The sequence below is a fragment of the Cupriavidus taiwanensis genome, assembly GCF_900249755.1.
In the GTDB taxonomy this organism is placed as follows: Bacteria; Pseudomonadota; Gammaproteobacteria; order Burkholderiales; family Burkholderiaceae; genus Cupriavidus; species Cupriavidus taiwanensis_D.
Map to the genome: position 1 here is coordinate 3,247,370 of NZ_LT976853.1, position 51,162 is coordinate 3,298,531.

The window sequence follows — 51,162 nt, forward strand, 5'->3', positions numbered from 1 at the left end:
AGCTTTCTTCGTTTCGTCAACCGTTTGCAGCAATCTTTTTTGCTGCCGTCAGCGCCGCGATCCCTTGCTGCACCAACCTTCCGGCCAACCCCGCAACCCTTGCCGCGCCTGCCTTGCAGGGCCGCGTTGTGTTGCGAGGGGGCGAATAGTAGGCCGGTTTCGCCGCCCTTGCAACACCTTTGTCACGGCGCTCCGCTAAACGTTCCGCCGATCCTTGTGTAAGCCCTTGAACGGGAAAGGAAATTCGCGGCGGCCGAGGGGCGTGAGCGCCGCAATACCCCTGAACCCACCTCGGGTATTCCCTGATGCCAGCGCTTCAACGATGCTGGAAATTCGGGCTGCGCTTCTCGACGAAGGCGGCCATGCCTTCCTTCTGGTCTTCGGTGGCGAAGGTGGCGTGGAACAGCCGGCGCTCGAAATGAACGCCCTCTGCCAGCGTGGTCTCGTAGGCGGCGTTGACCGATTCCTTGATCATCATGACCACCGGCAGCGAGAACCCGGCAATGGTCTCGGCCGCCGCCAGCACTTCGTCCAGCAGCTTGTCGGCCGGCACCACGCGCGACACCAGGCCCGCGCGCTCGGCTTCGGCGACGTCCATCATGCGCGAAGTCAGGCACAGGTCCATCGCCTTGGCCTTGGACACCGCACGCGGCAGCCGCTGCGTGCCGCCCGCGCCGGGCATGGTGCCCAGCTTGACCTCGGGCTGCCCGAATTTCGCCGTATCCGCCGCGATGATGATGTCGCACATCATCGCCAGCTCGCAGCCGCCGCCCAGCGCATAGCCGGCCACGCCGGCGATCACCGGCTTGCGGATCTTGCGGATGGTTTCCCAGTTGCGGGTGATGTAGTCGCCCTTGTAGACATCCATGAAGGAGTACTTGGCCATCATGCCGATATCGGCACCGGCGGCGAACGCGCGCTCGCTGCCGGTGATGACGATGGCACCGATACCCTCATCCTGGTCAAAGGCCGTCAACGCGGCGCCCAGTTCGTCCATCAGCGCATCGTTGAGCGCGTTCAGGGCCTTGGGCCGGTTCAGCGTGACCAGGCCAACGCGGCCCCGGGTCTCGACCAGGATGTTTTCGTACGGCATGTCTTCTCCTATGTATGGTCAGGCGGATGGCATCGTCGCCACCGGCTGCGGGCTATTCTGCCATCGGTTGCGGCGTGGCGGCGCCGGCTAGAGCATGTGTGCCAGGAATTCGCGCGTGCGCGCGTGGGCGGGTGCCCCGAATACCTGGCCGGGCGGGCCTTCCTCGAGAATCCTGCCTTCGTCCATGAACACGACGTGGTTCGCCACTTCCCGCGCAAACCCCATTTCATGGGTGACGACAAGCATGGTCATATGCTCTTCCGCGAGCTGGCGCATGGTGCGCAGCACCTCGCCGGTCAGTTCCGGGTCCAGCGCGGAAGTGGGCTCGTCGAACAGCATGATGTCGGGCTCCATCGCCAGCGCGCGCGCAATCGCCACGCGCTGCTTCTGGCCGCCGGACAGCCGCGCCGGGTAGCTGTCGCGCTTGGCCAGCAGGCCGACCTTGCGCAGCAGTTCCTCGGCCCTGGGAATAACCGCATCGCGCCGCAGCCCCTTGACGGTCACCGGCGCCTCGATGATGTTCTGCAGCACGGTCATGTGCGGGAACAGGTTGAACGACTGGAACACCATGCCCATCTTCCGGCAGATGCGGCGCACGTCCGCGTCCGCGACATAGCGCGCCGCGCCGTCGGGGCCGGGCGCGGCCAGCGTCTCGCCTTCGATCTGCAGGCTGCCGCGGTCGATCACCTCGAGATGGTTCAGGCAACGCAGCAAGGTGCTCTTGCCCGATCCCGACGGGCCGATCACCGCGGTGACGTCGCCCTTGCGCAGGGTCAGCGAAACGCCGCGCAAGACCTGCAGCGGCCCGAACGACTTGACGATGTCCCGTGCCGCGATCATGACGCCGGGCGCATCGTGGGAAGGGGCGCCGTTCGGGCTAGTCATCATGTTTGGCATAGCGTTTTTCGAGATTCTGGAAGAACCAGGTCAGAATCAGCGTCATCACCAGGTAGAACAGCGCGGCGACGAGGAAAGGCGTGGTGGTGAAATCGCGCTGCACGATGCCGCGCGCGGTGCGCAGGATGTCGTTGAGGGCCAGCACGTAGATCAGCGATGTGTCCTTGATCAGCGTAATGGTCTCGTTGCTGACCGGCGGCAGCACGCGGCTGACCATCTGCGGCAGCACCACCCGCCGCATGGTCTGGAAGTACGTCATGCCCAGCGCCTTGCTGGCCTCATACTGGCCGCGGTCGACCGACTTGATCCCGGCGCGAAAGATTTCCGCGAAGTATGCGGCGTAGTTGAGCGCGAAGGCCACCACTGCCGCGGGAAAATCCGGCAGCCGCACGCCGATGACCGGCACGAACGGCAGCGCGAAATAGATAAACAGCATCTGCAGCATCAGCGGCGTGCCGCGCATCAGCCAGATATAGCCGTTGACCAGGCCGCTCAGCAGCGGCCATGACGAAATGCGCGCCAGTGCCAGCGCAAGCCCGAGCGGCACCGACAGGGCGAGCGTGATGGCGAATAGCGTCAGCGTGACTTTGGCACCCTGCGCCAATGGCAGCAGAAGGGATAAGACGTAATCCATGCTCGCGCTTACAGAAGGAGGTAGGCCCCGCGACGCCAGGCGAAAGGGTCGGGGGTGGCGTGCCCCCGGTCCAAACAGACAGGGGCGTCACGCCGGATCTGGATTACTTGGTGATATCGGTGCCGAACCACTGCGTGGCGATACGCGCCGCGGTGCCGTCCTGCTTCATCGACGCCAGGGTCTGGTCGAGCTTGCCGAGCAGCTCGGCGTCATCCTTGCGCACGCCGACGCCGTATTCCTCGGTGCCGAAGTTTTCGTCCAGCACCCGGTATTCGCCGGCACGCTTGCTGATCAGGTAGCGGCCCACCACTTCATCCACCACGATCGCGTCGAGGCGGCCGGCCGACAGGTCCATCAGCGCCGTCACGTTATCGCCGAAGGTCTTGAGTTCCTTCAGGCTCGCGGCAACCTGGGCTTCCTTCTTGATGGCATCCACCGCGCTGCTGCCGTCCTGCGCGCCGACGATGCGGCCGGCCAGGTCAGCCTTGGCCTTCACCGGCGACTGGGCGCCGACGATCACGATCTGGTGGTTGGTCATGTAGGGCGCGGTAAAGCTGATGTTCTTCTTGCGCTCTTCGGTAATGGTCAGCCCGTTCCACAGCACATCCACGCGCTTGCCGTTCAGCTCCGCCTCCTTGGCGCTCCAGTCGATCGGCTTGAACTCGACCGTCATGCCGAGACGGCGGCTGGCCTCCTTGGCCATATCGATATCGAAGCCGACCAGCTCATTATTGGCATCGCGGAAACCCATCGGCGGGAAATTGTCGTCCAGCCCCACGACGATCTTGGCGGCCGTATCCGTGCCGGCGGCCGGTGCGGGGGCGGACTCTTTCTTGCCGCACGCGGCGAACAGCGCGACCGAGGAGATCAGGAGCAATGCAGCGAATTTCTTCATAGGATTTCCAATGCGAATGGGAGAGCGCGCCGGGCTTCGCTCGCGCAGGCCGGCGGGGTTTCAGATTGTTGTTGGCAGCGCGATTATAGAGCGGTGCCGTCGGCCGGCATTGCGCTGCGACCGCCATTTGCGCCGATCTCGTCCTACCCGCGGGCAAAAATTGATGCTAACATTTGCCGACCGACTGGTCGGTTTATTTTAGAGAGGCATCAGCCCGTACCGACCGCAAGCCTGGAGTCATCGATTCCATCCGGCAGGAGACAACCATGCCCCCGACGTCCACGCCCGCTGGCCAGCCGGTCAGCATCGAGAGCGGCCCCATCCTGCTGGCCTGGCAGGGACCGGTCGCGGTCATCACGCTGAATCGTCCCGACAAGCTCAACAGCTTCACCCGCGCCATGCACCAGGCGCTGCAGCAGGCGCTCGACCACGTCGAGGCCGGCGGCGCCCGGGCCCTGCTGCTGACGGGTGCGGGCCGCGGCTTCTGCGCCGGGCAAGACCTGGCCGACCTGGATTTCACCCCCGGCCACATGACCGACCTGGGCGAGCTGATCGATACCTGGTTCAACCCGCTGATCCGCCGGCTGCAGGCGCTGCCGCTGCCGGTGGTGGCGGCGGTCAACGGCACCGCGGCCGGTGCCGGCGCCAACCTGGCGCTGGCCTGCGACATGGTGCTGGCAGCGCGCTCCGCCAGCTTTATCCAGGCCTTCGTCAAGATCGGGCTCGTGCCGGATTCGGGCGGCACCTGGCTGCTGCCGCAGCGCATCGGCATGGCCCGCGCACTGGGCCTGGCCATGACCGGCGAGCGCCTGAGCGCCGAGGATGCCGAAGCCTGGGGCCTGGTGTGGCAGACCATGGACGATCCGCTGCTGCCGGAACAGGCGCTGGCGCTGGCCACCCACCTGGCCGCGCAGCCGACGCGCGCGCTGGCCGCGATCAAGCGCGCCATGTATGCCAGCACCACCTCCACGCTCGACGCCCAGCTCGACCTGGAACGCGACCTGCAGCGCGAGCTTGGCCAGTCGGCCGACTATGCGGAGGGGGTCAACGCCTTCCTCGGCAAGCGCGCCCCGCACTTCACCGGCAAGTAGACCGCGGGCCTGCCCCGCATCCCCAGACAGGAGACCAGCTTGAAACAGGACCCCCAGGCCCTTGCGGAAGCCGCCGCGGCCGCGATGTATGAAGCCGACACCTGCAGCCGCTGGCTGGGCATCACGGTCGAGGCGGTGCGGCCGGGCTATGCGCGGCTGACCATGCCGGTGCGCAGGGAATTCCTCAACGGCCACGGCATCTGCCACGGCGGCCTGATGTTTACGCTGGCCGATTCCGCTTTTGCTTTTGCCTGCAACAGCCATAACATCAACACCGTGGCGGCCGGCTGCAGCATCGAATTCCTGCGGCCCGTGCACGGCGACGACGTGCTCACCGCCGAAGCCACCGAGCAGGTCCTGTCGGGCCGGCATGGCATCTACGATATCCGCGTGACCAATGCCGCGGGCCAGGTGGTGGCGATGTTCCGCGGCAAGTCGGCGCAGATCAAGGGACACGTGGTGCCGCCGCCCGATGGCACCGAAGGCGCCTGAGCAAGGCCTGCAAGACACTGACGACCAACGCCCCCGTGCAGGAGACCCCATGAGCACGCGCCTGACCGATCTGCCCCTGGACCCGATCGAGACCGCCAGCCGCGCCGAGTTGCAGGCGTTGCAGCTGGAGCGCCTGAGATGGTCGCTCCACCACGCCTACGCCAATTCGCCGGTCTACCGGCGCAAGTTCGACCAGGCCGGCGTGCACCCGGACCAGCTGCGATCGCTGGCCGACCTGGCCCGCTTTCCGTTCACCAGCAAGCAGGACCTGCGCGACAACTACCCGTTCGGCATGTTCGCCGTGCCGCAGGACCGGGTGGCGCGCATCCATGCCTCGTCCGGCACCACCGGCAAGCCCACCGTGGTCGGCTACACGCTGCAGGACATCGACAACTGGGCCACGGTGATGGCGCGCTCGATCCGCGCCTCGGGCGCGCGGCGCGGCGACAAGGTGCACATCAGCTACGGCTACGGACTCTTCACCGGCGGGCTGGGCGCGCACTACGGGGTCGAGAAGGCCGGCCTGACCGCGATCCCGTTCGGCGGCGGCCAGACCGAGCGGCAGGTGCAGCTGATCCAGGACTTCGGGCCCGAGGTGATCATGGTGACCCCCAGCTACATGCTGGCGATCGCCGATGAATTCGAGCGCCAGGGCATCGACCCGGCCAGCACTTCGCTGCGCGTAGGGATCTTCGGCGCCGAGCCGTGGACGCCGGAGATGCGGCTGGCGATCGAGAAGCGCATGGGCATTTCGGCGGTCGACATCTATGGCCTGTCGGAGGTAATGGGGCCGGGCGTGGCCAACGAATGCGCCGAGACCAAGGACGGCCCGACCATCTGGGAAGACCATTTCTACCCCGAGATCATCGATCCGGACACCGGCGCGGTGCTGCCCGACGGCGAGTTCGGCGAACTGGTGTTCACCTCGCTGACCAAGGAAGCGATGCCGGTGGTGCGCTACCGTACGCGCGACCTGACCCGGCTGCTGCCGGGCACGGCACGCGCGGCATTTCGCCGCATGGAGAAGGTCACTGGCCGGACCGACGACATGATGATCGTGCGCGGCGTCAACGTGTTCCCGTCGCAGATCGAGGAACTGATCCTGCGCCATGCCGAGCTGGCGCCGCACTACCAGTGCGTGCTGGCCAAGGACGGCCACATGGATACGCTGACGGTGCGGGTCGAATGCGCGCATGGCAGCGACACGGCGCGCTCGCAGGGCGCGCGCGAGCGCCTGGCGCACGAGATCAAGTCTTATATCGGCGTGAGCGCCGGCATCGAGGTGCTGCCCGAGGGCGGGATCGAACGGTCGGTGGGGAAGGCGAAGCGGATCGTGGACCAGCGCGGCCGCTGAATCCGCTGGCTTTTTCTCCTCTCCCATAAATGGGAGAGGGGAGACAACATTCGTAGTGTTGGTTCTGTCGCAATCAGCTGCGCGGCATCAGCACCCACATCCTGCCGCCCTGCTTCATCCGTCCGGCGGTCTCGCCGGCGGCATCGCCGGCGCCCCAGAAGAAGTCCGCACGCACGCCGCCCTTGATGGCGCTGCCGGTGTCCTGCGCGAACATCAGGCGCTGGATCGGCTCGGTCGACAGCGGGCGCGTGGTCGACAGGAACACCGGCACGCCAAGCGGGATCGTGGCGGGGTCGACCGCGATCGAGCGCTCCGCGGTCAGCGGCACGCCCAGCGCGCCCACCGGGCCGTCGTTGCCGGGCGGCAGCTCGCGGAAGAAGACAAAGCGCGGATTGATGTTGAGCATCTCCTCGACGCGGCCGGGATTGGCGCGCGCCCACGCCTTGATGCCCTGCATGGTGGCCTGCGCCGGGGTGATCTCGCCGCGGTCCAGCAGCCATTTGCCGAACGAGCGGAACGGCTGGTCGTTGGTGCCGCCGAAGCCCACCCGCATCATGCTGCCATCCGCCATGCGGATGCGGCCCGAGCCCTGGATCTGCAGGAAGGCGGCCTCGACCGCGTCGTCGACCCAGACCAGCTCGTTGCCGCGCATGGCCGGGTTCTGCAGCAACTCGGCGCGCGCCGGCAGTGCGCGGTTGCCGAACTGCGCCGGCTTGCGGTACAGCGGCACCTGGAAGCGGCCCTGGCGCGTGCGCGAGCCGTGCAGGATCGGCTCGTAGTAGCCGGTGATCAGGCCGCTGTCGCTGCCGTCGCCGTTGACCACGCGGTACGGCTGGAAGTTGCTCTCGAAGTACGCGCGCATGGCGTTGATGTCGCCGGCGTTGACCATCATGCCGGCGGCGCAGGCGCGGCTCCATTCGGCGCGCTTCTTCAGCGCCTGGCAGCTTTGCTGCAGCGCCGGCCACGCGGCGCGCACGTCGTCCTGGGCCCAGCCGCCGATCTCGGCCCAGCTGGCCGCCTGCAGCCGGCCCTTCTGCGACGACGCCGTCGGCGGCGCGGTGCCGGACGGGGCGGTCTCGATGCGCGGCGGCGGGCCGCTCATGCAGCCGGCCAGCAGCACCGCGGCGCCGGCCAGCGCAAGCCAGCCGCGCATGCGGCGCGGCCGCGAGGAAGAAACCTGGGAAACCTGTGGAATCGGGAAAGCGTCCGCGTATGCCATCTTGCTATTGTTCAAAGTCCTGGAAGGCGCAGCCTGCAGGGCCGCATTCCGCTGGAATGCCCCTACAATGCCACCGTCATCCCTCAACCACCGCCTGCGCCCCCGCGGGCCGCGCTGCATCTGCCATGAGCAAGTTCTTCGAAGCCCATCCCATGCTGCTGTTCGCCCTGGAAGCCGGCGTGGCGCTGTTCCTGCTGATCTTTATCGTGGTCTGGACCATGGGCACGGCGAAAAAGCACCCGCGTCCCACCCGCGCGCCGTCGGAGCACCCGTCGCGCCAGCCGGCGCCGGGCGACACGCAAGCGCCGCCGCAGGATCAGGACAGCGCACCGCGCCCGTAGGTTCCCCGCGCGCTCAGTGCAGCATGCGCGGCAGCACCAGCGCGAATTCCGGAATCGGCACCTCGAAGCGGTGGCCGTCCTCGGCCACGCAGAAGTATTCGCCCTTCATCGAGCCCACCGGGGTCGAGATGGTGGCCCAGCTGGTGTACTCGAAATGCTCGCCCGGCTTGAGCAGCGGCTGGTGGCCGACCACCCCCAGGCCGGCGACTTCCTGGGTGCCGTTGTCGCTGTCCGTGATGATCCAGTGGCGCGAGATCAGCTGTGCCGCGACCTCGCCGGTATTGTGGATGGTGATGGTATAGGCGAAGGCGTGGCGCCCGCGCTCTGGGTCGGACTGGTCCGGCAGGTACTGGGTGCGTACCGAGACGGAGAAAGCGTACTCGCTCATTTGGGCAGGGCCGGCGGCGGGAGCGGCCGGCAGGGAAAGGGGTAGCCGCATTGTGCGGGATGGGCGCGGGACGGGCAAGAGCACAGGCCAGGGCCAGCCGGACGCGATCGCCCGGGGCGGGCGTAGAATATCGGTCTTTCAACGCCGTGCCGCCCGCCACGGCCCCCGCCGCCACGTCTTGCCGCGTTTGCCCTGCGGCCGTGCGGCGGTGCCCGCGGCCCGCCAGCGGCGATAACAGCATTCCCTGCCTTTACCGCCCGCCACCATGAGCCAGCCCACCTTCCGCATCGCCCCGTCCATCCTGTCCGCCGACTTTGCCCGCCTGGGCGAGGAAGTGCGCCGCGTGACCGAGGCCGGCGCCGACTGGATCCACTTCGACGTGATGGACAACCATTACGTGCCCAACCTGACCGTGGGCCCGCTGGTGTGCGAGGCGATCCGCCCCCACGTGACCGCCCCCATCGACGTGCATCTGATGGTGCGCCCGGTGGACCGGATCATCCCGGACTTTGCCAAGGCCGGCGCCAATATCATCACCTTCCACCCGGAAGCCAGCGAGCACGTCGACCGCTCGCTCGCGCTGATCCGCGACCACGGCTGCCAGGCCGGCCTGGTGTTCAACCCGGCCACGCCGCTGCACCACCTGGACCACGTGATGGACCGCCTCGACGTGATCCTGCTGATGTCGGTCAACCCGGGCTTCGGCGGCCAGTCGTTCATCCCCGAGACGCTGAACAAGCTGCGCGCCGTGCGCCAGCGCATCGATGCATACACCGCCCGCACCGGCCGCACCATCCTGCTGGAAGTCGACGGCGGCGTGAAGGTCGACAACATCGCCGAGATCGCGAAGGCCGGCGCCGACACCTTCGTGGCGGGTTCGGCCGTGTTCGGCAAGCCCGATGCCGACGGCGGCTACCGCGGCATTATCTCGGCGCTGCGCGGCGAACTGGCCAAGGCCGGGCAATGAGCGAGGGCGTGGTGCTGCGCCGCGCCGACTGGCGCGGCATCGAAGGCGTGATCGTCGACCTGGACGGCACCATGGTCGACACCGCGGGCGACTTCCACGCATCGATCAACGCCATGCTGCTGGCGCTGGGCCGCCAGCATCCCAACCTGGGTCCGGTGGCGCCGATGTCCGAGCAGGAGATCGTCAGCTACGTCGGCAAGGGCTCGGAAAACCTGATCCGGCGCGTGCTGGATGCGCGCTTTTCGCCGCTGCACGCCAATGGCCTGTTTGCCGATGCCTACGCGCTCTACGACCGCGAGTACATCCGCATCAACGGCCAGTTCTCGCAGGTCTACCCGGGCGTGCGCGAAGGCCTGGCGGCGATGAAGGCGGCCGGGCTGCGCCTGGCCTGCGTAACCAACAAGCCATACAGCTTCACCGAGCCGCTGCTGGCCAAGACCGGCCTGGCCCAGTATTTCGAGCTGGTCTATGGCGGCGATGCCTTCGCGCTGCGCAAGCCCGACCCGTACCCGCTGCTGAAGGTGGCCGATGCCTTCGGGCTGGAGCCGTCGGCAATGGCGGCGCTGGGCGACTCCGAAAACGACGCGCAGGCGGCCCGTGCGGCCGGCATGGGGGTGCTGCTGGTGCCCTATGGCTACAACCATGGCAACCCTGTACAAGCCGTCGACGCCGATGGTATAGTCGACTCCATTGCCCATGCCGCAGCGCTTTTTGCCGCACACTGGGCCGGTCATCGATAGTCCGTCGATCCCGACCAAATCCTGAACCTTCAATGTTCCTCAACCGCAAACGCATCTTTTCTGGCAGTGATCGGCAGGCCTGGCCCTGGCGTCGCTGGCGCGCCTCCCAACAGGCGTAAAGTGCGTTCGCGAGTCTGCTGACGAGCCCTCTACCTGAGGGCCTCGCCACACCGGCCAAGGTACCTATCCGTGCCGGGCATTCCCACCAAAACCCGCCGCAAGCCAGCGTAGCCGCCATATTCGTGTGCTACGTTTAGCTCAAGAACGCGCCGCACGCCCTTCCCCGGCCGTGTGCAGTCTTGTCCGCAAGCCGCTAGCACCACGGCCCGCCAACGGGGCGGGTATCCATTCGCTCCAGCCTGATTGCCGATAAGCGGCGCCGCGCCCTTCCACCGCGCAGCGCGGGCCGCACAAGAGGACCGACATGACCGAACTGGAATTCAAATCGCTGGCCGACCAGGGCTACAACCGCATCCCGCTGATCGCCGAGGCCTTTGCCGACCTGGAAACGCCGCTGTCGCTGTACCTGAAGCTGGCCCAGTCGCAGACCCGCGGCGTCAACACCTTCCTGCTCGAATCGGTGGTGGGCGGCGAGCGCTTCGGGCGCTTCTCGTTCATCGGCCTGCATGCCCGCACGCTGCTGCGCGCCTACGGCAACCGCACCGAGGTGGTCACCGACGGCAAGGTGGTGGAGACCCACGAAGGCAACCCGCTCGACTTCATCGCCGCGTTCGAACAGCGCTTCAAGGTGGCGCTGCGCCCGGGCCTGCCCCGCTTCTGCGGCGGCCTGGCCGGCTACTTCGGCTACGACGCGGTGCGCTATATCGAGAAAAAGCTCGCCAATACGCAGAAGCCCGACGACCTCAACCTGCCCGACATCCAGCTGCTGCTGTGCGAAGAGCTGGCGGTGATCGACAACCTGTCGGGCAAGCTCTACCTGATCGTCTACGCCGACCCGACCACGCCCGAGGCCTACTCCCGCGCCCGCCAGCGCCTGCGCGAGCTGCGCATGAAGCTGCGCCAGCCCGTCGACGTGCCGGTGACCAGCCCGTCGGTGCAGACCGAGGTCTATCGCGAGTTCGCCAAGGCCGACTACCTGGCCGCGGTGCACAAGGCCAAGGAATACATCATGGCCGGCGACATGATGCAGGTGCAGATCGGCCAGCGCCTGGTCAAGCCCTACCGCGACGCGCCGCTGTCGCTGTACCGCGCGCTGCGCTCGCTGAATCCGTCGCCGTACATGTATTTCTATAACTTCGGCGACTTCCAGGTGGTGGGCGCGTCGCCGGAAATCCTGGTGCGGCAGGAAGAGCGCAAGGTCGGCACCAATGGTGACACCCGTAGCGAACACATCGTCACCATCCGCCCGCTGGCCGGCACGCGCCCGCGCGGCAATACCCCGGAAAAGGACGCGCAGCTCGCCACCGAGCTGCTCAACGATCCCAAGGAAATCGCCGAGCACGTGATGCTGATCGACCTGGCGCGCAATGACATCGGCCGCATCGCCGAGACCGGCTCGGTCAAGGTCACCGACAAGATGGTGATCGAGAAATACTCGCATGTGCAGCATATCGTCAGCTCGGTCGAGGGCACGCTGCGCGAAGGCATGAGCAACCTCGACGTGCTGCGCGCGACCTTCCCGGCCGGCACGCTGTCGGGCGCGCCCAAGGTCCATGCGATGGAGATCATCGACGAGCTGGAGCCGCGCAAGCGCGGCATCTATGGCGGCGCGGTGGGCTACCTGTCGTTCGGCGGCGAGATGGACCTGGCGATTGCGATCCGCACCGGCATCGTCAAGGACGGCAACCTGTATGTGCAGGCCGCCGCCGGCATCGTCGCCGATTCGGACCCCGAAGCCGAATGGAGGGAAACCGAAGCCAAGGCGCGCGCCGTGATCCGCGCCGCCGAGCAGGTCCAGGATGGCCTGGACTCCGACATCTGAAAGAACAGGAGACAGACGCCATGCTGCTGATGATCGACAACTACGACTCGTTCACCTACAACCTGGTCCAGTACTTCGGCGAACTGGGCGAGGACGTGCGCACCTATCGCAACGACGAGATCACGATCGAGGAAATCGAGGCGCTCAAGCCCGACCATATCTGCGTCTCGCCCGGCCCGTGCAGCCCGAAGGAAGCCGGCATCTCGGTGGCCGCGCTGCAGCACTTCGCCGGCAAGATCCCCATGCTGGGCGTGTGCCTGGGCCACCAGGCCATCGGCGAAGCCTTCGGCGGCAAGGTGATCCGCGCCAGGCAGGTGATGCACGGCAAGGTCAGCACCATCGAGACCACGCAGCAAGGTGTGTTCAGCGGGCTGCCCAAACACTTTGACGTGACGCGCTATCATTCGCTGGCGATCGAGCGCGAGACCCTGCCCGATTGCCTGGAGATCACCGCCTGGACCCCGGACGGCGAAATCATGGGCGTGCGCCACAAGACGCTCGCCGTCGAAGGCGTGCAGTTCCATCCCGAGTCGATCCTGTCCGAGCATGGCCACGCGCTGCTGGCCAACTTCGTCAAGGCGCCGCGATGAGACTGCTCGATGCCACGCCCGCCAGCCCCCATCCCGCCATCCAGACTGTCAACGAGAACGCCATGATCACGCCGCAAGAAGCCCTGACGCGCTGCATCGAGCACCGCGAAATCTTCCATGACGAAATGCTGCACCTGATGCGGCAGATCATGCAGGCGCAGATCTCGCCGGTGATGGCCGCAGCGATCCTGACCGGGCTGCGCGTGAAGAAGGAAACCATCGGCGAGATCTCGGCCGCCGCGCAGGTGATGCGCGAGTTCGCCAACAAGGTGCCGGTGAAGGACCGCGAGAACTTCGTCGATATCGTCGGCACCGGCGGCGACGGCTCGCACACCTTCAACATCTCCACCGCTTCGATGTTCGTCGCCGCCGCCGCGGGCGCGAAGATCGCCAAGCACGGCAACCGCGGCGTCAGCTCCAAGTCCGGCAGCGCCGACGTGCTGGAGGCGCTGGGCGTGAACATCATGCTCACGCCCGAGCAGGTCGGCCAGTGCATCGAGGAAACCGGCATCGGCTTCATGTTCGCGCCCACGCACCACCCGGCGATGAAGAACGTCGCGCCGATCCGCAAGGAAATGGGCGTGCGCACCATCTTCAATATCCTGGGGCCGCTGACCAACCCCGCCGACGCGCCCAACATCCTGATGGGCGTGTTCCATCCCGACCTGGTCGGCATCCAGGTGCGCGTGATGCAGCGCCTGGGCGCCAAGCACGCCATCGTCGTGTACGGCAAGGACGGCATGGACGAAGTCTCGCTGGGCGCCGCCACGCTGGTGGGCGAGCTGAAGGACGGCGAAGTGCGCGAGTACGAGATCCACCCGGAGGACTTCGGCCTGTCGATGATCTCCAACCGCGGGCTGAAGGTGGCCGATGCCGCCGAGTCGAAGGACATGCTGCTCGAAGCGCTGTCCAACGCGCCAGGCACGCCGCGCGAGATCGTGTCGCTGAACGCGGGCACCGCGCTGTACGCCGCCAACGTGGCGGACTCGGTCGAGGACGGCATCCGCCGCGCGCGCGAAGCCATCGCCAGCGGCGCGGCGCGGCAGAAGCTCGACGCCTTCGTGCGGGCCACGCAGCAGTTCCAGTAAGAGACGCCGATATGTCCGACATCCTGCAGAAAATCCTGGCCGTCAAGGCCGACGAAGTCGCAGCCGCGCGCAAGCGGCGCGACCTGCCCAGCCTGCGCGCCGAGGCCGAAAGCCTGCGCGGCGAGGCCGGCTTCGCCCCGCGCGGCTTCGAGCGCGCGCTGCGCGACAAGATCGCCGCCGGCCACGCCGGCGTGATCGCCGAGATCAAGAAGGCGTCGCCGTCCAAGGGCGTGCTGCGCGAACAGTTCGTGCCCGAGGCCATCGCCGAAAGCTATGCCAGCCACGGGGCCGCGTGCCTGTCGGTGCTGACCGACGAGCATTTCTTCCAGGGCCACGCCGACTACCTGAAGCGCGCCCGCGGCGCCTGCCCGCTGCCGGCGCTGCGCAAGGACTTCATGGTCGACCTGTACCAGGTCTACGAAGCGCGAACCTGGGGCGCCGATTGCATCCTGCTGATCGTCGCCGCGCTGGACCCGGGGCTGATGTCCGACCTGGAAGCCTGCGCGCACGAGCTTGGCATGGACGTGCTGGTGGAAGTCCATGGCGGCGACGAACTCGACGTGGCGCTGCGGCTGAAGACGCCGCTGCTGGGCGTGAACAACCGCAACCTGCGCACCTTCGAGGTCTCGCTGGATAACACCATCGAACTGCTGCCGCGCATGCCGGCCGACAAGCTGGTGGTGACGGAGTCCGGCATCCTCGGCCCCGCGGACGTGCAGCGCATGCGCGAGGGGGATGTGCATGCGTTCCTGGTGGGCGAAGCGTTCATGCGGGCGAAGGAGCCGGGGGTGGAGCTGGCGCGGTTGTTTGGGTGACGGCGACTAGCTGCTGACGCGTTAAACCGACCCGCATGTTTGCTCCCCTCTCCCGCCTGCGGGAGAGGGGCCGGGGGTGAGGGCAGGCGCGTGCCTTGCGATAGGGCCCATCAGTCTTCAAAGGCCGGCCCTCACCCTAACCCTCTCCCGCAAGCGGGAGAGGGGACCGGTCTGTGGTGATTGAGAACATAACGCCCTCGCCCACTCCCGAAATCCCCCCATGCCCCAGGAAATCGAACTCAAACTCTCCGTCCCCGACACCGCCCTCGCCCCGCTGGCCGCCTGGCTCGACGCCAACGGCCAAGCACAAGGCGAGGCCACGCTGCTCAACGTCTACCTCGACACACCGCAGCGCGACCTGGCGCAGGCGCGCGCGGCGCTGCGGCTGCGCCGCAAGGGCGAGCAGTGGCTGCAGACGCTGAAGACCGCCGGCAGCAGCCAGGCGGGACTGGCCACCCGGCATGAATGGGAAACCGAGATTGCCGGCGAAGCCATCGAACTGCAAACCTTTCCCACTGAAGCGCAAACCGTGCTCGCGCCACTGATCGGCCGGCTGGCGCCGGTATTCCGCACCGACTTCGTCCGCCGCACCTGGATCGTCACGCAGGACGGCGCGCGCATCGAAGCCGCGCTCGACACCGGCACCATCACCGCGCCGGCCAGTGCCGCGCAGGAGCGCATCCAGGAGCTGGAGCTGGAATGGCTCGACGGCGATGCCGCGCACGCCGCCGATGACTTGCGCGCTTTTGCCACACGGCTTGCCGCCGTGGCCGCGCTGGCGCCGTCTGACCTGAGCAAAGCCGCGCGCGGCTATCGCCTTGCCGGGATCGCCGAAGGCAAGGCGTCATAATCGCGGTTTTTCCGCCAAGCTTTCCTCACGCATGCAAGCCGATCTCTTCGCCGCCGAAGCCCCCCGCGCCCCCGGCGAACCGTCCCCTGCCGCCAGCCTGCAAGCGCAGGCCGACGCCCTGCCCGCCGCCTGGCGCGGCCTGCTCGAGCCCTGCATCGCCGTGCCGGCATGGCGCGAGCTGGCCGCCTTTGTCGACGGCGAGCGCGCCGCCGGCAAGCCGGTGTTCCCGCACCATGTCTTCCACGCGCTGCACCTGACGCCGCCCGATGCGGTCAAGGTGGTGATCCTGGGCCAGGACCCCTACCACGGCACCGGCACGGTCGGCGGCGTGGAGCTGCCGCAGGCGCACGGGCTGGCCTTCTCGGTGCCGGAGGGCGTCAAGGTGCCGCCCAGCCTGCGCAACATCTTCAAGGAAATCGCCGCCGAATTCGGCGCCGACGGCAACTGCCCGCCGCGCACCTCCGGCAACCTGGAAGGGTGGGCGCGCCAGGGCGTGCTGCTGCTGAACACCGTGCTGACGGTCGAGCAGGGCCAGGCCGCCAGCCATGCGCGCCGCGGCTGGGAAGCCGTCACCGATTGCCTGATCCAGCATCTGGCGGCCAGCCGCCCGCACCTGGTGTTCATGTTGTGGGGCAGTCATGCGCAGGCCAAGAAGCCGCTGCTGGGGGCCGGCCACTGCGTGCTGGAAGCGCCGCACCCGTCGCCGTTGTCGGCGCACCGGGGCTTCCTGGGCTGCGGGCACTTCCGCGAAGCCAACCGCTGGCTGGAAGCGCACGGCCGCACGCCGGTCGACTGGACCGCCGCCTGAGCGGCTAGACGGTCGGCCGGAATTCGAAGCCGGCAAACTCCCCTTCCCCGCGCCCGACCTCGACCAGCGTCACCTGCGCCGCCGGCGGGCCCTGCTCCATCCACGCCTGCAGCGCTTCCAGCTGCCTGAGCGTGCCGTGGGCCATGACCTCGACCGTGCCGTCGGCCCGGTTGCGCACCCAGCCGCCAAGGCCAAGCTCGTCCGCCGCGTCGGCGCAGGCGGCGCGGTAGCCCACGCCCTGCACCCGCCCATGCGCGACCAGGCGCCAGGTTTCCTTCCTCATCGCTGCTCCCGCTTTGAGCGCGCGCCGGGGCGTGCGCAATCTGTCATCCACACCAAGTAAACTAGACCGCCATGCCGGGCGTTACCAATGGATGCGCGCCGCCCGGCGCGAAGCGGGGCCGGGCCACAAGCCTGCGCCCTCCCAGCTCGACACCGCCCGAGAAGCGCCCATGATGCCACCCGCCGACCGCCGCGCGGCCCAGCCCGCCCCTGGCTTCGACAGCCAGCTGCTGCGCGCCCCGCCCAACCGCTTCGACCTGGCGCTGCTGCCGATGATCCTGGCCGTGATCGTGATGATCGCGTTCGCCGCGCAGCAGATGAATGTCCCGTTCCAGCCCGGCCAGCCCCTGGCGGTGCACCTGGACGTGGCCTACCTGCCCTACTACCTGATGCGCACCAGCATTCGCATGCTGGCCGCGCTGGCGGCGTCGCTGCTGTTCTCGCTGGCCTTTGCCGCGCTGGCGTCCAAGAGCCGCACCGCGGAGAAAGTGCTGGTGCCCGCGCTGGACATCCTGCAGTCGATCCCGGTGCTGGGCTTCCTGTCGATCACCGTGACCGGCTTTATCGCCCTGTTTCCGGGCAACCTGGCCGGGGTGGAATGCGCGGCGATCTTCGCCATCTTCACGTCGCAGGCCTGGAACATGGCGTTCAGCCTGTACCAGTCGTTCCGCACCATCCCGGGTGACCTGCTGGAGGCCGCGGCCATGTTCCGGCTGTCGGCGTGGCAGCGCTTCTGGCGGCTGGAAGTGCCCTACGCCATGCCGGGGCTGCTGTGGAACATGATGATGTCGATGTCCGGCGGCTGGTTCTTCGTGGTCGCGTCCGAGGCGATCTCGGTGTCGGGCCACGATATCCGGCTGCCCGGTATCGGCTCGTATATCGCGCTGGCGATCCAGCAGCAGGACCTGGCCGCGATCGGCTGGGCCATCGTGGCGATGTTGGTCGGCATCCTGCTGTACGACCAGCTGCTGTTCCGCCCGCTGGTGGCATGGGCCGACCGCTTCCGCTTCGAAACGCTGGCGCAGGACAAGCTGCCGCAGTCATGGCTGCTGGACCTGCTGCGCCGCTCGGCGTGGGTGGGCGCGCTGCTGGCGCAGGCCACGGCGCTGGCCGGACGCACGCTGGCATGGGGTGCGCGCACTGGCGCGCCGGCGCCGGCCCGTCCGGCCGATCCGCGCCGCGCGCGCTGGCTGGGGCGTGCGCGCGACGCCGTGATCGTGCTGGTGGCGCTGGCCGCGCTGCTGCGCGTGGGTTATTTCGTCCATAGCGAAGTGGGCTGGGCCGAAGCCGTCCATGTGCTGTGGCTCGGCACGCTGACCATGGTGCGGGTGATCGTGCTGATCGCGCTGGCGGCGCTGGTGTGGGTGCCGGTCGGCATCCGCATCGGCCTGAACCCGGACCTCGCGCGCATCGCGCAGCCGGTGGCGCAGTTCCTCGCCGCATTCCCGGCCAACCTGATGTTCCCGCTGGCGGTGATGCTGATCGCGCGCTTCGGGCTGAACCCGGAGATCTGGCTGAGCCCGCTGCTGATCTTCGGCACGCAGTGGTACATCCTGTTCAACGTCATCGCGGGGGCGTCGGGCATCCCCACCGAGCTGAGGCTGGCCGCGCGCAACTTCGGCCTGCGCGGCTGGCTGCTGTGGAAGCGCTTCCTGATTCCGGCGGTCTTCCCCAGCCTGCTGACCGGCCTGGTCACCGCGGCCGGCGGCTCGTGGAACGCCAGCATCGTGTCCGAGTACGTGACCTGGGGCGACCGCACCATCGTCGCCACCGGGCTCGGCAGCTATATCGCCGAGACCACTGCGCGCGGCGACTTCCCGCGCATTGCGCTGGGCATAGTCGTGATGGCGCTGTTCGTGGTCGGCTTCAACCGCTTGCTGTGGAACCGCCTGTATCAACTTGCGCAGGAGCGCACCCGCCTCTAAGGCGAGTCACCAGTCAAGGCAACGATGGCAGAGAACATTGCAACCCACGCCGCCCCCGCCGTGATCGAACTGCGCGGCGTCGGCAAGATCTTCCGCACCGCCAGCCAGAGCGACCGCGCCGTGCTCGAGGGCGTGGACCTGACCCTGCGCGAGGGCGAGATCGTCGCCATGCTGGGCAAGTCCGGCTCGGGCAAGTCCACGCTGCTGCGCATCATGGCCGGTCTGGTCGGCGCCGACCGCGGCGAAGTGCGTTTTCGCGGCCAGCGTCTGGCCGGCACCGCCGAGGGCATCGCCATGGTGTTCCAGTCGTTCGCGCTGTTCCCGTGGCTGACGGTGCAGCAGAACGTGGAGCTGGGGCTGGAGGCGCAGGGCGTGCCCAGGGCCGAGCGCGAGCGCCGCGCCGAGGCGGCGATCGACATGATCGGCCTGGCCGGCTTCAACAGCGCGCTGCCGCGCGAATTGTCCGGCGGCATGCGCCAGCGCGTCGGCATTGCGCGCGCGCTGGTGACCGAACCCGACCTGCTGCTGATGGACGAGGCGTTCTCGGCGCTGGACGTGCTGACCGGCGAGACCCTGCGTGACGAGATGCTGGCGCTGTGGGAAAGCGGGCGCGCCAATATCAGGAGCATCCTGATCGTTTCGCACAATATCGAAGAAGCGGCGATGATGGCCGACCGCATCGTGATCCTGTCGAGCGACCCCGGCCGCATCCGCGCCGAAGTGCCGGTGGCGCTGCCGCGCCCGCGCAACCGCGACAGCGCGCAGGTGCGCGCGCTGGTCGACCAGATCTACGCGCTGATGACCGCGCCCGCGGCCGAGGCGCGCCTGCCGGCGCCCGCGCGCGAGATCGGCTACCGGCTGCCGGACGCCGACATCAGCCAGATGGAGGCCATCCTCGACCTGCTGTGCGAGGCGCCCTTCCACTGCCGCGCCGACCTGCCCCACCTGGCCGACGAGGCCGGCCTGACCGACGACGAGCTGTTGCCCGCTTGCGAAGCGCTGCAACTGGTGCAGCTGGTCTCGATCGACGCCGGCGACATCACCGCCACCGACGCGGGCCGCGCCTACTACGCCGCCGGGCCGCAGCAGCGCAAGGCGATCTTCGGCCGGCAACTGCTCGCCAACGTCGCGCTGGCCGCGCATGTGCGCCGCGAACTGGTGGCGAGCGAAGCCGGCGAGATCGGCGAGCAACAGGTGCTGGATGAGCTGGAGCAGTTCCTCAAGCCGGCGGAAGCCGAACGCGTGCTGAGCGTGGCGATCGGCTGGGGGCGGTATGGGGAGATCTTCGAGTACAGCTACAACAGCGGGAGGCTGACGTTGCCGGAGGATGAGGGGGTGGCTGGGCACGGGGCTTGACGATGCCGCCACACTCCCCTCTCCGCAAGCGGGAGAGGGGAGCACGCAATCGGTTTCGGGATCGTCCCGTTAGGACCGCGCCCGCATCGCCCGCCCGATCGCCCCCGTCCGCAGCGCAATCTTGGCCGCATCCTCGCGCAGCGCGCGCAGCCGGCGCTCCAGCACCGCGTTGGCGGGGCGGCCGGTGGAGCTCGAGGTGGCCCCGGCCTGCTCGCTCGACTCGCCCGCCGCGGCGGCCTGCACCAGCGTGTCGGTGCGGCGCTTGTCGGCCGAATCGGCCAGGCGGGCGCGGCGTTCCGCGGCGGCGTCTTCCGCGGCTTCGGCCGCTTCGGGCGTGACGGTTTCTACGGCCTGCTCCGGAACCTCCTGGACCGCTGCTTCCGGCGCCACCTCGACTGCCGCCACGGCCTCCTTGCGCTCCGCCGGCGCCTTGCGGATAAACCCGGCGCCACGGCCGCCGCCGCGCTCGTCGGCATGCAGCCGCTCGCTGGCCAGCTGCAGGCTGTGGCTGGCGGCTTCCGTCGCTTGTTCGATCGCGGCTTCAGCGGCCGGGATATCGAGTTCGTCGTAGTGCTGGCGCACCTGGATGCGCGCCGCCGCCACGTGCGCGGCCACCAGGTAGTTCTGCACGATAAAGCGGTTCAGGTTGTCGACCGCGCGGTGCCGGCTTTTGGGCTCGTCCAGCATGCGCTGGAACGACGAGATCAGCGCCGACAGGTTGTCCATGAACTGCTTGCGCTGCACGCGGTAGGCAAAGTCATCCTTGGCCCGGCGCAGCAGCAGGTCGCGCGTGGCGGCGATATAGCGGCGGTTGGCCTGCAGCACGTTTTCCACCAGCTTGGGGATGGCGCGGTACTCCCAGCTCGGCAGCACGAAGCTGAACAGCGACGCGATGATGCCGCCGATCACCGTGTCCACCAGCCGCTCGCCCGCCACCGTGGGGCTGCCCGGCATCAGCAGGTGGATCTGGATCAGCACCTGGATGCAGGCGGCGATCGCGGTGTAGCGGTACTTGATGGTGACGAACGCGGCGCTGGCCACCAGCGACAGGAACAGCACGCCCAGCAGGATCAGCGGCTGGTGCACCACCTTCAGGATCGCGACCGAGACCACGCAGCCGATCAGCGTGCCGATCACGCGGTCGTTGTAGCGCTGCTTGGTCATGCTGAAATTGGGCTTCAGGATCACGATGATGGTCAGCAGGATCCAGTAGCTGTGCGACACGTAAGGCAGGCGCTCGGCGATCCACAGCCCCAGCGCCACCGCCATCGAGACCCGCAGTGCAAAGCGGAACGCCGGCGAGCGCCACTTCAGGTTGTCGCGCAGCACGCTCAGCTCATACTTCTGGCGCGTCAGGAACGGTGTCATGTCAGAGCCGGGCAGCACCTTGGCCGGTTCCACCGGGGTGCGCGAGGCCTCGTGCAGCTGGCCGATCAGCGTGATCGCGCCGCGCATCATGTCGAGCGTCTCGACCAGCGCCGTCATCGCCGCCGGGTTGATATGGTGATGGCGCAGCTGCGCGATCTCGGCCTCGACCGCGCGCAGGCCCTGGCGGTATTCCACCGTGGCGTACGAGCCCCGCCCGCGCGTGACCTCGTAGGCGATCTCTTCCACGTCCTTGCACATCTGCATCACCAGCCCGCGCAGGTGGTCCAGCACCGGCGTGCCGGCGAAGGTCTGGCGCAGCATCGGATAGTCGGTGTTGGTCGACAGGATGTACTCGTACAGGTCGAGCATGCGCAGGTGCACCTGCACCAGCAGCCCGTCGTGCGGGGTGCGGTTGCCGCGCAGCACCAGGTCGCGCGCGGCCTGCTGGCGCTCGGCCACCACGATCTGCTGGCGCACCAGCTGGTTGAACTGGGCTTCGAAGTCGTTGCCGGCGTCGTAGAAGCCGGCCTTGATTTCCAGGTAGCCGGCCAGCTCGTACAGCGATTCGGCCAGCACCTGCTGCCGGGTGCGGCGCTCGGTGAGCCAGCTCACCAGCATCGCGTAACCCAGGTAGGCGACCGCGCCGATGCTGAACAGCGCGGCGTGTTCCAGCGCGCGCCGCACCAGGAAGTCTTCGTTGATCGTGAGCGTCATCACGAACAGTGCGGCGAACTGCAGCGGCAGCGTCTTGTTGCCGTACACCGTCATCATGCCCGCCAGGAACGTCACCAGCACCAGCAGGAACGGCATCACGCGCGGGAACGGCGTGGCCAGCGCCACCACCAGCGTGACCACGCTGCACAGCAGCACGCTGGCCAGCATCTCGTTGAACTTGTGGTTCAGCGGGCTGGGCAGGTCCATCAGGCTGGTGCACAGCGCGCCCATCGACACCACCATGGCGGTGGGCAGGTCGCTGAAGTGCAGCGCGATCAGCGTCGCGCCGATCACGCCCGTGGCCGAGCGCAGTCCCCGGTAGACGTAATGCGAATACAGGAAGGTGCGGGGATCGTGCGCGTATTGCATGCAGCGGGGGCGATGGACTGCGGTGGCGGGTGTGGCTGCGGAAGACTAGTTCACTGGCCCAGCCAGCGCGAGCGCGCCGCGTGCCGCCCGCCCTCCGGCTTGAGCTTGTACTGCGCCGCCGGCTCGCGCGCCAGCGTCACCGGCAGCGCCTGCAGCTCGTCACGGCGGAAGGCGTGCAGCTCGACGCGGTCGCCGGGGCGGTAGCGCGCCAGCAGCTTGTCGAGCTGGCCGGGCGCCACGCGCAGGCCGTCGACCGCCACCAGCAGGTCGCCCGCGGACAGGCCCGCGGCCTGCGCGGCACCGCCATCCAGCACCTGGGTCACGCGCACCCAGCCGTCCTCGGTCTTGACCTTGATGCCCAGCGCCGCGGTGCGCGCCGGCTTCTGCGCCTCGGCCTTGATCCCGAACGCCTTGAACAGCGCCGGCAGCGGCAGCTCGCCGGTGCCTTCGGTGAGCGCGCGCAGCAGCGGCCCCAGGCGCAGGCCGGTGACTTCATCGAACAGCGCGTAAACCTCGGCCCCGGTCACGCCGCGCTGCACCGCATCCGGCGCATAGAAGCCGCGGCCGTAGCCGCGCCACAGCGCGCGCATGACGTCGTCGAGCGAGCGCCGCCCGCGGGTCTTGTCGCGGATGGTCAGGTCCAGCGCCAGCGCCACCAGCGCGCCCTTGGTGTAGTAGCTGACGATGGCGTTGGGCGCGTTCTCGTCCTGGCGGTAGTACTTGGTCCAGGCGTCGAACGAGCTTTCGGCCACGCTCTGCTTGGTGCGGCCGTTGCCGCGCAGCACGCCGTTCCAGGTCTTGGCCAGCATCTCGACGTATTGCGCCTCGGTGACGCAGCCCGAGCGCACCAGCACCAGATCGTCGTAGTAGCTGGTGAAGCCCTCGAACAGCCACAGCAGCGGCGTGTAGGTTTCCTGCGCGAGCCGGTACGGCACGAACGCGGCCGGCTTGATGCGCTTGACGTTCCAGGTGTGGAAATACTCGTGGCTGCACAGCCCGAGGAAGGTGCGGTAACCCTCGCTGGTCTCGCTGTCGCCGCGCACCGGCAGGTCATTGCGCGAGCAGATCAGCGCGGTGCTGGCGCGATGCTCCAGGCCGCCGTAGCCGTCGCCGGTGACCATGGTCATGAACACATAGCGCCGGTTGCTGTCCAGGAACGGCGCCTGCGCGGTGCGCGGCTCGAACAGCCGGATCTGGGTCTCGCAGATGCGCTTCAGGTCGCGGCACACGCGTTCCAGGTCCAGCTGCGGCACGCGGCCGGTGAAGACCACGTCGTGCTGCGCGCCGCAGGCGCGGAAGCTGGCCAGCTGGAACGTGCCCATCTCGACCGGGTGGTCGACCAGCTCGTCGTAGCCGGCCACCTGGTAGCGGCCGAAGCCGTAGCGCTTCGCTCCGTCGCGGCCCGGCGCCTCGCGCATCGCGGTGGCCACGCGCCAGTCGCGGTAGGCCTCGCCCGCGGGCGCGTGGATATCGACGGTGCAGGGCCGCTCGGCCTGCCCGTCCACGCACAGGAACACCGAGCTGCCGTTGAAGAAGCCATGGGTGGTGTCCAGGTGCGCGGCGCGCACGGAAAGATCCCAGGCGTAGACCTCGTAGCTGAGCGTCAGCGGGCCGTCGGCCAGGCTGACCGGCGCGGCCTGCCAGCTCTGCTTGTCGAGCTTGGTCAGCCTGACCTCGCGCCCGCCCGCGTCGGCGCGGATGCGCACGATATTGCGGGCGAAGTCCCGGATCATGTAGCTGCCGGGAATCCACGCCGGCAGCGAGAAGCACTGCCCGGACGGGTCGGGCTCGGCTACGGTGACGGTAACGGCAAACAGGTGCGCTTCAGGCTGAAGCGGGGCGATGGCGTAGCGGATCGGCGTCATGGGCAGGATTGTAACGTCGGCGCCTGCATGCAGCGCCGGCGCGGTGAGGCGCAGCCAGGCATGCTGGCGCTGCGCTCAGGCGCGATTCACATCCACCACCACGCGCCCGCGCATGCCGCCTTCCATGATCTTGCGTCCGGCCTCGATGGCATCGCCCAGGCCGATCTCGCGCGTCAGCGCATTCAGGCGATCGAGCTCCAGGTCGCTGGCCAGCCGCTGCCAGGCCTGCTCGCGCAGCGGCATCGCCGCCATCACGCTGTCGATGCCGTGCAGCGTGATGCCGCGCAGGATAAAGGGCGCGACCGAGCCGGGGAAGTCCAGCCCCTGCGCCAGCCCGCACGCCGTCACCACGCCGCCGTAGCGCACCTGCGCGCAGGCGTTGACCAGCGTGTGCGAGCCCACCGAATCGATTACCGCCGCCCAGCGCTCCTTCTGCAGCGGCTTGCCGGGCACGCCCAGCTCGGCGCGGTCGATCACGTCCGCGGCGCCGAGCGCCTTCAGGAAATCCGCCTCGCGCGTCTTGCCGGTCGACGCCACCACCTGGTAGCCCAGCTTGCTCAGCAGCGCGATCGCCACCGAGCCCACCCCGCCCGACGCGCCGGTCACCAGCACCTCGCCGTCGCCCGGACGCACCGGGCCGTTGACGCCGCCGCGCTCCAGCGCCAGCACCGACAGCATCGCGGTATAGCCCGCGGTGCCGATCGCCATGGCCTGGCGCGTGGTGAAGGCGGCGGGCAGCGGTACCAGCCAGTCGCCCTTCAGGCGCGCGCGCTGTGCCAGGCAGCCCCAGTGCGTCTCGCCCACGCCGAAGCCGTTCAGCACCACCTTGTCGCCGGCTTTCCAGCGCGGATGCGCGGATTCCAGCACCGTGCCGGCACCGTCGATGCCCGCCACCATCGGCCACTTGCGCACCACCGGCGAGCGGCCCGTGATCGCCAGCCCGTCCTTGAAATTGATGGTGGAGTAGTCGATGGCGACCAGCACGTCGCCGTCGGCTGGCAACTGCGCATCGTCGAGGGTGGCGATACTGGCCTGGGTGGCGCCGTCGGCCTGGGTCAGCAGCAATGCCTGGAAGGTCATGGTGTCTCCTTGTCGCCTGGCGGCGATCGCATGCAATGGTGGGAAAGGCAAAAAGCACAACGGCCGGACAGGTCCGGCCGTCGATCGAGCCGGGACAGGTCCGGCGCGCTTATTTCTTGAGGCTGGCGAGCTTGCGCTCCAGCGTGGCAACGTCCGCCGCGCCGGGGATGCGGGTGCCGTCGGTGAAGAACACCGCCGGCGTGCCGGTCACGTTCATGCTGCGGCCCAGCGACAGGTTTTCTTCCAGCGGGGTCTTGCAGCTGCCGTTGCCGGTCAGCGCCACCTGCTTGAGCATCCAGTCACGCCAGGCCTTGGTGCGGTCGGCCGCGCACCAGACCTGCCTGGACTTGGTTTCCGAATCCGGCGACAGCACCGGGTACAGGAAGGTGTACACGGTGATGTTGTCCATCTGCTGGAAGGTCTGCTCGATGCGCTTGCAGTAGCCGCAGTTGGGGTCCGAGAACACCGCCACCTGGCGGCTGCCATCGCCCTTGGTCCACTTGATCGCGCGCGCCAGCGGCAGGTCCGACCACTTGATGCGGTTGATTTCGGCCAGCCGCTCCTCGGTCAGGTTGGTGCCGGTGCGGGTGTCGATCATCTCGCCGTTCAGGATGTAGCGGCCGGTGGCATCGGTGTACACCACCTGCCCGCCGATATTGGCTTCGAACAGGCCCGGCACCGGGGTCTTGCCGACGCTCTTCACTTCGGCGCGGCCGCCCAGCATTTTCTGCAGCGACTCCTTGATGCGGTCGGTGCCGGGATCGCCCGCCGCCATGGCATGGAGCGCAAAGCCGGCAGCGGCCAGGCCGCCGGCAAGGGCGGCGAGCGTGGCGCGGAGGGCGGTGCGGCGGCGCAGGGATGGGAACATGTGGACTCCAGGAATTCGGTAAGGGGGCGGGACGATGCGTGCGGACCTAGCCGAGCGCGCGCCCGATCAGCAAGCGCTTGAGCACGGACTGGCCGCCCACCGCGCGCATGCCGGTATTGCGCACCACGCGGGCCACGCTGCCCGGCAGCGAGAACAGCCGGTGCAGCCCGTCGGTGGCGGCGGTCAGCGACAGCAAGTCCGTGGCGCGCGCGCGCTCGTAGCGGCGCAGCAGGCGCAGGTCGCCCTCGCTGCGGAAAGGTTCTTTGTCGGCCATCACGCGGCCAAGTTCCGCGACGTCGCGCAGGCCCAGGTTCATGCCCTGGCCGGCCAGCGGATGCACCACGTGGGCGGCGTCGCCCACCAGCGCCACGTGCGGCTGCACGAACTGGTCGGCACGCTGCAGCACCAGCGGGAAGCCCTGTGCGGGGGTCACGCAGCGCAGCGCGCCGAAGCGCGCGCCGACCGCGCCGCTGGCGCCCTGCATCACGGTGGCGGCGAGCGCCTCCGGCGACAGCGCCAGCAGTTCGCGCGCGTGGGCTTCGTCGGCGGACCAGACCATCGACACATGGTTGTCCGGCAGTGGAAGCATGGCCAGCACTTCGCCGTTGGCGGGCTCCTCGTCGGCCATCAGCTTTTCCGGCGCGCCCAGGAACCACTGCCACGCGGTTTCATGGTGCGGCAGCTCGCAGGCAAAGTTGGCCACCACGCCAAGCTGGCGGTACTTGCGCGTGCTGACGCCGATATGGCATTGCTGGCGCAGCCACGAACGCGCGCCATCGGCGCCGATCGCCAGCGCGGTGCGCACCTTGCCGCCGTGGTCCAGCGTCAGCGTGATGCCGTCGGGGTCGCGCTCGCACACGCTGGCGGTGCCGTCGTGCCACGTCACCTGGTGCTGGAAGCCCAGCGCGGTGTCGAGCGCGCGCTCGACCAGGCGCGATTCGATGATCCACGCCAGCTGCGGCACCGCCGCGGCATACGCGGAGAAATGCAGGTCGCCGTCGAAGCTGGGCGAGGTCTCGGCGGCGCTGACGTCGCCGAACACGCGCATGTCGCGCACCGGCTGGATCCGCGCCGGGTCCAGCGCTTCCCACACGCGCATGCGTTCGAGCAGCGCCTGCGAGCTGGCGGAGAAGGCGTAGATGCGGCTGTCCCAGTCATCCGGCGCGGCGCTGGCCGCGGCGCGCGCCGGACGGGGCGCGATCAGCGCGACGTCCATGCCCTGCTGCGCCAGCAGCAGCGCGCAAGACTTGCCGACGATGCCGCCGCCGACGACGGCAACCTGGAAAGCGGAGGATTTGCGCGCGGCGGGTCGCGCGGACGCGTGGGATCGGGTCATGGCTGGATTATAGCCACGTCACTCCGGGGCCTGTCCCGGCGCGGCTGCCAGCGCGATGGTGGCCCGCAAGGCGCATCGGGAAAGCCATGGCCAGCGCAGAGACCCGCGTTCTCATCGGCCGCTCCATATAGCTGCGCGTCATAAGGCTTAGAACTAAACAATAGGGTCGGCGCCTCCGCCTTCAGGGACGGCGGGGCGTATATTGAAGCGAATGTTACTGGCCGGGGAACTCACCACCTGAAGGGAGGTGGACCAAATGCATAAATCATCAATATTGATTGCCGTCGCCGCCGCTGGAGTCATGGGCACGGCATTCGGGGGTACCGCTCCTCGCGACGTCTATACGGATGGCGCGAAGGTTTCGAAGTTCGATGTCTACACCGACGGCGCCAAGGTTTCGAAGTTTGACGTCTACACCGACGGCGCGCGCAGCACCGGAACCCGCGACACGTTCACGGACGGCGCGAAGACCACGGACATGCGAGACCAATTCACCGACGGCGCCTGATCGCAACCGTAACGATCCGGCACCACACCACGATCCACGGCCAAGCCTGACACCTTGGCCGTTTTGTTTGCCGGCGCTGCACTGCTGCCCTGACACCGTTCGGGGCCCTCAAAAGGTTACAATCGCGGTTTTCCGTGGCAAAGGCGCGCAACCTCGCCTGGCCAGCGCGATGTGATGTCTTTATCTCGTCCCGACGCAGTTTCCTCGCGGGCCCCGGTGGCATCACGCAAACCATTGATTCCGAAGACAACACCATGAGCCTCCAATGCGGCATCGTCGGCCTGCCCAACGTCGGCAAGTCCACGCTGTTCAATGCCCTGACCAAGGCCGGCATCGCCGCCGAAAACTATCCGTTCTGCACCATCGAGCCCAATGTGGGTGTGGTGGAAGTGCCGGATCCGAGGCTCGCGAAGCTGGCCGAGATCGTCAAGCCGGAGCGCATCCTGCCGGCCACGGTCGAGTTCGTCGACATCGCCGGGCTGGTGGCGGGCGCCTCCAAGGGTGAAGGCCTGGGCAACCAGTTCCTGGCCAATATCCGCGAATGCGATGCCATCACCCACGTGGTGCGCTGCTTCGAGGACGACAACGTGATCCATGTCGCCGGCCGCGTCGACCCGCTGTCGGACATCGAAGTCATCAACACCGAACTGGCGCTGGCCGACCTGGCCACCGTCGAGAAGGCGCTGGCACGCTACGTCAAGCCGGCCCGCGCCGGCGACAAGGAAGCCCAGCGCCTGGTCGCCGTGCTGGAAAAGGCCCAGTCCGTGCTGGACCAGGCCAAGGCCGTGCGCACGCTGGACCTGGCGCCGGAAGAGTGGGAAGCGATCCGCCCGTTCTGCCTGATCACCGCCAAGCCCACCATGTACGTCGCCAACGTGCGTGAAGATGGCTTCGACAACAACCCGCACCTGGACGCGGTGCGCGAATACGCCAAGCAGACCGACTCCCCCGTGGTCGCCGTCTGCGCCGCCATCGAGGCCGAGATCGCCGACCTGGACGACGCCGACAAGGCCGAGTTCCTGGCCGACCTGGGCATGGAAGAGCCGGGCCTGGACCGCGTGATCCGCGCCGGCTTCAAGCTGCTGGGCCTGCAGACGTACTTCACCGCGGGGGTCAAGGAAGTGCGCGCCTGGACCATCCACGTGGGCGACACCGCGCCCAAGGCCGCCGGCGTGATCCACACCGATTTCGAACGCGGCTTTATCCGCGCGCAGACCATCGCCTATGACGACTTCATCGCCTTCAAGGGCGAGACCGGCGCCAAGGAAGCCGGCAAGATGCGCGCCGAAGGCAAGGAATATGTGGTGAAGGACGGGGATGTGATGAACTTCCTGTTCAACGTCTGATGCCACCCGACGCATGAAAAAGCCCGCAGCGATGCGGGCTTTTTTACTGGCGCGGCGCGCATCGCGCCGGCCTCACAGCTTCTCCATCCCCTTCCCCCGCAACCCCACCAGCAGCGCCTGCCCGTCCGCTCCCACGCGGAATTCCCCATACTCGGCCTTCTCGAAGCGCTTGCCCTGCCCTTCCTGGAAGAAATACGCATCGGTCGACACCTGCACCTGCATGCCGCCCCAGCGCGCGCGGGCGGTCTGGTAGCGCAGCAGCTGCTCGCCCGGCGCCAGCGGCTCTGCGCCATGCACGCGCACGAAGCTGGCAATGCCGTGTTCATCGCGGCGGATCACGGCGACGCCGTCGCGCGGCAGCCGCCGGTCTTGCGCCCGTGCGGCGCGGATCTGGTTGCCGAGGTCGAAGTTCAGCGCCATGTAGTCGCCCTGCATCAGCGAGCGCGGGTCGACCGGCGCGAGCTTGAGGAAGACGGTATCGCCGCGCGCCAGCAGGCGCTCCTTGCCGGCGATGCCGACGGCAGCCAGCGCCAGCGTCAGCGCCCACGCGATCAGGATCCAGCGTTTCATGCGGCCTCCATCTGGGTGTGGCGCAGCAGCCAGTGGCGCCCGGCCAGCAGCAGCACGCCGGCGGCGGCAAGGGTGGCGGACTTGGCCAGCAGGGTCCAGTGCAGCGCCGAGTAGTACCAGATAAAACCGATGGCGATGCTGGTGACGCCCAGCCCCAGCCACGGCATCGAGGCGCGCCGCAGCGCCAGCCCCAGCGCGAGCACCCCGGCCACCACCGCCGGCGCGGCTGCCATCAGCGCACCGAACGCCACCACCCCGCCCAGCACGGCGCCTTGCATTGCCGGGCCGAGCGCCAGCCGGCGGCATTCGGCCAGCGCGAAGCCGGCCAGCATCAGCGTGACCATTCCACCCGCGGCCCAGTGCGCCAGCGGGATGCGCGCGGCGTCCGGGCCCTCGAGCCAGGCCAGCGGATGGCTCATGCCGGTGACGACCAGCGCCGCCGCCAGCGTGAACAGCAGCGTCGCATCGGCCAGCGGTTCGAGCAGCGCATGGCGGCCGTCCGCGCACAGGCGCGCTTCCGCCAGCGTGAAGCCGGCCACCAGGGCGGCGCCCAGCGGCACCAGCCAGCCCAGCGACCACGTCAGCAACAGCCAGTCCTCCGGCTTGCTGCCGGCCATGGCGAGATGCACCGCGCCGGCCAGCCCGATCCACGCGCCCAGCCCGCACAGCAGCCGGTGCAGCCGGTTGGGCACCAGCCACGCCAGCGCGGCCTCGAACAGCGCCAGCGCGGCCCAGAAGCCGGCGCTCTCGGCCACGCGCGTGAAGCCCAGCGCCTCGGCCAGGCCGAACACGGCCATGCCCTGCCCGCTCAGGCTGACCGCCAGCGCGAACTGCCCCGCGGCAATGCCGCCGCCGCGCCAGTACAGCAGCGCGGCCAGCGCGATCATGGCGAGCCCGGTGACGGCCATCGCCACGCCGTTCTCGCGCGCGGCAACGAAGACCGTGCCGACCAGGAAGAACTGGAAGAACAAGGCGCCCAGCCAGCCCGCCGCGCCCATCAGGCAGCGCACCGCCCACGGCGTGTGGGGATGCGCGGGCGGCTCGCCCTGGACTTCGCCGCGCGCGGCGAGTTGCTGCCAGAGCCGTTGCTCGGTCTGCAGTACGTTGCTCATGCCTGCTCCATCTGGCTGCGCCAGGCCCGCATCAGCCACGCCGCCGCGCCGGCCGCCAGGCCGATGGTCAGCAGGCCGAGCAGCAGGAAGGCGCCGAAATCATCCTTGCCCTCGAACAGCACCTTGGCGATCGCGGCCACGGCCAGCACGATGCCGGTCAGGCAGGCCAGGCTCAGCACCACGATGTCGAAGGCATGCCAGCGGAACCACCAGACCAGCGCGGCCAGCGCCAGCAGCGCCAGCGCGAAGGCGGCGCCGTCGAAGTCGCTGCGCAGCAGGCTGGCCAGCCCGAGCGAACCGGCATGCACGCAGGCCAGCGCCGCCAGCATGCGGCCGCCGGTCACGCCGCGGAAGCCGAGCGCCGGCGCCCTGGCGCACAGCAACTGCCACAGCACCAGCTGCAGCGCCACCGCGCCCAGCAACGCCAGCGTCGCCGTGCGCACGTGGCGCGAATCGAACAGCAGCGAAAACACGCCATCGACCCCGAAGCGGATGCTGAAATACCGCAGCAGCGCCACGTTGCCGACCACGATCACCAGCCACCAGTGCGGCGCCGCGCGCGCCGCCAGCGCCCACGGCAGCGCCAGCAGCGCCCACAGCGCGAACAGCTGCCAGGGGTCGGCGCCGGTCTGGTAGGTCTGGCCGATCACCGCCAGCAGCACCCCCGCCACCACCTGCGCGCCGCCCAGCGCGGCCTGGCCGGCGGCATCGCCCGCCGGGCGCAGCCAGGCAAAGCCGGCCAGCAGCGTGATCGCGCCAGCGAGCAGGCCGAACTTGGAAAACTTGTGCAGGTCCTGCCAGTTGAAGGCAAAGAACACGATCACGCCGGCGCACAGCAGCGCGGTGCCCAGCGCCATCAGCGCGGTGTCGAGCCAGCGGCGCCAGTCCGCGGCGACCGGTTCGGTGCGCGCCCACGGCGCGGCCACCGCCGCCGGCGCCAGGCGGCCCAGCGCGCGCCAGTGCGCCAGTGCCTGGCGGATGGCGCGCCGCTCGCCGCCGGCTGCGCGGTCCGGGCCTATTGTTCCGATGCGGGTTGCTGGCATGCTCGCCCTTGCGTGCTGGAATGACGGCGACTTTAGCAAAGTGATACGTGGGCCGCACCTGTTGCGTGGGAGGGGGTGTACGGTCGCGCGCGAAACGGCGCGAAGCTAGGCCGGGCTCGCGCGCGCCGGTATGCTGTGGCCTTTGCCCCCGGCCCGCCCATGACCCTCGGAATCCTTGCCGCCATCCACGATGAAGTCGACGGCCTCGTCGCCGCCATGCGCCATGACGACAGCCGTGCCACGGTCCGCACCATCGGCATGCGCGACTACTACGCCGGCCACCTGTACGGGCAGCCGTGCGTGCTGGTGCTGGCGCGCATGGGCAAGGTCGCGGCGTCGGCCACCACGGTCACGCTGATCCGCGAGCTGGGCGCCACCCAGATCGTCTTTACCGGCCTGGCCGGCGGCATCGGCGCCGACACGCAGGTGGGCGACATTGTCATTGCCGACCGCACCCTGCAGCATGACCTCGACGCGCGCCCGTTCTTCGGCCGCCATGAAGTGCCGCTGCTGGAGCGCGCCGAATTCCCGGCCGACCCGGCGCTGACGGCCGAGCTTCATGCCGCCGCGGCGGACTTCCTGCACCACGACCTGGCGGTCGACGTGCCGCGCGCGGTGCGCGAGCAGTTTGGCGTCGCGGCGCCGGCGCTGCACCAGGGCATGATCGCCAGCGGCGACCAGTTCATCGGCTCGCCCGCCGCGGTGGCGGAGCTGCGCGAGCGCCTGCCCGGCCTGCTGGCGGTGGAAATGGAAGGGGCCGCGGTGGCGCAGGTCTGCCACGAGTATGGGGTGCCTTACGCGGTGATGCGGACCATCTCGGACCGCGCCGACGACACCGCGCATGTGGATTTTCCGGCATTCCTGACCGAGGTGGCCAGCCACTATTCCAGCGGGGTACTGCGCCGCCTGCTGGCGGCGCGGGCCTGACGCCGGGCAGCGCGGCCGTCTGACCAGGATCAAGCCGCGTGCAGATTCCTGACCGGAAAGTCGGTTCAGTATTTACCGCCCGCGCGGCCGCACCGTGCCCCACAACCCCACCAGCAGCGCCGCCCCGGCGATCACCGCCAGCCAGCTGCCGAGCTGGCCGTCGACAAACCAATGCAGCGCGCGGCCGGTGTAGAAGGCCGCCGCGGCACCCGCCGCGCCCAGCACCAGCGCGGCCGGCAGGGTCACCACGCGCCCTGCCGGATGCAGCCGGCGCGCCGCCAGTCCGACCAGCAAACCCACGATCAAGGTGCCCAGCATCCGCTTCTCCTGTGTTGTCCGCATCACAGCCGCATCGGGCCGCGGCGTAACGATACTGCAATCCGGCGGCGCTGCCATCCACCGCGGCGGGCGACTGCAATGATCGGTCCCGGCGGTATAATGGCATCCGGTCCGGCCGCGCTCCGGGCCACACCAGTCCCCTACAATGCAACTGCTCGCGATCGGCATCAATCACACCACGGCACCTGTCTCGCTGCGCGAGCGGGTGGCGTTTCCGCTCGAGCAAATCAAGCCCGCGCTGGGGGCGCTGCGCTCGCACCTGTCGGGCCGCAGCGGCACCGAAGCCGCCATTCTCTCCACCTGCAACCGCACCGAGATCTACTGCGCCACCGACGTCCTGACGCCGGGCACGGACGGCTTCGAGCACACCCTGCGCTGGCTGTCGCAGCACCACAACGTGCCGGCCACCGAACTGGCGCCGCACCTGTACGCGCTGCCGCAGTCCGAAGCCGTGCGCCACGCCTTCCGCGTCGCCAGCGGGCTCGATTCGATGGTGCTGGGCGAGACCCAGATCCTGGGCCAGTTGAAGGACGCGGTGCGCACCGCCGGTGAAGCCGGCTCGCTCGGCACCTACCTGAACCAGCTGTTCCAGCGCACCTTCGCGGTGGCCAAGGAAGTGCGCGGCCAGACCGAGATCGGCGCGCATTCGGTGTCGATGGCCGCTGCCGCGGTGCGGCTGGCGCAGCGGATCTTTGAAAGCGTCTCGACCCAGCGCGTGCTGTTTATCGGCGCGGGCGAGATGATCGAGCTGTGCGCCACCCACTTCGCCGCGCAGCAGCCGCGCCAGATCGTGGTCGCCAACCGCACCGTCGAGCGCGGCGAGAAGCTGGCCGAGCAGCTCAGCGGCCAGGGCCTGACCGCCAACGCGATCCGCCTGTCTGACCTGGGCGAGCGCCTGCATGAGTTCGACATCGTGGTGTCGTGCACCGCGAGCTCGCTGCCCATCATCGGCCTGGGCGCGGTCGAGCGCGCGGTCAAGCGGCGCAAGCACCGTCCTATCATGATGGTCGACCTGGCGGTGCCGCGCGACGTCGAGCCCGAAGTCTCGCGGCTGGACGACGTCTTCCTCTATACCGTCGACGATCTCGGCGCGGTCGTGCGCGAAGGCAACGCGCTGCGCCAGGCCGCGGTGGCGCAGGCCGAAGCCATTATCGAAAGCCGCGTGCAGAACTTCATGCACTGGCTGGAAACCCGCAGCGTGGTGCCGGTCATCCGTGAACTGCAGAGCAGCGGCGAAGCCATCCGCCAGGCCGAGCTGGAGCGCGCGCGCCGCATGCTGGCGCGCGGCGACGACCCGCAGGCCGTGCTCGAGGCGCTCTCCGGCGCGCTGACGCGCAAGTTCCTGCACGGCCCCACCCACGCGCTGAACCACACCCAGGGCGAGGACCGCGAGGCGCTGCTGCGCCTGGTGCCGGGCCTGTTCCGCCACAGCAGCCATTCCGAGCGCTAGCCGCGCTTGCCTTGCCGGCGCAATGCGCCGGCACGCCCTCGCCGCCGTCCTCGCCAATGCGCGCACGGCCCGGCCCACACCATTCCCTGTCCGCCCCGATGAAAGCCAGCATGCTTGCCAAGCTCGACCAACTGGCCGAGCGACTCGACGAAGTCAACGCCCTGCTCGCGCGCGAAGACGCGACCGCCAATATCGACCAGTACCGCAAGCTCAGCCGCGAGCACGCCGAGCTGTCGCCGGTGGCCGAGCAATATGGCCAGTACCGGCAGGCCCAGGATGACCTGGCCACCGCGCAGGCGCTGCTCGACGATCCGGACATGAAGGACTTCGCCGCCGACGAGATCGCCGCCGCGCGCGCGCGGTTGGAAGCGCTGCAGGCCAGCCTGCAGCGCCTGCTGCTGCCGCGCGACCCCAATGACGACCGCAACCTGCTGCTGGAAATCCGCGCCGGCACCGGCGGCGAGGAAAGCGCGCTGTTCGCCGCCGACCTGCTGCGCATGTACACGCGTTATGCCGAGCGCCAGCGCTGGCAGGTCGAGGTGATGAGCGAATCGGCGTCGGACCTGGGCGGCTACAAGGAAGTGATCATCCGCATCGCCGGCGATGCCGCGTTTTCCCGGCTGAAGTTCGAATCGGGCGGCCACCGCGTGCAGCGCGTGCCGGCCACCGAGGCGCAGGGCCGCATCCATACCTCCGCCTGTACGGTCGCCGTGATGCCCGAGGCCGACGAGGTCGGCGAGGTCGAGATCAATCCCGCCGACCTGCGCATCGACACCTTCCGCGCCTCCGGCGCGGGCGGCCAGCACGTCAACAAGACCGATTCCGCGGTGCGCCTGACCCACCTGCCCACCGGCATCGTGGTCGAGTGCCAGGACGACCGCAGCCAGCACCGCAACAAGGACAAGGCGATGAAGGTGCTGGCCGCCCGCATCAAGGACATGCAGGCACGCGCCGCGCAGGCGCGCGAGGCCAGCACGCGGCGCAACCTGATCGGCTCGGGCGACCGCAGCGACCGCATCCGCACCTACAACTTCCCGCAGGGCCGCGTGACCGATCACCGCATCAACCTGACCCTGTACAAGATCGACATGATCATGGACGGCGACATGGACGAGCTGCTGTCGGCGCTGTCCGCCGAGCACCAGGCGGACCAGCTGGCAGCGCTGGGCGACGACTCCTGAACTGCGCTTCGCAGCCGGCCGGCGAGCCTTCGGCGATGAACACCGCGTAAAGTCGCCGATGTCTTTGTATCTGTTGTAAATGCTTGAAACAGCACTGGCGGGGGTAAAGTCGCTGTCTATAATCGATTTCGACCGGCAAACGGAGAATGGTGCCGGGTAGTCACTCCCGAGAACATACCTAGGACGAAATCATGAAAAAACTGCTCGCGCTGTTGATGATCACCGCGGCCATGGCCGCTTGCAGCAAGAAGGAAGAAGCGCCGCCTGCCGCCTCGAACGCCGAGAGCGCCATGCAAAGCGCCGCGGAATCCGCCAAGGCCGCCGCAAGCGATGCCGCCGCTGCCGCCAGCAACGCCGCAGACGCCGCCAAGTCCGCCGCCAGCGGTGCCGCGGCCGACGTCTCGGCCGCAGCCGACAAGGCCAAGGAAGACGCCGGCAACGCCATGGCAAACGCCAAGCAGGCCGCCAAGGATGCCGTCAACGCCAGCGCGGACAAGGCCAAGGACGCCGTCAATAAGTAATCGCCCCGGCGGGGGCATTGCTCCCGCCGCCGCCGATGAGCGGTACACTGGCGCGAAGCCGGAAGTTTCACCTCAGAGCACCGCCACAAAGCCCCGCCAGGTCCCGCACCGGTGGGGTTTTTTATAGCCGGCACCAGAACCGTCCCTTGCCCACTTGATGTCTTCCCCCGACTCCACCGCGCTGCCCGCCACCCCCACGCTGCGCGAGGCCCAGACGCTCGCCGCCATGGCCGGGCTGCCGGCGCTGGAAGCGCGCATGCTGCTGACCCACGTCACCGGCCTGAGCCGCACGCAACTCATTACGCGCGACACCGACCAGCTCACCATCGCCCAGCGCGACGCGTTTGCCACGCTGCTGGCGCGGCGGCTGGCGGGCGAGCCGATCGCCTACCTGATCGGCGAACGCGAGTTCTTCGGCCGCAAGTTCCGCGTCACGCCGGACGTGCTGATCCCGCGCCCCGATACCGAGGTCGCCGCGGAAGCGGCGCTGGCGCGGCTGGCCGCGGTGCCGCAGCCCAGCGTGCTGGACCTCGGCACGGGCTCCGGCATCCTTGCCGTGACGCTGGCGCGCGAGCGGCGCGACGCGCACGTCTGGGCCACCGACATCTCGCCCGGCGCGCTGATGGTCGCGCAGGACAACGCCCGCGCGCTGGGCGCGGACAGCATCCAGTTCCTGGTGTCGGACTGGTACGCGGCGCTGCCGCCGGAGCTGCGCTTCCACCTGATCGTCAGCAACCCGCCATATATCGCCGCGGGCGACCCGCACCTGGCCGAAGGCGACCTGCGTTTCGAGCCGATCGACGCTTTGACCGACCACGACGACGGCCTGTCCGACCTGCGCGCCATCGTCGGCGGCGCCGGCGCGCGGCTGCTGCCGGGCGGCTGGCTGCTGATGGAACACGGCTATGACCAGGCCGCGGCCACGCGCCTGTTGCTGGAAGCCTGCGGCTTCGACGAAGTCTTCACGGCGCGCGACCTGGCCGGGCTGGAGCGCTGCACCGGCGGACGCTGGCCCGGCGCGGCACCCTGAAGCGCCGCGGCGATTCCGGTAAAATCGCCATCAGATCCCGCCGTGCGGCCCGGCCGCGCGGTATCCCGTTCTCCCCAGGCGGCGCCCGCGACACGGTCCCGCCCCACTGAAAAGCAGACCATGAGCGACGTGCAGCAACAGATCGACCAGATCGTCAAGGGCAACCCCGTAGTCCTGTTCATGAAGGGCACCGCGCAATTCCCGATGTGCGGCTTCTCGGGCCGCGCCATCCAGATCCTGAAGGCCTGCGGCGTCGACGCGCCGACCACGGTCAACGTGCTGGACGACGAAGGCATCCGCCAGGGCATCAAGGAGTACGCCAACTGGCCCACCATCCCCCAGCTCTACGTGAACGGCGAGTTCATCGGCGGCTCGGACATCATGATGGAGATGTACCAGAACGGCGAACTGCAAACCCTGCTGAAGGGCTGAGTTCCGCCATGTCCGGCGCTGGCGGCACACCGCAACGGCTGATCGTCGCCATCACCGGCGCCACCGGCGCGATCTACGGCGTGCGCCTGCTGCAGGTGCTGCGCGCGGCGCCCGCGGTGGAAACCCACCTGCTGATTTCGCCGGCCGGCGTGATGAACCTGCAGCACGAGCTGGACATCAGCCGGGCCGAGGTGGAAGCGCTGGCCGGCGTGGTGCACAACGTGCGCGATATCGGCGCCACCATCGCCAGCGGCTCGTTCCGCGCGCACGCCATGGTGGTGGCGCCCTGCTCGATGCGCACGCTGGCGGCGATCGCGCACGGCTTCTCGGACAACCTGATCACCCGCGCCGCCGACGTCACGCTGAAAGAGCGCCGCAAGCTGGTGCTGATGGTGCGGGAGACGCCGCTGAACCTTGCGCACCTGCGCAACATGACGGCGGTGACGGAAATGGGCGGGATCGTGTTCCCGCCGGTGCCGGGCTTCTACCAGAAGCCGCAAAGCATCGCCGAACTGGTCGACCATACGGTCGGGCGCGTGCTGGACCTGGTGGACCTGCCGCAGATCGGCCAGGCGCTTGCGCCCAGCTGGGGCGGGCTGAATGCCCGCGCCGGCGACGCGGGCGGCAACTGAACCGCCCCGCCTCGCCGGCGACGATCACAGGCGCCGATCACCAGCGCCGGTAGCCCCGGCCATAGTACCCATAGCCCCCGTAGTAGTACGGACGCGGCGCCACCACCACCGGCGCGGGCGCCACGTACACCGGCGCCGGACCGACCGCCGGGCCGGCGGGCGTGGGATAGACGGCGCAGCCGCCCAGCAGGGTCACCGATGCCGCAGCGGCAGCCAGTCCAATCGTCAGTATTCTCATCATGTCATCCTTGGGGTACGCAACGGGCATGTGCCTGCCTTGCTGCCGTTATACGGGCAGAACGCGTAATACGGCGTCAAGGCCGTGTAAGGCTTGTTACCGTTCCCTACGCGCCCTGCCGCCTACCCCGGGATGCCGTCAGATCTCGAACCGTATGCCCTGCGCCAGCGGCAGCGAATCGCCGTAGTTGATGGTGTTGGTGGCGCGGCGCATATAGCCCTTCCACGCATCCGAGCCTGACTCGCGGCCGCCGCCGGTCGCCTTCTCGCCGCCGAAGGCGCCGCCGATCTCCGCGCCGCTGGTGCCGATATTGACATTGGCGATGCCGCAATCGCTGCCCGCCGACGACAGGAAGCGCTCGGCCTCGCGCATCGATTCGGTGAAGATGCACGACGACAGCCCGTGCGCGGCGGCATTGTTCAGCGCGATGGCCTCGTCCAGCGTGGTGTAGGGCATCAGGTACAGGATCGGCGCGAAGGTCTCGGTCAGCATGGTGTCGTGCTGCGCGTCGGTCAGCACCAGCGCGGGCCGCACGTAATACGCATGCGGATAGCGCTCGGCCAGCAGCCGCTCGCCGCCGGTGACGATATTGCCCTGCGCGCGGCACGCCGCCAGCGCGTTGGCCATGGCGTCGCCGGCGGCGGTGTCGATCAGCGGGCCGACCAGCGTGCCGTCTTCGAGCGGATCGCCGACCGGCAGCCGGTCGAACACGGTGATCAGCCGGCTCGCCATGGTGTCCATCAGGTCGGCATGGATAAAGCAGCGGCGCAGCGTGGTGCAGCGCTGCCCGGCGGTGCCGGCCGCGGCAAAGGTGATGGCGCGCACCGCCAGCTCGATATCGGCCGAGGGTGCGACGATGGCGGCGTTGTTGCCGCCCAGCTCCAGGATGCTGCGCTTGAAGTGCCCGGCGCAGGCGATGCCGACCTCGCGGCCCATGCGGGTCGAGCCGGTGGCGCTGACCAGCCGCACCGCGGGGTGCGCCACCAGGTGGCCCCCAAGCATGCGCCCGCCCGGCAGCACCGCCGAGATGCCGCAGTGCTGCGGCGCCGCCGCGGCCAGCACGCGCTCCAGCAGGCCGTGCGCGGCCAGCGCGCACAGCGACACTTTCTCCGACGGCTTCCACACCACGCCGTTGCCGCACACCAGCGCCAGCGCCGCGTTCCACGCCCACACCGCGACCGGGAAATTGAACGCCGAGATCACGCCGCACAGGCCGTACGGGTGCCAGGTCTCGCGCATCGCATGCTGCGGGCGCTCGGAGGCGATGGTCAGCCCGTGCAGCTGGCGCGACAGCCCGACCGCGAAGTCGCAGATGTCGATCATCTCCTGCACCTCGCCCAGCCCTTCCTGCAGGATCTTGCCGGCTTCGAGCGACACCAGCCGCCCCAGCGCCGGCTTGTGCTCGCGCAGCACCTCGCCGTAGCGCCGCACGATCTCGCCGCGCGCCGGCGCCGGCAGCAGCGCCCAGGTGCTTTGCGCCGCGTGCGCGCGCGCGATCAGCGCGTCGGCCTGCGCCGGCGTGCAGGCCGGCACATGGCCGATGGCCTCGCCGTCGACCGGCGAGCGCACCGTCACGGCGCCGGCCGGCGTTCCTTGCTGCCATGGCCGCGGCAGGCCCAGCGAATCCCAGCAGGCAGCGAACTCTTGCGCTTTCATACGAGGCTCTCCTGCAGCGGATGCTGCGTGTAGTGGCGGCCGAAGCGGTTGGACAGGAAGGCCTGCAGCGGCATCGACTCCTGCCGCACGAAGCCGGCCTGCGGCAGCGCGCCGGTGGCCACCAGGTCCAGCGCGGTGCAGATGCCCGCGGCCGTGGTCAGCTGGATCGCATTGACATGCCCGCCGGCGCCGTCGACCCCGCCGATGCGCGCCGAGAACGAAGCCTGTGTCAGCGGACCGCGCCCGCGTTCGCCGCCGGCCGGATAGCCGGTGGCGGTGGCAAACACGATCACCACGTCCTGCTCGGTCAGCGGAATGGCGCGGTCGAAGATATCGCGCAGCCAGTCGCGCCGTTCGCGCAGGCGCAGGTCGTTGAGCAGCAGCTTCATCAGCGCGCAGTGGCCGGGATAGCGGATCGACTTGTAGTCGACATGGCGCGCGCGCCCGGCCAGCGTCTCGGGCAGCGTGCCCAGTCCGCCCGATGTATTAAAGGCCTCATATTCGATGCCGTCCAGCGCAAAGCTCTCCAGCCCTTCCAGCGCGGTCAGCTCCACGCGCCGGCCGTCGACGATGGCCTCGCACGGGTTGCAGTACTCGTTGATCAGTCCCTCGGTGCTCCAGGTCAGGTTGTACTTGAGCGCGTTGCTCGGATAGCGCGGCAGCGCCCCCACCCGCATCTGCAAGTCCAGCAGCTCGCCGCCGCCGCGCAGGAAGCGCTGCGCCAGGTCGTGCCCGACCACGCCGATAAAGCCGGGCGCCAGTCCGCATTGCGGCATCAGCACCGAGCGCGCGCCCTGCGCCAGCTGGCGGATCGCCTGGGTGGCGGCCACGTCCTCGGTCAGGTCGAAGTAATGCACGCCCAGGCGCGCCGCCACCGAGGCCACGCTGGTCGCGGCATGGAACGGCAGCGCGTTGAGCACGGCGTCGGCGCCGGCCAGCAGCGCGGCGCAGGTGCCGGGCTCGGTGGGATCGCCGGCGCGCGCCAGCACGCCGCGCGGCAGGCCGTCGAGGCGGCGCGCGTCATGGTCGACCACGCTGACGCGGTAGTCGCCGCTGTCGTGCAGCATGGCCGCGATGGTGCGGCCGATCTTGCCGGCGCCCAGCACCGTCACGTGCAGCGGGCGGGCCGCCCTGGGCAGGTCGCGCGGGGCCTGCCGGCCAAGGTTCGAGGCTTGCATGGTGTCTCCGTCCACAAGAAAAAGAAGATTCCCGTTGACTGGAGTATGGATAGCCCGGCCGCCACAATGAAGGCACAAGAACGACGAAAAACCGCCATAATCGAACGAAACGACGAAGCATCCCGACGCAATGACCGAACTCGACACCACCGACCGCCACCTGCTGTCGCTGCTGCAGGCCAACGCCCGCGAAAGCGCCGCCAACCTGGCGCGGCACCTGGGGATCGCGCGCACCACCGTGGTCGCACGCATCGCGCGGCTGGAGCGCAGCGGCGTGATCGCCGGCTACGGCGTGCGGCTGGGCCAGCGCATGGAAGACAACGCCATCCTGGCCTACTGCGGCCTGTCGGTGCAGCCCAAGGCCGCGCCCGCGATCCTGCGCGCGCTGCAGCGGCTGCCCGAGATCGAAGAGGTCAATTCCGTCAGCGGCCCGGTCGACTACCTGGTCGCGATCCGCTGCGACACGCATGACCGGCTCGACCGGCTGCTCGACGAGATCGGCATGCTCGACGGCGTCAACCACACCACCACCTCGATCGTGCTGGCGCGCAAGCTCGACCGCCGGCGCGCCGCCGGCTGACGCGGTATGCTGCCACTCCCATCAGCCTTTGCGGAGAAGCAGAACATGAACAATCCGATCCGTGTCGCCGTGGGCGGCGTGACCGGCTGGGCCGGCGGCGAACTGGCGCGCGGCGTGGCCCATGCGGCCGACATGACCCTGGTGGCCGGGCTGTCGCGCGGCGCCGCCGGGCAGCCGCTGGCGCAGCTGACCGGCCATGCCGATACGCCGGGCGTGGCGGCCGCCAGCATCGAGTCGCTGGGCGAGAAGCCCTACGACGTCTACGTCGAATACACCAGGCCGGGCATCGCCAAGCACAACATCCTGCAGGCGCTGGCGCATGGCGCGCACGTGGTGGTGGGCACCTCCGGACTGACCGACGACGACTATGCCGAAATCGACGCGGCCGCGCGCCAGGCCGAGCGCGGCGTGCTCGCCTGCGGCAATTTCGCCATCACGGTGGTGCTGCTGCAGAAGTTCGCCGAGATGGCCGCGCGCCACCTGGAACACTGGGAGATCATCGACTACGCCAAGGCCGGCAAGATCGACGTGCCCTCCGGCACGGTGCGCGAGCTGGCGTACCGGCTGGGCCAGGTCAAGGCCGCCGCGCAGGCGGTGCCGGTCGACCAGGTCAACGGCCCGAAGGAAACCCGCGGTGCGACCATGTCGGGCACGCAGGTGCATGCGGTGCGGCTGCCGGGCTACCAGCTCGGCGTGGAAGTGATCTTCGGCGCCGACGGGCAGCGCCTGCACCTGAAGCACGAGGCCGGCGACGGCTCCAAGCCGTATGTGGCCGGCGCGCTGCTGGCGATCCGCAAGGTCCACACCGTGCGCGGCGTGGTGCGGGGGCTGGACAAGGTGATGGAAGGCCTCTGAGGCCGCGCGCGGCGCAGGCAGGCGGCTGGCCGCCGGCTTGCGGTATTACCAGCTGCCCGGCTTCTCCGGCTTGGGCGCAGCCTTCGGCGCGGGCCTGGCGGCGGCAGTCTTGCCGCTCCTGGCCGCCGGCGCCGACGCCGGATTGAGCTGCTTGTCGACCTCGGCGTCCTTGTCCGCCATCAGCGCGCGCGCCTGCGGCAGCAGCATCTCGATGGTGCCGGTGCTGGGGTCTTCCGGCATCGCGTACAGCTCCACCGTCAGCGGCTTGTGCATCCAGCCGGCATGCAGCGTCTTGACGGTCTTGCCGGACTTGTCGGGCATGTCCTCCTGCTCCTGGCGGAAGGGCTTGCCGTACAGCGCGCTGATGCTGTCGGCGGCGGCCTGCTGCGAATTGGCGCCGGCGGTCGGCACCACCAGCCCGACCAGCGCATTGCGGTCGACAAAGGCGACCACATAGGGGCCATCCATGAACGCCGGGCGCTGCGCACGCGGCACGCCGACCTGGCGCATCAGGCCATCGCCCTTCAGTTCGACGCAAAACCCGGTGACATCGCGGCCGTCGGGCGTGCGCTTGTCGGCGCAGTCAGGCAGCGCCGGCAGCGGGTTGCCGATTTCCAGCATGGCCAGCAGCGGCGACAGCGCGCTGTTTTCTGCCTGGGCCCTGGCCGCAACGGGCGCCGCCGGCCTGCCGGCCGGTGCGGAGGCAGGGGTGGCGGCAGGGGTGGCGGCAGGCGCGGCATTGGCGCCGGCGGCGCCCAGCAGGCCGGCAAGCGCCAGCCCGGCAACGGGGAATTTCAAGACAGACTCCTGGTGAAAGGCTCCGGGTTGGAGCCCGCCCCCGCCGGGTTGTTCCTGCGCGGCGCGTGTTCGTGACGAACGACTCACATCCGGCCACGGCGGCAAAGGGGGCGTGCGCTAGCTTACCCGATGGCGCCGGCGCCGCCGGCACTTGCGCGCCGGCATCAGCCGGCCGGGGCCTTGCGCGCCAGCGCCAGCGCCTCGCGCCGGAACGTGTGCCCGACCTGGTGGTAGAACGGGTGCGGCGAGAACTGCCGCGAGATAAACGACGCCAGCAGCGACGCCGCCAGCAGGAACACGGTCAGGTCCTGCGTGCGCGTCATTTCCATCACGATCACGCTGGCGGTGATCGGCGCCTGCGTCGCCGCGGCCAGGAATGCCGCCATCGACACCAGCGCCAGCACGCGCGGCTCGGCCATGCCGCTGGCGAAATGCGCGACGTTCTCGCCGATGCCCGCGCCGATCGCCAGCGCCGGCGTGAAGATCCCGCCCGGGATGCCGGCGAAGTACGACACCACGGTCGCCGCCAGCTTGGCCAGGCCGAACCACAGCGTCGCATGCGATTCGCCGTTGATCAGCGCCGCGGCCTGCTCGTAGCCGGTGCCGAAAGTCGCGCCCGCGGTGGCCCAGCCGATGATCGCCACCACCAGCCCGCAGCCGAACGCCACCGACACCGGATGCTTCCCCGGCCAGTCGCGCCACGCCACGGGCAGCAGCGCCGGCACGCCGCCCTTGAGCGCCTTGGCAAACACGCCGCCCAGCACGCCGGTCACCACCGCGCACAGCAGCACCGGACCCCAGGCCTCATGCAGGCCCAGCATCGGCACCTTGACCACGAAATACGGGTTGTTGCCCAGCACCGCCAGCGACACGAAACCCGCGGTCAGCACGCCCGACAGCACCAGCCGGTCCCAGCGCACCGCGGTGCCGCGGCCCAGCTCCTCGATCGCGAACACCACCCCGGCCAGCGGCGTGTTGAACGCCGCCGCCAGCCCGCCGGCCGCGCCGGCGGCGATCAGCGCATTGGGATGGAAGCCGATGCGAAAGCGCAGCTTCTCCTGGCACCAGCGGCCCCAGGCCAGCATGGCCGCCGCGCCCACCTGCACCGACGGCCCCTCGCGCCCGACCGAGGCGCCGGCGAGCAGCGCCGCCGCGGTCAGCACCACCTTCCACATCGCCTGGCGCAACGACACCAGCAGCGTCTGCGCCGGGCCCGCCGGCGGCAGGGTCACCGCCGCGATCACCTGCGGGATGCCGCTGCCGCGCGCCTGCGGCGCCAGCCGGATGGTCAGCCAGCGCAGCGCGGCCAGCCCGAACGGCAGCATCACGAACGCCAGCCACGGCGTGGCCTGGGTCAGCTGGCGGTTCCAGTGCAGCGCCACTTCGGCGATCCACGCGAACACCAGCGAGAACAGCCCGACGCAGCCCGCGCCGAACATGAACGCGGCATAGCGCAGCGTGGTGCGCGAGATGCGCCCGGCCTGGCGCGACTTGCGCCACGCCGCCACGCGCGCGCGGCGGCTGATCTGGTCCAGCAGGCGGGGATCGGGTGGCGGGGTGCCGGCGTCGGGCCGGGCCGGCGGCTCGGGGCTGGTGCCCGGAGCGGAGGATGATGATGTGGAAGGGGTGGGATCGTTGGGGTCGCGATCGGTCATGGCTGGGGCGTGCGCAGGCATCCGGCGGGGCGTGCCCCGCCGCCTTGATGACCTCGCACTATACGCCCATCGCGATCGCGTCCCTGCGCGCCCCTGCGCGCGCGTCAGTCCAGCGAGATGTTGTTGGCCTTGATCACCTTGCCCCAGTGCGCGCGGTCGGCCTCGATATAGCGGTCGATCTCGGCCTGCGTGCGCGGCGGCTGCACCAGCAGCCCCAGCGCGCTGAAGGTGGCGCGGAACTGCGGGTCCTTCAGCACGTGGTCGGCGGCGGCCTGCAGCTTGGCCACCGCGTCGGGCGGGGTCTGCGCCGGCACCGCCAGGCCGAACCAGGTGGCGGCCTGGAAGTCGGGATAGCCGCTTTCGGCCACGGTCGGCACGTCGGGCAGCACCTCCAGGCGGCGGCGCCCGGTCACGGCCAGCGCCTTCAGCTTGCCCGCCTTGATATGCGGCAGCGACGTGCTGACCACATCGACCATCAGCTGCACGTCATTGGCCAGCAGCGCCGCCAGCGCCGGGGCGCTGCCGTTGTAGGGCACGTGCGTGACGCTGATGCCCAGTTCCGTCTTGAGCATCTCGGTAGCCAGCTGCAGCGCATTGCCCAGCCCCACCGAGCCGTAGTTGAGCTTACCGCCCTCGGCCTTGGCGTAGGCCGCGAACTCGCGGACATTGGCGGCCGGCACGCGGGTATTGGTGACCACCACCAGCGGCGCCTCGGCGCCGATGCTGAAAATGCGGAAATCCTTGGGCGGGTCGTAGTTGATCTTCTTGTACAGCATCGGGTTGAGCACCATGCTGCCGTTGGTCGCCAGCACCATGGTGTAGCCGTCAACCGGCGCGCGCGCCACGCTGGTGGTGCCGATCATGGTGGCCGCGCCGGGGCGGTTTTCCACCACCACGCTCTGGCCCAGCTGGCGCGACATGCCGTCGGCCAGCGCGCGCCCGAACTGGTCGGTCGAGCCGCCCGGCGTGTACGGCACCACCAGCTTGAGCGGACGGTCGGGATAGGCCGCCTGCGCGGCGCCGCCCCAGAGCGCCAGCGCGCACCCCGCGCCGGCGGCGAGCGCGGCGAGCCAGCCGCGCCTGGTATTGAGTCCGGTTGCTTTGGTCGGTTTGTGCTGCATCGCGTCTCCTCCTGTCGTTATCGGCTTGTGCGCCGTGCAGTCCCGCCCGGGGCGCTCAGACGCGGCGCTGGCGGCCTTCCCAGTATCGGTCGCGCAGCCGTCGCTTGGCCAGCTTGCCGGTTTCGTCGCGCGGCAATTGCGCCTCGACCACGATGCTGCGCGGCACCTTGAAGCCGGACAGCCGCTGGCGCAGCCAGTCGATCACTTCCGTCTCGCGGATCTCCGCGCCCGGCATCGGTTGCACCATGGCCAGCAGCCGTTCGCCGTATTCCGCGTCGGGAATGCCGAACACCACGCAGTCGGCCACGCCGGGGTAGCGCACCAGTTCATGCTCGATCTCCGCCGGGTAGATGTTGACGCCGCCCGAAATCACCATGTCCGAGGCGCGGTCGCAGATAAACAGGTAGCCGTCGGCATCGACATAGCCCATGTCGCCCAGCGTCACCAGCCCGTCGCGGTCGATGGCGGCGCGCGCGGCCTCATTGTTGCGGTAGGTGAAGTCAGGGTAAGCGGGCTGGCGCACATAGACCAGGCCGATTTCGCCCGGCGCGCACTCGCGGCCGTGCTCGTCGAGGATGCGCAGCTGCGCGTCGTCGACCGGCTTGCCGGCGGTGCCCGGGCGCGCGGCGGCGTCGGCCGGCGTGGCCACGGTGATCATGCCGGCCTCGCTGGAGGCATAGGTTTCATGGATCACCGGGCCCAGCCATTCCAGCATCGCGCGCTTGACCTCGGGCGCGCACGGCGAACCGGTCGAGGCGACGAAGCGGATCGAAGACAGGTCATACTTCGCCCGCACCTCGGGCGGCAGCTTGAGCAGGCGCACGTACATGATGGGCACCAGGTAGAGCACATCGATGCGGTGCTTTTCCACGAGCGCCAGCACCTGCTCGGCATCGAAGCGCGGCGTCAGCACCAGGCGCTCGGCCATCTGCAGCGCGTTCTGGATAAACGAGCCGGGCGCGCTGTGGTACAGCGGCGCCGACATCAGCGCGCGGCAGCCCGGCTCGAGGCCGTAAGTCTGCCGCACCACCGAGCGCACGCGCGCCAGCTGCTCCTCCAGCCCGTCCAGCGGCAGCGCCTGGCGCACCACGCCCTTGGGCCGGCCGGTGGTGCCGGAGGTGTACGCCATATGGCCGCGCGGCGCCACGCGCGGGCCGTCGTAGGCGGGCTGCTGCGCGAGCCAGCCTTCATATTCGGCCGCGCCCGCGGCGGCACCGCCCACCGACAGCACCGCCATGCCGGGCGAAACCGCGTCGCGCACCGCCGGCAGCAGGTCGTCCTGCACCAGCAGCACCTTGGCACCGCTGTCGCTCAGCAGGAAGCGCACTTCGTCGGCGGTGAAGTGCCAGTTGATCGGGCAGTAGTAGCAGCCGGCGATGCGGCAGGCATGGACTACGTCGGCATACACCGGATCGTTGCGCAGCAGCACCGCGACCACGTCGCCCTGCTGCATGCCCAGCGCGCGCAGGCCGCCGGCCAATTGGGAGCCGCGCGCCAGCAGGGCCTCGCCGCTGCGGTGCATGTCTTCATACCAGAGGTCCGTGGCCATCCGCTGTCTCCTTGCCTGGGTTGTGTCAGCCGACCACTGTATCGGCGTAGCCACGCATCGACAATCAGGCCAGGTGGAATCACAATGTTGCGCCATACGTGACAATGCTGCAGGCAATCCCCGATGGACCTCAACCTGATCCAGGCCTTCGTCGACATCGTCGATGCCGGCAACCTTGCCGAAGCCGGGCGCCGGCGCGGCGTCACGCGTTCGCAGGTCAGCCGCCAGCTGCGCGAGCTGGAACGCCAGGCCGGCGCGCAGCTGCTGCGCCGGCCCACGCGCCGGCTCGAGCTGACAGAACCCGGCCAGGCGCTGTACCAGCATGGCGTGCGCATGCTGCAGGAAGTGGCCTCGGCGCAGGCCGAGATCGACAGCCTGGGCCGGACCCTGCGCGGCCATGTGCGCGTGAGCGTGCCCACCGGGCTGGGCGATGCCTATATCGCACCGCTGCTGCTGCAGTTCGCGCAGAAGCATCCCGGCATCACGCTGCGCGTGTTCTTTGCCAACCGCGTCAACGACCTGATCGCGGCCGAGATCGACGTGGCGCTGAAGGTCACCTCGGCGCCGCCGCTGGACCACGTGGCGCGCGAAATCTGCGATATCCGCTGGCAACTGTACGCATCGCCGCAATACCTCGCGCGGATTGCGCCGGTGCAGCTGCCGCCGGACCTCGCCGGCTGCAGCTTCCTGTGCCCGCCCTACCCGCCGCGGCAGTTCCCGTTGTCGCTGTACCGCGACGGCCAGCGCGTCGACGTGGCGCTGACGCCGACGCTGCAGTCCGAACACTTCCTGTTCCTGGCGCGCGCGGTGCGCGAAGGGCATGGCATCGGCATGCTGCCGGTCTATATCGGCTGGGAAGAAGTGCGTGCCGGCCAGCTGGTGCCGGTGCTGCCGGACTGGCGCCCGGAGGGGCTGGGCAACAAGCTGTTCATCATCACCACGCCCAACCTGCATCCGTCGATGGCCACGCGCGCGCTGATCGGCTTCCTGCGCGAGGAACTGGGCAAGCTGGAGGTATTCCGGGACGCGGTGAAGTAGCGGGCACCGCTGGCCGGTGAACGCACGCTTTCGGTCCGGGATGCCGCGGCCGGCCTGCATACTTTCAATTTGCAAGCTATGCTGCAGCAAGCTTGCAAATTGAAAGCAGGCCGACCCCAACGGCGACAACACCATGCCCCCTACCGATTTCACCGCGATGCCTTGCCCCGTGGCCCGCTCGATGGCCGTGCTGGGCGAACGCTGGGCCATCCTCGTGCTGCGCGAGGCGTTCTACGGCAGCACGCGTTTCGACGAGCTCGAGCGCAACCTGGGCATCGCCCCCAACATCCTGAGCGCGCGCCTGAAGACGCTGGTGGCGCACGGGCTGCTGGCGCGCGTCGCGCCCGAGGGCGGCGCGCGCCATGTCTACCAGCTGACCGACAAGGGCCGCGATTTCTTCCCGGCCTATGTGGCGCTCAAGGCGTGGGCCGACCGCTGGATGACCGATGACAAGGGGCCGCTGACGCTGCTGCAGGACCGGCGCACCGGCACCGAGATCGCCGAGCCCGCGCTGACGCGCGTCGACGGCAGCGCGATCACGCTGGACGACCTTCAGGTGGTGCCCGGCCCGGGTGCCGGCCGCTCCCTGCGCCGTCGCTTCGGCGACACCGCAGCCGCGGGCGGGGCGGAGACGGGCCATGACTGACACGCGCGCATTGCCCGCGGGCACCGTGCCGGCCGACACGGTGCCGGCCACCGAGATCGCCCGCCGCATCGGCAAGCTGGCCGGGCCCACCGCGCTGATTGCCTTGCTGCAGGCGGCGGCCCAACTGATCGAAACCTGGCTGGCCGCGCGCCAGGGCACCGCGGCGCTGGCCGGCTGGGCGGTGGTGCTGCCGTTTGCGCTGCTGCTGCAGCAGATGTCGACCGGCGCCATGGGCGGCGGCGTGGTCGCGGCCATTGCGCGCGCACTGGGCGCCAACAAGCGCGACGATGCCTCGGCGCTGGTGGTGCACGCACTGTGGATCGCCGTGATCGCCGGGCTGGCGTTTGCCGTGGTGCTGGCGGGGTTTCCGCACGCGGTGCTGGGCGCGGTGGCCGGCGCCACCGCCGCCGACGCGGCCGCCACCTATGCGATCTGGCTGTTCGGCGCCGGCGCGATCCCGGCGTGGCTCGCCAACACGCTGGCGTCGGTGCTGCGCGGCGGCGGCCGCCATGCGCTGGCGGCGCGCGTGCTGGCGCTGATGTGGATTGCGTTCCCGCTGCTGTCGTGGCTGCTGGCCGAGCCCGCCGGCATGGGCCTGGCCGGCATCGGCGCGGCGCTGGCGGCGGTGTCGTGGGCCGCGGCGCTGGCGATGGCGGTCGTGGTGGCGCGCGGCGGCGCGGGCTTCGTGCCGGTGCTGCGGGTGCGGCTGTCATGGCCGCTGTTCGCGCGCATCCTGTCGGTGGGCCTGGTCGCGTGCGCGCTGGCCTCGGTGGCCAACCTGACCACCATCCTGGTCACCGCGCAGCTGCGCCACCATGGCACCGCCGCGGTGGCGGCCTACGGCATCTCGGCGCGGCTGGAATTCCTGATGATCCCGCTCGCCTTCGGCGTGGGCTCGGCGCTGACCGCGCTGGTCGGCGGCGCGGTCGGCGCCGGCGACTGGCACACCGCGCGGCGCACGGCATGGGTGGGGGCCTTGCTGGCGCTGGTCATCGCCGGCACCGCCGGCGCCGCCGTCGGCCTGGCGCCGGTGCGCTTTGCCAGCCTGTTCACCGATGATCCCGAAGTGATTGCCATCGCCGCGCGCGCGCTGTCATGGGTGGGGCCGGCATTCGGCGGCTTCGGGCTGGGCATGGCGCTGTACTTCGCCTCGATGGGCGCGGGCCGCATGCGCTGGCCGGTGGCGGCGGGGCTGTGCCGGATCGCGCTGGCCGCAGGTGGCGGCTGGCTGCTGGCCAATGTGTTCGGCATGGGCCTGGACGGGCATTTCCTGGGCGTGGCGCTGGGGATCACGGCTTATGGCGTGGTGACGGCGCTGGGGGTCAGGCAGGGGGAGTGGTCGGCGCGGTGACGCGTAAAAACGCCGGTTTGCTCCCCTCTCCCGCCTGCT

The 51,162-nt window shown here is 69.3% G+C and carries 51 protein-coding genes; 28 read left to right on the forward strand and 23 right to left on the reverse strand.

The window, feature by feature from the left end:
- Nucleotides 1-316 precede the first annotated feature (316 nt).
- The 4 genes from CBM2594_RS14860 to CBM2594_RS14875 all read right to left on the reverse strand — a co-directional run bounded on the left by CBM2594_RS14860 (nt 317) and on the right by CBM2594_RS14875 (nt 3,519).
- Nucleotides 317-1,093, reverse strand: a complete 777-nt coding sequence (locus CBM2594_RS14860) for an enoyl-CoA hydratase (protein WP_116357497.1) — start codon at nt 1,091-1,093, stop codon at nt 317-319.
- Between the two features lie 87 nt (nt 1,094-1,180).
- Nucleotides 1,181-1,933, reverse strand: a complete 753-nt coding sequence (locus tag CBM2594_RS14865; protein ID WP_116357498.1) for an amino acid ABC transporter ATP-binding protein — start codon at nt 1,931-1,933, stop codon at nt 1,181-1,183.
- Nucleotides 1,934-1,970: 37 nt separating this feature from the next.
- Nucleotides 1,971-2,624, reverse strand: coding sequence for an amino acid ABC transporter permease (locus CBM2594_RS14870; protein WP_012353984.1), 654 nt, complete (start codon nt 2,622-2,624; stop codon nt 1,971-1,973).
- A gap of 103 nt (nt 2,625-2,727) precedes the next feature.
- Nucleotides 2,728-3,519 (reverse strand): amino acid ABC transporter substrate-binding protein, encoded by a 792-nt coding sequence (locus CBM2594_RS14875; protein ID WP_116357499.1) that lies wholly within the window; start codon nt 3,517-3,519, stop codon nt 2,728-2,730.
- 266 nt (nt 3,520-3,785) lie between these two features.
- Between CBM2594_RS14875 and paaG the strand changes: the two genes are divergently transcribed.
- From paaG to paaK, 3 genes are read left to right on the forward strand one after another with little or no spacing between them, the layout of a single operon-like run.
- Complete coding sequence (paaG, locus tag CBM2594_RS14880; protein ID WP_116357500.1) at nt 3,786-4,610, forward strand: 2-(1,2-epoxy-1,2-dihydrophenyl)acetyl-CoA isomerase PaaG; 825 nt, start codon at nt 3,786-3,788, stop codon at nt 4,608-4,610.
- 39 nt (nt 4,611-4,649) lie between these two features.
- Nucleotides 4,650-5,102, forward strand: a complete 453-nt coding sequence (paaI, locus tag CBM2594_RS14885) for a hydroxyphenylacetyl-CoA thioesterase PaaI (protein WP_116357501.1) — start codon at nt 4,650-4,652, stop codon at nt 5,100-5,102.
- Nucleotides 5,103-5,151: 49 nt separating this feature from the next.
- A complete protein-coding gene (gene paaK / locus CBM2594_RS14890; protein WP_116357502.1) occupies nt 5,152-6,456 on the forward strand; it encodes a phenylacetate--CoA ligase PaaK in 1,305 nt (434 codons plus the stop codon).
- Between the two features lie 73 nt (nt 6,457-6,529).
- On the opposite strand, the gene mltA is transcribed toward paaK, so the two are convergent.
- Nucleotides 6,530-7,675, reverse strand: a complete 1,146-nt coding sequence (gene mltA, locus CBM2594_RS14895) for a murein transglycosylase A (protein WP_116357798.1) — start codon at nt 7,673-7,675, stop codon at nt 6,530-6,532.
- Nucleotides 7,676-7,800: 125 nt separating this feature from the next.
- Between mltA and CBM2594_RS14900 the strand changes: the two genes are divergently transcribed.
- Nucleotides 7,801-8,016, forward strand: coding sequence for a hypothetical protein (locus tag CBM2594_RS14900; protein WP_116357503.1), 216 nt, complete (start codon nt 7,801-7,803; stop codon nt 8,014-8,016).
- 13 nt (nt 8,017-8,029) lie between these two features.
- Here CBM2594_RS14900 and apaG read toward each other — a convergent pair whose 3' ends face one another.
- Nucleotides 8,030-8,404 (reverse strand): Co2+/Mg2+ efflux protein ApaG, encoded by a 375-nt coding sequence (apaG, locus tag CBM2594_RS14905; protein ID WP_012353991.1) that lies wholly within the window; start codon nt 8,402-8,404, stop codon nt 8,030-8,032.
- 265 nt (nt 8,405-8,669) lie between these two features.
- Here apaG and rpe point away from each other — a divergent pair, with 265 nt between their 5' ends.
- From rpe to CBM2594_RS14945, 8 genes are all read left to right on the forward strand, one after another.
- Nucleotides 8,670-9,371 (forward strand): ribulose-phosphate 3-epimerase, encoded by a 702-nt coding sequence (rpe, locus tag CBM2594_RS14910; RefSeq protein WP_116357504.1) that lies wholly within the window; start codon nt 8,670-8,672, stop codon nt 9,369-9,371.
- The gene (gph, locus tag CBM2594_RS14915) at nt 9,368-10,111 is read left to right on the forward strand and encodes a phosphoglycolate phosphatase (protein ID WP_116357505.1); all 744 of its coding nucleotides are present in this window, start codon (nt 9,368-9,370) and stop codon (nt 10,109-10,111) included. The genes rpe and gph overlap by 4 nt, the downstream gene beginning before the upstream one ends.
- Before the next feature lie 424 nt (nt 10,112-10,535).
- Complete coding sequence (gene trpE, locus CBM2594_RS14920) at nt 10,536-12,053, forward strand: anthranilate synthase component I (RefSeq protein WP_116357506.1); 1,518 nt, start codon at nt 10,536-10,538, stop codon at nt 12,051-12,053.
- 20 nt (nt 12,054-12,073) lie between these two features.
- Nucleotides 12,074-12,643, forward strand: a complete 570-nt coding sequence (locus CBM2594_RS14925; RefSeq protein WP_116357507.1) for an aminodeoxychorismate/anthranilate synthase component II — start codon at nt 12,074-12,076, stop codon at nt 12,641-12,643.
- Between the two features lie 62 nt (nt 12,644-12,705).
- Nucleotides 12,706-13,731 (forward strand): anthranilate phosphoribosyltransferase, encoded by a 1,026-nt coding sequence (trpD, locus tag CBM2594_RS14930; RefSeq protein ID WP_116357799.1) that lies wholly within the window; start codon nt 12,706-12,708, stop codon nt 13,729-13,731.
- Between the two features lie 11 nt (nt 13,732-13,742).
- The gene (trpC, locus tag CBM2594_RS14935; RefSeq protein ID WP_116357508.1) at nt 13,743-14,546 is read left to right on the forward strand and encodes an indole-3-glycerol phosphate synthase TrpC; all 804 of its coding nucleotides are present in this window, start codon (nt 13,743-13,745) and stop codon (nt 14,544-14,546) included.
- Between the two features lie 220 nt (nt 14,547-14,766).
- Entirely contained in the window at nt 14,767-15,396 is a 630-nt protein-coding gene (locus tag CBM2594_RS14940; protein WP_116357509.1) for a CYTH domain-containing protein, read from the forward strand.
- 31 nt (nt 15,397-15,427) lie between these two features.
- Entirely contained in the window at nt 15,428-16,204 is a 777-nt protein-coding gene (locus CBM2594_RS14945; protein ID WP_116357510.1) for a uracil-DNA glycosylase, read from the forward strand.
- Nucleotides 16,205-16,208: 4 nt separating this feature from the next.
- Here the strand turns inward: CBM2594_RS14945 and CBM2594_RS14950 are convergent, their stop codons facing one another.
- Entirely contained in the window at nt 16,209-16,487 is a 279-nt protein-coding gene (locus CBM2594_RS14950) for an acylphosphatase (protein WP_116357511.1), read from the reverse strand.
- 169 nt (nt 16,488-16,656) lie between these two features.
- On the opposite strand from CBM2594_RS14950, the gene CBM2594_RS14955 reads away from it, so the two are divergent.
- Nucleotides 16,657-18,411: an ABC transporter permease gene (locus CBM2594_RS14955; RefSeq protein WP_198048135.1), complete on the forward strand. Its 1,755-nt coding sequence runs from the start codon at nt 16,657-16,659 to the stop codon at nt 18,409-18,411.
- Nucleotides 18,412-18,435: 24 nt separating this feature from the next.
- Nucleotides 18,436-19,767, forward strand: coding sequence for an ABC transporter ATP-binding protein (locus tag CBM2594_RS14960; RefSeq protein ID WP_116357512.1), 1,332 nt, complete (start codon nt 18,436-18,438; stop codon nt 19,765-19,767).
- A 69-nt stretch (nt 19,768-19,836) separates the two neighbouring features.
- Here the strand turns inward: CBM2594_RS14960 and CBM2594_RS14965 are convergent, their stop codons facing one another.
- The 5 genes from CBM2594_RS14965 to CBM2594_RS14985 form a co-directional block, all read right to left on the reverse strand.
- Nucleotides 19,837-22,218: an FUSC family protein gene (locus CBM2594_RS14965; protein WP_116357513.1), complete on the reverse strand. Its 2,382-nt coding sequence runs from the start codon at nt 22,216-22,218 to the stop codon at nt 19,837-19,839.
- A 50-nt stretch (nt 22,219-22,268) separates the two neighbouring features.
- The gene (locus CBM2594_RS14970; RefSeq protein WP_116357514.1) at nt 22,269-24,083 is read right to left on the reverse strand and encodes a M61 family metallopeptidase; all 1,815 of its coding nucleotides are present in this window, start codon (nt 24,081-24,083) and stop codon (nt 22,269-22,271) included.
- A 75-nt stretch (nt 24,084-24,158) separates the two neighbouring features.
- Nucleotides 24,159-25,163: an acrylyl-CoA reductase (NADPH) gene (gene acuI / locus CBM2594_RS14975; protein WP_116357515.1), complete on the reverse strand. Its 1,005-nt coding sequence runs from the start codon at nt 25,161-25,163 to the stop codon at nt 24,159-24,161.
- Nucleotides 25,164-25,272: 109 nt separating this feature from the next.
- Nucleotides 25,273-26,031 (reverse strand): DsbC family protein, encoded by a 759-nt coding sequence (locus tag CBM2594_RS14980; RefSeq protein ID WP_116357516.1) that lies wholly within the window; start codon nt 26,029-26,031, stop codon nt 25,273-25,275.
- A gap of 46 nt (nt 26,032-26,077) precedes the next feature.
- A complete protein-coding gene (locus CBM2594_RS14985; protein ID WP_116357517.1) occupies nt 26,078-27,367 on the reverse strand; it encodes a UbiH/UbiF family hydroxylase in 1,290 nt (429 codons plus the stop codon).
- Between the two features lie 256 nt (nt 27,368-27,623).
- Between CBM2594_RS14985 and CBM2594_RS14990 the strand changes: the two genes are divergently transcribed.
- Both CBM2594_RS14990 and ychF read left to right on the forward strand, forming a co-directional pair.
- Nucleotides 27,624-27,875, forward strand: a complete 252-nt coding sequence (locus CBM2594_RS14990; RefSeq protein WP_116357801.1) for a hypothetical protein — start codon at nt 27,624-27,626, stop codon at nt 27,873-27,875.
- A 254-nt stretch (nt 27,876-28,129) separates the two neighbouring features.
- Nucleotides 28,130-29,221, forward strand: coding sequence for a redox-regulated ATPase YchF (ychF, locus tag CBM2594_RS14995; RefSeq protein WP_116357518.1), 1,092 nt, complete (start codon nt 28,130-28,132; stop codon nt 29,219-29,221).
- Between the two features lie 72 nt (nt 29,222-29,293).
- Here the strand turns inward: ychF and CBM2594_RS15000 are convergent, their stop codons facing one another.
- The 3 genes from CBM2594_RS15000 to CBM2594_RS15010 are packed head-to-tail and all read right to left on the reverse strand — an operon-like array spanning nt 29,294 to nt 31,946.
- Nucleotides 29,294-29,791: a GDYXXLXY domain-containing protein gene (locus tag CBM2594_RS15000; RefSeq protein WP_116357519.1), complete on the reverse strand. Its 498-nt coding sequence runs from the start codon at nt 29,789-29,791 to the stop codon at nt 29,294-29,296.
- A complete protein-coding gene (locus CBM2594_RS15005; protein ID WP_116357520.1) occupies nt 29,788-30,903 on the reverse strand; it encodes a DUF4401 domain-containing protein in 1,116 nt (371 codons plus the stop codon). Before CBM2594_RS15005 ends, CBM2594_RS15000 begins: the two co-directional genes overlap by 4 nt.
- Nucleotides 30,900-31,946 carry a DUF2157 domain-containing protein gene (locus CBM2594_RS15010; RefSeq protein ID WP_116357521.1) on the reverse strand — a complete coding sequence of 349 codons (1,047 nt, stop codon included), beginning with the start codon at nt 31,944-31,946 and terminating at the stop codon, nt 30,900-30,902. Before CBM2594_RS15010 ends, CBM2594_RS15005 begins: the two co-directional genes overlap by 4 nt.
- Before the next feature lie 159 nt (nt 31,947-32,105).
- Here CBM2594_RS15010 and CBM2594_RS15015 point away from each other — a divergent pair, with 159 nt between their 5' ends.
- Nucleotides 32,106-32,873: a 5'-methylthioadenosine/adenosylhomocysteine nucleosidase gene (locus CBM2594_RS15015; protein WP_116357522.1), complete on the forward strand. Its 768-nt coding sequence runs from the start codon at nt 32,106-32,108 to the stop codon at nt 32,871-32,873.
- A 72-nt stretch (nt 32,874-32,945) separates the two neighbouring features.
- Here the strand turns inward: CBM2594_RS15015 and CBM2594_RS15020 are convergent, their stop codons facing one another.
- Nucleotides 32,946-33,191, reverse strand: coding sequence for a hypothetical protein (locus tag CBM2594_RS15020; RefSeq protein WP_116357523.1), 246 nt, complete (start codon nt 33,189-33,191; stop codon nt 32,946-32,948).
- A gap of 166 nt (nt 33,192-33,357) precedes the next feature.
- On the opposite strand from CBM2594_RS15020, the gene hemA reads away from it, so the two are divergent.
- The 6 genes from hemA (at nt 33,358) to CBM2594_RS15050 (ending at nt 38,458) form a co-directional block, all read left to right on the forward strand.
- Entirely contained in the window at nt 33,358-34,662 is a 1,305-nt protein-coding gene (gene hemA / locus CBM2594_RS15025; RefSeq protein WP_062801867.1) for a glutamyl-tRNA reductase, read from the forward strand.
- Nucleotides 34,663-34,760: 98 nt separating this feature from the next.
- Nucleotides 34,761-35,843: a peptide chain release factor 1 gene (prfA, locus tag CBM2594_RS15030; protein WP_116357524.1), complete on the forward strand. Its 1,083-nt coding sequence runs from the start codon at nt 34,761-34,763 to the stop codon at nt 35,841-35,843.
- 191 nt (nt 35,844-36,034) lie between these two features.
- On the forward strand, nt 36,035-36,364 hold the full coding sequence (locus CBM2594_RS15035) for a hypothetical protein (RefSeq protein WP_116357525.1): 330 nt from the start codon (nt 36,035-36,037) through the stop codon (nt 36,362-36,364).
- A 157-nt stretch (nt 36,365-36,521) separates the two neighbouring features.
- A complete protein-coding gene (gene prmC, locus CBM2594_RS15040; protein ID WP_116357526.1) occupies nt 36,522-37,394 on the forward strand; it encodes a peptide chain release factor N(5)-glutamine methyltransferase in 873 nt (290 codons plus the stop codon).
- A gap of 120 nt (nt 37,395-37,514) precedes the next feature.
- Nucleotides 37,515-37,826 (forward strand): Grx4 family monothiol glutaredoxin, encoded by a 312-nt coding sequence (grxD, locus tag CBM2594_RS15045; protein ID WP_012354019.1) that lies wholly within the window; start codon nt 37,515-37,517, stop codon nt 37,824-37,826.
- Between the two features lie 8 nt (nt 37,827-37,834).
- On the forward strand, nt 37,835-38,458 hold the full coding sequence (locus tag CBM2594_RS15050; RefSeq protein ID WP_116357527.1) for a UbiX family flavin prenyltransferase: 624 nt from the start codon (nt 37,835-37,837) through the stop codon (nt 38,456-38,458).
- 37 nt (nt 38,459-38,495) lie between these two features.
- On the opposite strand, the gene CBM2594_RS15055 is transcribed toward CBM2594_RS15050, so the two are convergent.
- The 3 genes from CBM2594_RS15055 to CBM2594_RS15065 all read right to left on the reverse strand — a co-directional run bounded on the left by CBM2594_RS15055 (nt 38,496) and on the right by CBM2594_RS15065 (nt 41,530).
- Nucleotides 38,496-38,699, reverse strand: coding sequence for a hypothetical protein (locus CBM2594_RS15055; RefSeq protein ID WP_174079241.1), 204 nt, complete (start codon nt 38,697-38,699; stop codon nt 38,496-38,498).
- Nucleotides 38,700-38,834: 135 nt separating this feature from the next.
- Nucleotides 38,835-40,352, reverse strand: a complete 1,518-nt coding sequence (gene amaB, locus CBM2594_RS15060; protein WP_116357528.1) for an L-piperidine-6-carboxylate dehydrogenase — start codon at nt 40,350-40,352, stop codon at nt 38,835-38,837.
- The gene (locus CBM2594_RS15065; RefSeq protein ID WP_116357529.1) at nt 40,349-41,530 is read right to left on the reverse strand and encodes a saccharopine dehydrogenase C-terminal domain-containing protein; all 1,182 of its coding nucleotides are present in this window, start codon (nt 41,528-41,530) and stop codon (nt 40,349-40,351) included. Before CBM2594_RS15065 ends, amaB begins: the two co-directional genes overlap by 4 nt.
- 130 nt (nt 41,531-41,660) lie before the next feature.
- On the opposite strand from CBM2594_RS15065, the gene CBM2594_RS15070 reads away from it, so the two are divergent.
- The gene (locus CBM2594_RS15070; RefSeq protein WP_010809873.1) at nt 41,661-42,110 is read left to right on the forward strand and encodes an Lrp/AsnC family transcriptional regulator; all 450 of its coding nucleotides are present in this window, start codon (nt 41,661-41,663) and stop codon (nt 42,108-42,110) included.
- Between the two features lie 45 nt (nt 42,111-42,155).
- The gene (dapB, locus tag CBM2594_RS15075) at nt 42,156-42,965 is read left to right on the forward strand and encodes a 4-hydroxy-tetrahydrodipicolinate reductase (RefSeq protein WP_116357530.1); all 810 of its coding nucleotides are present in this window, start codon (nt 42,156-42,158) and stop codon (nt 42,963-42,965) included.
- Between the two features lie 45 nt (nt 42,966-43,010).
- On the opposite strand, the gene CBM2594_RS15080 is transcribed toward dapB, so the two are convergent.
- The 4 genes from CBM2594_RS15080 to CBM2594_RS15095 all read right to left on the reverse strand — a co-directional run bounded on the left by CBM2594_RS15080 (nt 43,011) and on the right by CBM2594_RS15095 (nt 48,184).
- Nucleotides 43,011-43,763 (reverse strand): hypothetical protein, encoded by a 753-nt coding sequence (locus tag CBM2594_RS15080; RefSeq protein WP_116357531.1) that lies wholly within the window; start codon nt 43,761-43,763, stop codon nt 43,011-43,013.
- Between the two features lie 164 nt (nt 43,764-43,927).
- The gene (locus tag CBM2594_RS15085; RefSeq protein ID WP_232346616.1) at nt 43,928-45,418 is read right to left on the reverse strand and encodes a chloride channel protein; all 1,491 of its coding nucleotides are present in this window, start codon (nt 45,416-45,418) and stop codon (nt 43,928-43,930) included.
- A gap of 104 nt (nt 45,419-45,522) precedes the next feature.
- Nucleotides 45,523-46,539 carry a Bug family tripartite tricarboxylate transporter substrate binding protein gene (locus CBM2594_RS15090; RefSeq protein ID WP_116357533.1) on the reverse strand — a complete coding sequence of 339 codons (1,017 nt, stop codon included), beginning with the start codon at nt 46,537-46,539 and terminating at the stop codon, nt 45,523-45,525.
- 55 nt (nt 46,540-46,594) lie between these two features.
- Nucleotides 46,595-48,184, reverse strand: a complete 1,590-nt coding sequence (locus CBM2594_RS15095; RefSeq protein WP_290367793.1) for an acyl-CoA synthetase — start codon at nt 48,182-48,184, stop codon at nt 46,595-46,597.
- 27 nt (nt 48,185-48,211) lie between these two features.
- On the opposite strand from CBM2594_RS15095, the gene CBM2594_RS15100 reads away from it, so the two are divergent.
- The 3 genes from CBM2594_RS15100 (at nt 48,212) to CBM2594_RS15110 (ending at nt 51,123) form a co-directional block, all read left to right on the forward strand.
- Nucleotides 48,212-49,126, forward strand: coding sequence for a LysR family transcriptional regulator (locus CBM2594_RS15100; protein WP_116357535.1), 915 nt, complete (start codon nt 48,212-48,214; stop codon nt 49,124-49,126).
- Nucleotides 49,127-49,259: 133 nt separating this feature from the next.
- Nucleotides 49,260-49,772, forward strand: coding sequence for a winged helix-turn-helix transcriptional regulator (locus CBM2594_RS15105; RefSeq protein ID WP_116357536.1), 513 nt, complete (start codon nt 49,260-49,262; stop codon nt 49,770-49,772).
- Nucleotides 49,765-51,123: an MATE family efflux transporter gene (locus CBM2594_RS15110; protein WP_116357537.1), complete on the forward strand. Its 1,359-nt coding sequence runs from the start codon at nt 49,765-49,767 to the stop codon at nt 51,121-51,123. The genes CBM2594_RS15105 and CBM2594_RS15110 overlap by 8 nt, the downstream gene beginning before the upstream one ends.
- The last annotated feature ends 39 nt before the right edge of the window (nt 51,124-51,162 follow it).

Excerpts from the sequence above, each read along its gene's own strand:
- CBM2594_RS14860 (WP_116357497.1), bottom strand. The coding sequence starts at position 1,093 with ATGCCGTACGAAAACATCCTGGTCGAGACCCGGGGCCGCGTTGGCCTG.
- CBM2594_RS14865 (WP_116357498.1), bottom strand. The coding sequence starts at position 1,933 with ATGATCGCGGCACGGGACATCGTCAAGTCGTTCGGGCCGCTGCAGGTC.
- CBM2594_RS14870 (WP_012353984.1), bottom strand. The coding sequence starts at position 2,624 with ATGGATTACGTCTTATCCCTTCTGCTGCCATTGGCGCAGGGTGCCAAA.
- CBM2594_RS14875 (WP_116357499.1), bottom strand. The coding sequence starts at position 3,519 with ATGAAGAAATTCGCTGCATTGCTCCTGATCTCCTCGGTCGCGCTGTTC.
- paaG (WP_116357500.1), top strand. The coding sequence starts at position 3,786 with ATGCCCCCGACGTCCACGCCCGCTGGCCAGCCGGTCAGCATCGAGAGC.
- paaK (WP_116357502.1), top strand. The coding sequence starts at position 5,152 with ATGAGCACGCGCCTGACCGATCTGCCCCTGGACCCGATCGAGACCGCC.
- mltA (WP_116357798.1), bottom strand. The coding sequence starts at position 7,675 with ATGGCATACGCGGACGCTTTCCCGATTCCACAGGTTTCCCAGGTTTCT.
- CBM2594_RS14900 (WP_116357503.1), top strand. The coding sequence starts at position 7,801 with ATGAGCAAGTTCTTCGAAGCCCATCCCATGCTGCTGTTCGCCCTGGAA.
- apaG (WP_012353991.1), bottom strand. The coding sequence starts at position 8,404 with ATGAGCGAGTACGCTTTCTCCGTCTCGGTACGCACCCAGTACCTGCCG.
- rpe (WP_116357504.1), top strand. The coding sequence starts at position 8,670 with ATGAGCCAGCCCACCTTCCGCATCGCCCCGTCCATCCTGTCCGCCGAC.
- gph (WP_116357505.1), top strand. The coding sequence starts at position 9,368 with ATGAGCGAGGGCGTGGTGCTGCGCCGCGCCGACTGGCGCGGCATCGAA.
- trpE (WP_116357506.1), top strand. The coding sequence starts at position 10,536 with ATGACCGAACTGGAATTCAAATCGCTGGCCGACCAGGGCTACAACCGC.
- CBM2594_RS14925 (WP_116357507.1), top strand. The coding sequence starts at position 12,074 with ATGCTGCTGATGATCGACAACTACGACTCGTTCACCTACAACCTGGTC.
- trpD (WP_116357799.1), top strand. The coding sequence starts at position 12,706 with ATGATCACGCCGCAAGAAGCCCTGACGCGCTGCATCGAGCACCGCGAA.
- trpC (WP_116357508.1), top strand. The coding sequence starts at position 13,743 with ATGTCCGACATCCTGCAGAAAATCCTGGCCGTCAAGGCCGACGAAGTC.
- CBM2594_RS14940 (WP_116357509.1), top strand. The coding sequence starts at position 14,767 with ATGCCCCAGGAAATCGAACTCAAACTCTCCGTCCCCGACACCGCCCTC.
- CBM2594_RS14945 (WP_116357510.1), top strand. The coding sequence starts at position 15,428 with ATGCAAGCCGATCTCTTCGCCGCCGAAGCCCCCCGCGCCCCCGGCGAA.
- CBM2594_RS14950 (WP_116357511.1), bottom strand. The coding sequence starts at position 16,487 with ATGAGGAAGGAAACCTGGCGCCTGGTCGCGCATGGGCGGGTGCAGGGC.
- CBM2594_RS14955 (WP_198048135.1), top strand. The coding sequence starts at position 16,657 with ATGATGCCACCCGCCGACCGCCGCGCGGCCCAGCCCGCCCCTGGCTTC.
- CBM2594_RS14960 (WP_116357512.1), top strand. The coding sequence starts at position 18,436 with ATGGCAGAGAACATTGCAACCCACGCCGCCCCCGCCGTGATCGAACTG.
- CBM2594_RS14965 (WP_116357513.1), bottom strand. The coding sequence starts at position 22,218 with ATGCAATACGCGCACGATCCCCGCACCTTCCTGTATTCGCATTACGTC.
- CBM2594_RS14970 (WP_116357514.1), bottom strand. The coding sequence starts at position 24,083 with ATGACGCCGATCCGCTACGCCATCGCCCCGCTTCAGCCTGAAGCGCAC.
- acuI (WP_116357515.1), bottom strand. The coding sequence starts at position 25,163 with ATGACCTTCCAGGCATTGCTGCTGACCCAGGCCGACGGCGCCACCCAG.
- CBM2594_RS14980 (WP_116357516.1), bottom strand. The coding sequence starts at position 26,031 with ATGTTCCCATCCCTGCGCCGCCGCACCGCCCTCCGCGCCACGCTCGCC.
- CBM2594_RS14985 (WP_116357517.1), bottom strand. The coding sequence starts at position 27,367 with ATGACCCGATCCCACGCGTCCGCGCGACCCGCCGCGCGCAAATCCTCC.
- CBM2594_RS14990 (WP_116357801.1), top strand. The coding sequence starts at position 27,624 with ATGCATAAATCATCAATATTGATTGCCGTCGCCGCCGCTGGAGTCATG.
- ychF (WP_116357518.1), top strand. The coding sequence starts at position 28,130 with ATGAGCCTCCAATGCGGCATCGTCGGCCTGCCCAACGTCGGCAAGTCC.
- CBM2594_RS15000 (WP_116357519.1), bottom strand. The coding sequence starts at position 29,791 with ATGAAACGCTGGATCCTGATCGCGTGGGCGCTGACGCTGGCGCTGGCT.
- CBM2594_RS15005 (WP_116357520.1), bottom strand. The coding sequence starts at position 30,903 with ATGAGCAACGTACTGCAGACCGAGCAACGGCTCTGGCAGCAACTCGCC.
- CBM2594_RS15010 (WP_116357521.1), bottom strand. The coding sequence starts at position 31,946 with ATGCCAGCAACCCGCATCGGAACAATAGGCCCGGACCGCGCAGCCGGC.
- CBM2594_RS15015 (WP_116357522.1), top strand. The coding sequence starts at position 32,106 with ATGACCCTCGGAATCCTTGCCGCCATCCACGATGAAGTCGACGGCCTC.
- CBM2594_RS15020 (WP_116357523.1), bottom strand. The coding sequence starts at position 33,191 with ATGCTGGGCACCTTGATCGTGGGTTTGCTGGTCGGACTGGCGGCGCGC.
- hemA (WP_062801867.1), top strand. The coding sequence starts at position 33,358 with ATGCAACTGCTCGCGATCGGCATCAATCACACCACGGCACCTGTCTCG.
- prfA (WP_116357524.1), top strand. The coding sequence starts at position 34,761 with ATGAAAGCCAGCATGCTTGCCAAGCTCGACCAACTGGCCGAGCGACTC.
- CBM2594_RS15035 (WP_116357525.1), top strand. The coding sequence starts at position 36,035 with ATGAAAAAACTGCTCGCGCTGTTGATGATCACCGCGGCCATGGCCGCT.
- prmC (WP_116357526.1), top strand. The coding sequence starts at position 36,522 with ATGTCTTCCCCCGACTCCACCGCGCTGCCCGCCACCCCCACGCTGCGC.
- grxD (WP_012354019.1), top strand. The coding sequence starts at position 37,515 with ATGAGCGACGTGCAGCAACAGATCGACCAGATCGTCAAGGGCAACCCC.
- CBM2594_RS15050 (WP_116357527.1), top strand. The coding sequence starts at position 37,835 with ATGTCCGGCGCTGGCGGCACACCGCAACGGCTGATCGTCGCCATCACC.
- CBM2594_RS15055 (WP_174079241.1), bottom strand. The coding sequence starts at position 38,699 with ATGATGAGAATACTGACGATTGGACTGGCTGCCGCTGCGGCATCGGTG.
- amaB (WP_116357528.1), bottom strand. The coding sequence starts at position 40,352 with ATGAAAGCGCAAGAGTTCGCTGCCTGCTGGGATTCGCTGGGCCTGCCG.
- CBM2594_RS15065 (WP_116357529.1), bottom strand. The coding sequence starts at position 41,530 with ATGCAAGCCTCGAACCTTGGCCGGCAGGCCCCGCGCGACCTGCCCAGG.
- CBM2594_RS15070 (WP_010809873.1), top strand. The coding sequence starts at position 41,661 with ATGACCGAACTCGACACCACCGACCGCCACCTGCTGTCGCTGCTGCAG.
- dapB (WP_116357530.1), top strand. The coding sequence starts at position 42,156 with ATGAACAATCCGATCCGTGTCGCCGTGGGCGGCGTGACCGGCTGGGCC.
- CBM2594_RS15085 (WP_232346616.1), bottom strand. The coding sequence starts at position 45,418 with ATGACCGATCGCGACCCCAACGATCCCACCCCTTCCACATCATCATCC.
- CBM2594_RS15090 (WP_116357533.1), bottom strand. The coding sequence starts at position 46,539 with ATGCAGCACAAACCGACCAAAGCAACCGGACTCAATACCAGGCGCGGC.
- CBM2594_RS15095 (WP_290367793.1), bottom strand. The coding sequence starts at position 48,184 with ATGGCGCAACATTGTGATTCCACCTGGCCTGATTGTCGATGCGTGGCT.
- CBM2594_RS15100 (WP_116357535.1), top strand. The coding sequence starts at position 48,212 with ATGGACCTCAACCTGATCCAGGCCTTCGTCGACATCGTCGATGCCGGC.
- CBM2594_RS15105 (WP_116357536.1), top strand. The coding sequence starts at position 49,260 with ATGCCCCCTACCGATTTCACCGCGATGCCTTGCCCCGTGGCCCGCTCG.
- CBM2594_RS15110 (WP_116357537.1), top strand. The coding sequence starts at position 49,765 with ATGACTGACACGCGCGCATTGCCCGCGGGCACCGTGCCGGCCGACACG.